Below are 49004 nucleotides of genomic sequence, written 5' to 3'. Positions count from 1 at the left end.
AAATGATGTAGCCATTTATATTCAATAACTTTTTGTTTAAAGATAGGAGTATATTTACGATTTTTATGAAGAAGTTGTGGAATACCACCATGTTCATAATGAGATATCCATCTGCAAAGAGGAGCTATATCTGGCATGTTTAGAATTTTAGCTACATGAGAAATAGAAGCTCCTTTTAAAACCATTTTAATTGCTTTAACTTTAAATTCATTTGAATATTTAGTCATAAAAAAACTGCACCTCCAAAAGTTGTTTTGTGTCCAACTTTTGGGGTGCAGTTCACAATAAAGTATCTTGCTTTTTATTAATCTTATTCAGTAACTGTAGTTTCTTCTTGTGCTTCATGTTCAGCAGCATCTAAATCTACTACATTAATATTTCTATATCTACTCATACCAGTACCAGCAGGAATTAATTTACCGATGATAACATTTTCCTTAAGACCGATAAGTGGATCAACCTTACCTTTGATAGCTGCATCAGTAAGAACACGAGTAGTTTCTTGGAATGATGCTGCAGATAAGAAGGAATCTGTTGCCAAGGAAGCTTTTGTAATACCTAAGAGGATTGGACGAGCAACGGCTGGAATACCGCCTTCTTCAATAGCTTTAGCATTTGCAGATTCAAAGCTATTGATATCAATATATTCACCAGGGAGGAAATCAGTGTCACCAGAATCTTCAATTTTAACTTTATGAAGCATCTGACGAACCATAACTTCGATATGTTTATCGTTGATACCAACACCCTGAGATTTATATACTTTTTGTACTTCGTATACGAGGTAACGCTGAGTTTCACGTAAACCACAAATACGTAAGATATCATGTGGATTAATAGAACCTTCAGTGATTTTATCACCAGGTTTAATTCTTACACCATTTTTAACAATGAGACGAGAACCATATGGAATTAAATATTCTCTAGATTCGCCTTCATCTGGTGTAATAGTAACTATGCGCATTTCTTTATCTTCGGAAATGAGAACAGTACCTTCGATTTCAGCAATGATAGCATGATGTTTTGGTTTTCTTGCTTCGAACAATTCTTCAACACGTGGAAGACCCTGTGTGATATCTTCGTCACTGGCAACCCCACCAGAGTGGAATGTACGCATTGTAAGCTGTGTACCAGGTTCACCGATAGATTGAGCAGCGATGATACCAACTGCTTCACCAACTTCAACCTGATTAGCTGTAGCAAGGTCTTGACCATAACATTTAATACATACACCAAGCTGAGATTTACATGTGAGTACGCTACGAATAGAAACTTTTTCACGTACTTTACAAATTGCTTTAGCAAGAGCTGGTGTAACAGTTTCGTTAAGAGAAGCGATTTTTTCACCAGTAGCAGGATCAATGATATCTTCTGCTAATACACGTCCTACAATACGATCTTCAAGAGATTCGATAATACCGTTACCTTCTTTAATAGCTTCAACTTCGATACCACGAATGTTGTTATTGCGAACTTTAACTTCTTTCGCATCGCTATTTAATACAGCTTCGATATATTCTTCTGTAAGTGGTGTATTTGCAGGAATGATTTCTGCGCCTGTGCTATCATAAACAGCATCAGTTGTATTTTTACCAAGCATTTCATGCATCATAGCATGTTTAATGGATTTACGTACATTTTCTTCAGGAGCACCAAGAGCTATTGTTTCAGTGGACATGGAGTTGAGTCCTTCATAAATAGCGGAACCTTTGAGTACGATTTCGCTAACATTATGTTCACCAATAGTATTAAGAGCTTCTTCATCAAGTGTAGTATCTGCAGCATAAAGAACTTCGCCTGTTTTTGGACTAACGATATCATTTGCAAGCACACGGCCTTTTAAGCTATCGCCAAGTTCTTTGATTGCAGCGCTAGAAGATGCAGCGAGTTTTGCACGTTCACGTACGAGGTTAATACCTACAACGTCACAGTCATCTTCACGAACGATAACGTCTTGAGCAACGTCAACAAGACGACGAGTGAGGTAACCAGAGTCAGCTGTTCTAAGTGCTGTATCGGCAAGACCTTTACGAGCACCATGAGAAGAAATAAAGTAATCAGACACTGTTAAGCCTTCACGGAAGTTTGCTTTGATTGGTAAGTCGATGATTTTACCAGATGGATCAGCCATAAGACCACGCATACCAGCGAGCTGACGCATCTGCTGTCTGTTACCGCGGGCACCGGAGTCAGCCATCATGAAGATATTATTGAATGTATCCATGTTAGCCATCATCGCATCAGCAACGTCATCTGTAGCATCGCTCCAAAGTTTTACAACTTTCTTATAACGTTCGTCTTCAGTGATAAGACCACGATTATAGTCGCGTTCAACACGGTTAACAACTTTTTCTGTAGCTGCCAAAATTTCTTTCTTTTCTGGTGGAACAATGATATCAGAGATAGCAACTGTCATACCAGCAAGACAAGCATAATGGTAACCTAAGTTTTTAACATTATCAATTACTTCAGCAGTTTTAGAACCACCAAATGTTTCAAAGCATCTAGCAACTAATTTACCAAGTTCTTTTTTACCTGTTTTGTAACCGAGATACCATTGTCCAGAGTTACCACCATGAACAATAGCTTCTTTAGCATCACTAGCAAGTAAGTTTTTAATATAACCAGCATCAACAACTGTATCAGCTGGAACGATTTCTTTACCTTCGCTATTAACGATTGGTTCAGCCATCTTTTTACTTTTTAAGCCTTTAATTAAAGCTTCACGAGCTTCTGGTGTATCAGCTTCTAAGGAAACTTTTGTTACTTGATAGAAATCGCGAATTTCAGGAGGAAGAATTTCATTGAAAATCATACGACCAAGAGTTGTTTTTACAAGGCCATATCCTTCCATACGAACCTGAATTAATGCTTGTAATTGAAGATTTTTATGTTGATGAGCTAAAATAGCTTCATTTATACCAGTAAATACTTTTCCTTCTCCTTGTGCATTTGGACGAAGGATTGTTAAATAATAAGAACCAAGTACCATATCCTGAGATGGAGTGATAATTGGGCCACCATCTTTTGGTGCTAAGATGTGGTTAGCAGCAAGCATTAAAATACGAGCTTCTGCTTGAGCTTCTGCTGAAAGTGGAAGGTGAATAGCCATCTGGTCACCATCGAAGTCAGCGTTATAAGCTGTACAAGCAAGTGGATGTAATTTAAGTGCACGACCTTCTGTGAGTACAGGTTCAAAAGCCTGAATACCAAGACGGTGAAGCGTAGGGGCACGGTTTAAAAGAACTGGATGTTCTTTAATAACTTCTTCTAATACATCCCAAACTTCTGGACGAATACGTTCAACCATGCGTTTTGCAGATTTAATATTGTGTGCAAGTCCAGAATTTACAAGTTTTTTCATTACAAATGGTTTAAATAATTCAAGAGCCATTTCTTTTGGTAAACCACATTGATGAAGTTTAAGTTCAGGACCTACAACGATAACGGAACGACCAGAGTAGTCAACACGTTTACCTAATAAGTTCTGACGGAAACGACCTTGTTTACCTTTGAGCATATCACTTAAAGATTTAAGTGGACGGTTACCAGGGCCTGTTACAGCACGACCACGGCGACCATTATCGATAAGTGCGTCAACTGCTTCTTGAAGCATACGTTTTTCATTGCGCACGATAATATCTGGTGCACCTAAGTCTAATAAACGTTTTAAACGATTATTACGGTTGATAACACGACGATATAAATCATTTAAGTCAGATGTAGCAAAACGACCACCATCTAATTGAACCATTGGACGTAATTCTGGTGGAATAACTGGTACTACATCAAGAATCATCCAAGATGGTTTATTGCCAGATTTACGGAAAGCTTCTACTACTTCTAAGCGACGAATAGCACGAACTTTACGCTGACCGCTAGAAGTACGAAGTTCTTCACGTAATTCTTTATTCATTTTATCTAAATCTAATTCTTCTAAAAGCTGTTTTACCGCTTCAGCACCCATGCCTACTTTGAAGCTAGAGCCATATTTATCATAATACTCACGGTATTCATTTTCGGATAAAAGTTGCTTTTTAATAAGAGGTGTATCGCCTGGATCTAATACTATATAAGAAGCAAAGTATAATACTTTCTCTAAAGAACGAGGTGATACATCTAAGATAAGACCCATACGACTTGGAATGCCTTTAAAGTACCAAATGTGAGATACTGGTGCAGCAAGCTCTATATGACCCATACGTTCACGACGTACTTTTGCACGAGTTACTTCTACGCCACAACGGTCACAGACAATACCTTTATAACGAATGCGTTTGTATTTACCGCAATGACATTCCCAGTCACGTGTAGGACCAAAAATTCTTTCACAGAACAAACCATCACGTTCAGGTTTTAAAGTACGATAATTGATAGTTTCTGGTTTTTTTACTTCGCCATAAGACCATTCACGAATCTTTTCTGGAGAAGCTAGTCCTATGCGCATAGAATCAAAATTATTTACATCTAACAAGGGGCTGTCACTCCCTTTCTTTAAAATTCAGCCTTGCATCTGTTAAAAAACTTTTATTAAACAAATAAAAGTTACCTACATTACTATATCACTATTTCAATTTATTGATTAAGAGCATTTATAATTAATAAATGCTCTTAAATCGATTAAATTAAACCATTATATTATTCGTCAAAATTATCTGCACCAAGATCAGCAATGATATCATCTGTTGGTTCTTCAGTAGTATAATCATCTTCTACTACATTTTCTTCAGAAACATCTGTTGTTACTGCTTGACCATAAGATTCTTTTGTTGCTGTTGCATCCATATCGAGTTCTCTTGCAGTTTCATTGATATCATCTTCAATATCATTAATCATAATTTCCTGTGCATCTTCGGAAAGAACTTTGATATCAAGACCAATACTTTGTAACTCTTTAATGAGAACTTTGAAGGATTCTGGAACACCTGGTTCAGGAATGTTTTCACCTTTTACAATAGCTTCATATGTTTTAACACGTCCAACAACATCGTCAGATTTTACTGTTAAAATTTCTTGAAGTGTATAAGCTGCACCGTATGCTTCGAGAGCCCAAACTTCCATTTCCCCGAAACGCTGACCACCAAATTGTGCTTTACCACCAAGTGGCTGTTGAGTAACGAGAGAGTATGGACCAGTTGAACGAGCATGGATTTTATCATCAACAAGGTGATGAAGTTTAAGCATGTACACGCAACCTACTGTAACAGGATTTTCAAATGGTTCACCTGTACGACCATCATATAAAATAGTCTTACCATTATCAGAGAAACCAGAAGCTTTGAGTGTTTCAAATACTTCGTTACCTTTTGCACCATCGAATACTGGAGTTGCAATGTGAATACCAGCAACGTCTGGTTTTGGCATACCATTTTTATCAAAATCATAACCAATTGCACGTAAACGAGATTCTACTGTTGGATCTCCTGCTTTAATCTGCATACCAAGTTCACGAACAGCCATACCAAGATGTGTTTCAAGTACCTGTCCAATGTTCATACGTGAAGGCACGCCTAATGGGTTAAGCACGATATTTACTGGAGTACCATCTGGTAAGAATGGCATATCTTCTTCACGCATAACGCGGGATACAACCCCTTTGTTACCATGACGACCAGCCATTTTATCGCCGACAGAGATTTTACGTTTTTGAGCAATATATACACGTACTAACTGATTTACACCAGGTGGTAATTCATCATTATTAGCACGGTTGAAGATTTTAACATCAACAATTCGACCAGCTTCACCATGTGGAACACGAAGAGAAGTATCACGAACTTCACGAGCTTTTTCACCAAAGATAGCGCGTAATAATCTTTCTTCTGCTGTGAGTTCTGTTTCTCCTTTTGGAGTAACTTTACCAACTAAGATATCACCTGCACGAACTTCTGCACCGATACGGATAATACCATCAGCATCAAGGTCACGAAGAGCATCTTCTGCTACGTTTGGAATATCTTGTGTGATTTCTTCTGGTCCAAGTTTTGTATCACGAGCATCGCATTCATATTCTTCAATATGGATAGATGTGTAAATATCTTCTTTTACAAGTTTTTCACTTAATAAAATCGCATCTTCGTAGTTATAACCTTCCCAAGGCATATATGCTACGATAACGTTATAACCAAGAGCTAATTCACCATGGTCAGTTGCTGGACCATCAGCGATAGGTTCTTTTGCTTCTACATGATCACCTTTGTACACGATTGGCACTTGGTTCATACATGTACCTTGGTTGGAACGTAAATATTTTTGTAATTTATAATGGTCGATTTCACCAGTTTCGTCTGCACGAACTTCAATGAAATCTGCTGTTACTCTAACAACTTCACCTGCGCGTTTTGCAAGTACCATAACGCCAGAGTCGCAAGCTGCTTTATATTCCATACCAGTGCCAACAAGTGGTGCCTGTGTTCTGAAAAGAGGTACAGCCTGACGTTGCATGTTCGCACCCATTAAGGCACGGTTAGCATCGTCGTTTTCTAAGAATGGAATCATTGCTGTCGCAATGGATACAATCTGTTTTGGTGATACGTCCATGTAATCTACACTATCTGCATCAACAAGCATTGTTTCTTCATGAACACGTGCTGTTACACGCTGAGCTTTGAACCAGTTATTTTCATCTAATGGTTCATTGGCTTGTGCAATTACTAAATCATCTTCTTCATCAGCTGTTAAGTAACGAACATCTGTTGTTACTTGTTTATTAACTTTATCGACTTTACGATAAGGTGTTTCCATAAAGCCAAATTCATTAATACGAGCATATGTTGCAAGGGAACCGATAAGACCGATGTTTGGACCTTCTGGAGTTTCGATAGGACACATACGACCATAGTGAGAGTTGTGTACGTCACGAACTTCGAACCCTGCACGTTCACGGCTAAGACCACCAGGACCAAGTGCAGATAAACGACGTTTATGTGTAAGTTCACTAAGTGGGTTGTTTTGGTCCATGAACTGAGACAACTGGCTAGAACCAAAGAATTCTTTGATTGCTGCCACAACAGGACGAATATTTACAAGAGCTTGTGGTGTAATTACATCATTATCTTGTGTATTCATACGTTCTCTGATTACACGTTCCATACGGGATAAACCGATACGGAATTGATTTTGTAACAATTCACCAACAGAACGGATACGACGATTTCCTAAATGGTCGATATCATCTTTATGTCCATGTCCATCCATTAAGTTTAATAAATAACTAATAGATGCAATAATATCGTTAATAGTAATTGTACGATGATTGTATGGTAAAGTACGAGAACAAATCATCTTAATTCTATTATTATTTTTATCTTTAATATAAACAATTGCATGTTCATCTTCACCGAAGATATTATTTTCTTGTTCGATAGTAATATCTTCAACCATAGATGCTTCAATTGTAACATCAGCAGGAACTAAAACTTCACCAGTTTCTTTATCTACTAATGGCTCAGCTAATTGTTTGCCTAAAAGACGACGTTTCCAGCCTAATTTTTTAGTTAATTTATAACGACCTACAGTTGCTAAATCATAACGTTTAGGATCAAATAAAAGCTGTTCTAAAAGTTGTTTAGCATTATCTACAGTAGGTGGGTCACCTGGACGCTGTCTTTTGTAGATTTCTACTAATGCTTCTTCTTTTGTTACTGTATTATCACGGTCTATAGTGTTTCTAATGCGTTCATCATTATCAAATAAAGACATAATAGCATCATTTGTACCATAACCTAATGCACGGATTAATACTGTAGCTGGTAATTTACGATTGCGGTCAAGACGAACAGAAATTACATCATTTAAATCTGTTTCAAACTCTATCCATGCACCACGGTTTGGAATAACTGTGGCATTATATAATCTTTTACCAGTAGGATCAATATTTTCACCGTAATAAGCACCAGGAGAACGAACGAGCTGACTTACGATAACACGTTCCGCACCATTGATGATAAATGTACCTGTTTCTGTCATGAGTGGGAAATCACCCATGAAAACTTCCTGTTCCTTTACTTCGCCAGTATCATTATTAACCAGGCGTACATTGACACGTAAAGGAGCAGAATACGTAGCATCGCGTTCTTTACATTCATCAATATCATATTTAGGTTTTCCTAAAGAAAAACCTTCAAACGATAACACAAGATTTCCTGTAAATCCCTGAATTGGAGAGATATCATGGAAAATCTCCTGTAATCCTTCCTTCATAAACCAATCATAAGAATTTCTCTGGATATCCAGAAGATGAGGCATATCCATAACCTCTTTGATTTTGGCATAGCTATACCTGGTCCGTTTACCAACTGAGACAGGATTGAACATTAAAATCTTCACCCCTCAAACCGAATTGAAACTAAATATTAAACATATGAATAAAGTGTTTTCTTATCTTTTGTCTACACGCTTTGATATGTTTTCACTATCAACATACATTAAACGTTAAAAAGGCAAGGCACTTTTTCTCTTTAAAGACCTTGCTTTGTAATTGACAAAGATATTCCTTTGTACACCTCATTCACTCCAAAATATATAAAGCTATAGAAAAATATTTTCTATAACGTAATCAAATATATTGACATTCTTCACTCAACAATGATAACTACAGTACTTAAATACTTAACAGTTATAATTGCCAATAGAAGATTTTTAAGAAGTATATCCTCTTAAAGGAACTGTCAAAACTCCTTTGTAGCTTCTAAAATATGAAGTCCTACATTTTGTGTTTTTAAAGAACAACTAACTTTATAGGCTTGCTATTTGCTTACCTAAAACTTAACATAAAGCTTTATTTTCTTTGAAATAAAATCAAAAGAACTCTCGCTTTTTATGTTAAAAATTTTGAACGTTACTCATCTCAAACTAATTTTTATTTAGTTTTTTTACGACAAATAATCGCACGTCCGGTAATAATAAATTATAGCATACTACCAGATGAGCGTCAATCAAATATTCTAGCTTAAAATGCGATTTAAACTAGAATATTTGATTTTAATTTTAAAGAATTTTAGATAAGAATAATTTGGTACGTTCTTGTTTAGGATTTTCAAAAATTTCTTTTGGTGTACCTTCTTCAATGATACGACCTTCATCTACGAATAATACACGATCCCCAACTTCACGAGCAAATCCCATTTCATGAGTAACTACAACCATTGTCATACCTTGATTAGCTAAGCTTTTCATAACATCTAATACTTCTGTTACCATTTCTGGGTCAAGAGCTGATGTTGGTTCGTCAAAGAGCATAACTTTTGGTTTCATTGCAAGAGCTCTTGCAATAGCCACACGTTGTTGTTGCCCACCAGATAACTGACTTGGATAAGAATTAGCTTTTTCTTTTAAACCAACTCTTTGTAATAAATCCATAGCTGTTGAAATTGCTTCATCACGTGAAATTTTCAACACTTTTGTTGGTGCAAGTACAATATTTTCTAATACTGTCATATGTGGAAATAAATTAAAACGTTGGAATACCATACCGATATTTTCACGAATTTTATTGATATCCGCATGTTTATCAAGTTTCATATTATCTACAGTGATATCTCCACTTGTAGGCTCTTCTAAATAATTCATACAACGAAGTAGTGTAGATTTACCAGAACCACTTGGTCCAATTATAACTACCACTTCTTTTTCTTCAATGGAAACATCTACGCCTTTTAATACTTCTACATGACCAAAAGACTTATGCAGATTTTTAATTTCTATCATCAATTTGATACCTCCGCTCTAAATATGCTACAAAACGAGAAATAGATAATGTCATTATTAAATAAATTAAAGCAACACAAACCCAAATTTCTAAAGAAGCATATGTTCTAGCAATAACTAATTGACCACGACGAGTTAATTCTTCAAAGCCAATAACAGACACTAATGATGAATCTTTCAATAAAGCGATAAATTCATTTCCTAATGGTGGTATTACACGTTTAAAAGCCTGAGGAATAATTATATATCTCATTGTCTGGAACCAAGATAAACCTAAAGAGCGACCTGCTTCCATCTGACCATTATCTATAGATTGTATACCTGCTCTAAAAATTTCCGCTACATATGCACCACTATTGATACTACAAGCAGCAATAGCTGCTACAAATGGGTTCATTTTTATACCTGTTAATACAGGTAATGCAAAATATATCAAGAAAATCTGTACTAATAAAGGTGTTCCACGTAAAAAGTCAACGTAGATAGCTGCTAACCATTTAATTATTCTAATTTTACTAATGCGAGCAACACCAACAAATAAACCAATAATAATACCGATTGCAACACTTAGTGCTGTAATTTGAATTGTGAAAATAGCACCTTCAATAAGTAATGGAAAAGCATTGATAATAATATCAAATCTAAAATCCAAAAATAAAACCTCCTCACTTTCTTCTATTATAGAAAAAGGACACTGACCATCAGACAGTGTCCTTCTAGGTTACTATGTTAAATACAAAATCTATTATTTAGCAGGTTTTGTACCAAACCATTTTTCATAGATTTTGTCATATTCACCATTTTCTTTAAGTGTTTTTAAAGCTGCATCTACTTTTTGTTTTAATTCTGTATTACCTTTTTTCATTGCAAAACCATATTCTTCAGATGTAAGTTTATCATCTAAACGTTTTACATCAGTAGCTTTAGTTTTTACAATATAATAATCATTTACAGGAAGGTCATTAATAACTGCATCAACGTTACCTGCTTTTAATTCCATAAATGTATCAGCAGAACTATTTAAAGCTTTTACTTCAGCACCTTCGATTTTCTGTGCTTCTTCCATGCTAGTTGTACCGATCTGTACAGCTATTTTTTTGCCTTTTAAATCAGCAAAACCATTGATATCAGTGTTGTCTTTAGGAACAACGATAGTAAGACCAGAAGTATAGTAAGGATCAGAGAATTCTACTTGATTTTTACGTTCTTCATTAATAGTCATACCAGAAGCAATTATATCAATATTGCCAGATTCCATAGCAGGAATTAAGCCATCGAAGTTAACATTTTGAATTTCAGCTGTATAACCCATTTCTTTAGCTACAGCTCTGATTAAATCCATATCAAAACCTTGATATTCTGTGCTACCATTTTCGTCTTGGAATTCAAATGGAGCAAAGTCAGCATTAGTACCTACACGTAATACTTTTTCTCCGCTAGAAGCTGCTTTATCAGAACTATCTTGTCCACAGCCAGCGAAAAGTGCACTTACAGCAAACATACAAAGAGCACATAAAGTTAATAGTTTCTTACTCATTATGTAACTTCCCTTCTTTAAATTTGTTTATAAAATTATAATTACATCTAACCTTAAAAAAGGCTCGGAAATATCCAAGCCTCCTTGCCGATTAAACTAAATTATTTATTGCGTCTAGCGTTGAAGCAATCACGACAATAAACTGGACGGTCTCCTTTTGGTTCAAAAGGAACCTGTGTTTCTTTTCCGCATTCTGCACATTCTACAGTATACATCTGACGCTGTTCTTTTCCGCCTTCACGTTCGCGACGTCTTTTATCACGGCATTCATGGCAACGTGCTGGTTCATTTTCAAAGCCTTTTTCTGCATAAAAAGCTTGTTCTCCTGCACTGAAAACAAATTCCTTACCACAATCTTTACATACTAGTGTTTTGTCTTGAAAATCCATTTGTAAAACTCCTTAAAAAGTTCAATTAAGCCCAAGCCGTTTCATCCCATAAATGCATGATTTTCCACGTCATTTTTCATGTCAGAACAAAAAAGCTGTTTGCTTCTTTTAGTATAAAGTTTTATTCAACAAAAATCAAGCAAAAATTAACTATATATTGTAAAATTATAAAAAATTTTCTCCCTTTATTCGTATATTTATACACAATATTTATAAATATTTATTTTTATATAAATTGAAATGATAATTTATATTTGATATACTAACTTAGTTAGCATAATGTATAAATAAATTAGTAGGAGTTTTTTATTTTGGAAAATAAAATTGATGATACAAATAAACACGATACAACTAGTGATAACGATAAAAATGATATTGATACATTAAATACTCCAGATTGGCTCAGCAGGGAATGGCGAGAAAAAAATGATCCACCCCCTCCTCCACCGCCAAAAAAAATATATAAAAAGAAGAAAAACTATAACCGTCTTATTGCTCTAATTATTATTCTATTATTAGTATTAGTTGGATTTGTCTTTGCTAACTCTGATTCTTCCTCTGATAATCCTCCAACTATAACTACAGAACAAACAAATGTTCTTAATATCATGATAATGGGTGTAGATAGACGCGCTGATGATGTCGGTCGCAGTGATACATTAATGGTTTTAACATATAATCCAAATGAACAAAAAGCTTCTTTATTGTCTTTGCCACGTGATACTAGAGTACATATCGAAAAAAATGACTATGACAAAATAAATCACGCTTACGCTTATGGTGGTCATGAGCTTACGCAAAAAGTAGTGGAATCATTTTTAAATGTACCGATTAATTACTATGTTCTTATAGATATCCAAGCTTTTGAAAAAATCATCGACGCTGTTGGTGGTGTTGATATTGATGTAGAAAAACGCATGTATTATGAAGACCCTTGGGACGACAATGGTGGTCTCGTCATCGACCTTCAACCAGGACTTCAGCATTTAAATGGTAAAACAGCTATTCAATATGTTCGCTATCGCGATGGTGAGGGCGATATCGGCCGTATAAATCGTCAGCAAAAATTCATGAAAGCTTTCCTTGCACAAGCAATATCACCATCAATCCTACCAAAACTACCAGATATTTTAAGCAACATTTCCTCAGCTATTCAAACTAATATGCCATTGAGTGAAATGATTGCCTTAGTATCCAATTTACCTACAATCCAACAAAATGGCTTATCTTCTAGTATGGTTCCTGGACAACCTGCTTATATCGAAGATATCAGCTATTGGATACCAGATATTGCCAAAACACGAAATTTAATAGCGCAAAATATGGGAATTACCTTAAATGAAACTGCTCAAAAAGATACTGAATCTACAATAAAAGCATATGAAAAATCTTTGCCTAAAGGTTTAAAAATGGGCGATATAACAACAGAAACGCCTTCAAGCGAAGAAAAATCTTCAACTCAAAAAGATAACACAACTCCTGCTAAAGAAAAAGTTGAACCTGTAAAAAATGAAGATATAACCGTTTTAGTCATCAACTCTAGCGGTATCAATGGAGCTGGTGCAGAAGTTGCAGATATCTTAAAACGCAAAGGTTTTAAAATTTCTAGTGTTGAAACAGGAAATACATCTTCTCGTGAACATACAACTATTACAGCAAATGAGCATGAAACAGATTGTTTCTATGGTATGCCATTTACTTGTACTATTATGTCAGGAGGAAGCTCTGGTCAGGCAACAGTCAATATTGGCTTAGATTATCAAAAACAAAATTAAATTATTTTAGATTAAATCTTGCTATATCTTCATGGAGTAGCAAGATTTAATTATATAGGTCTATAAATTTAAAATTTAAATTACATTATATAGTTATAAATTATAAAGGAAGTGTTATTTTGGGAATTTTACGCATTCAAGATTTAGGAAAATCCTTTGGTATAGAAGAATTATTTCATAATGTCTCCTTTGATGTGGCTCGTGGCGATAAAATTGGTTTTGTTGGCCCTAATGGTGCTGGTAAATCCACTTTAATGAAATGTCTTTTAGGTATTGAAGAATATGATACAGGGCGCATCAGTATTGATAGTGTAGATACTATTGGCTATATGCAACAGCAATCAGATTTCACTCATGATAATTTATATGATGAACTCTTATCTGCTTTTGCTGATATCATTGCTCTCGGACAGAAAAAAACTACATTAGAAAAACAAATTGAAAACTTAGATGATGATGATAAACTTGAAGATTTAATGAAGGAATATAGTCGTATTTCTGATAAATTTGAACAATTAGGCGGATACGATTATGAAAGCCGTCTTCGTCGCGTTGCTTTTGGTCTTGGCTTTAGTGAAGAAGACTTTCCCAAAAACCCAACATTATTTTCAGGTGGTCAACGCACTCGCATTTGTTTAGCTAAAGCATTACTTCGTGAGCCAGATTTTCTATTTTTAGATGAACCGACAAACCATCTTGATATTGAAATGATTGAATGGCTCGAAGGCTTTTTGAGCAATTATAAAGGTGGCGTACTTTTAATTTCTCATGACCGCTTTTTCTTAGACAAAGTTGCCACTAAGATTTTAGATTTAGAAAATAAAACAACTGTTTTATATGATGGCAATTATTCCACTGCCATGAAAGTAAAAGCTCAAAGACGAGCTGCTTTAGAATCTGCCTATGCTAAACAGCAAGAACATATTCGCGAAACAGAAGAATATATTCGTCGTTATAAAGCAGGTGTCAAAGCCAAACAAGCTAGAGGTCGTGAAAAACAATTACAGCGTTTAGAACGCATCATCTTACCTCCACAAAAATCAGGCTTTAATTATTTTATGTTCCATAAACCAGAAGAATGTGCTCAACGTGTAGCTGAACTTGATGACGTATCTGTTAGCTTTGGCGATCATAAAATTTTTGAACATCTGTCTTTATTAATTCGCAAAGGTGATGGTGTTGCTATCGTAGGCCCTAATGGTGCTGGTAAAACAACTTTATTGAGATTACTTTTAGGCGAATTACAATCTCCTACAGGAAATATCAAAATCGGCAGTCGTGTAAAAATCGGCTATTATTCCCAGCAACATGAAGGTCTTTGCCCTAGCAATACTGTTTTTGATGAAATCTTATCTTCATTTGGTTTAAATGATGAACAGGCTCGCCACTGTCTAGGTGCTTTCCTATTCAAAGGTGATGATATTTATAAATTAATCGGCGATTTATCCGGTGGAGAAAAATCTCGCTTGGCTTTATTGAAATTGATGTTAACTGGTGCGAATTTCCTTGTAATGGACGAACCTACAAACCATTTGGATATTCCTGCTAAAGAAGCTATTGAAGAAGCGATGATGGCTTTTCCTGGTACATTTATCGTCGTTTCCCATGACCGTTATTTCTTAGATAAAGTTACTAACTTCACTTGTGAATTAGAAAACGGACATTTAACAGAGTATAATGGAAATTATAGCTATTATCGTGAAAAAAAATTAGAAATGCAAAAAGAACTTGAGTCTACTCAAGAAATTTCAAATAAAAAAGCTACTACTGAAAATAAAACTACGCCTAAAACAAAACAAGAAAAAGCAAAACCTAAAAATGCACATGTAGCTTCTGCTATGAGCAGTGAAAAATTAACCATGATGATACAGCGTTGCGAAGCTACTATCGCTATGTTTGAAGCTGAATTAAAAGGCTTAGAATATCAAATGAATGACCCAGCACTGCAAGCAGACCCTAATAAAAGTCATGAAATAGCTACAGCTTATGCTCAAAAAGAACAAGAACTAGAAGAAAAATATATTGAATGGGATAAATTAACCGAAGAATTAGCAAATAAAGCATAGAATAATAAATTTATCATAAATAATAGAAAGGCTTTACTTATGGAAAAAATATGTGGAACAGTAGACACGATTATTTTTGCCAGTCAAGATAATCGCTTCACTGTTTTAAAATTATCACCAGAAAAACTTTCTACACAGATAACAGTTACCCTAAACGGCATAGCTCCACTCATTGGGCAACTATTAGAAATCGAAGGGGAATGGGTAAAGCACCCTAAATTTGGGCAACAATTTAAAGCTACGACTTACAAAACTGTTGCTCCTACAGAAATATCCGGCATTGAAAAATTCTTAGCTTCTGGGGCAATCAACGGCATTGGCCCTGCCATGGCAAAGAAAATAGTCGCTGAATTTGGCGAAAAAACTTTAGAAGTAATTGCTAAATCACCAAATGAATTATTAAAAATTCCTGGTATTGGCAAAAAAACAGCAGAAAAAATTTCTACATCTTATCTTGAACAAAGCGAACTCACTGAAATTATGGTTTGGCTAGAAAATCATGGTATATCCAATACTTATGCAGGTAAAATCTTTGCTAAATACGGTTCTTTTGCAATAGATATCATGGAAAAAGATATCTATCGCTTATTTCAAGATATAGAAGGCATAGGCTTTTTAACAGCTGATAAGCTCGCTTTTAATCTTGGCATACAAAGAGAGGATAAACGACGCATAATCTCAGGCATAGACTATGCTTTAATGCAACTTTGCAACAATGGTCATTGCTGTATTCCTGAAATGGCTCTTGTTGATAAAACAGCAAAGATATTGCAAGTAAATAATCAAATCATCTTCACTATTTTAAAAGAACGCATTGATAATGGCTCCTTAAATACTGAAGTAGTTGGTGGTGAAACTTTAATTTATCCGCCATATCTTTATTATGCCGAAAAAAAAGTTGCTATGCGTCTACTTCAATTACAACAAGCAACTGAGCCTTTATCAGAAGATAATCTTTCTTTATTTATCAAAGTATGGGAAAAAGACAATCAAATCCAACTTGCACAAAAACAAAAAGAAGCCATCAAAGCTTGTCTTCATCACGGAGTTTTAGTCCTTACTGGTGGTCCTGGTACTGGTAAAACGACTGTAATCAAAGGCATCTTATCTATTTTAAAAGCCCAAGGATTAAAAATTCGCCTAGCAGCACCAACTGGGCGAGCTGCAAAACGCTTAAGCGAGACAACAGGGCAAAAAGCTTTAACTATCCATCGCTTGTTAGAAGCAAATAATTTAGCTCAAGATGATAATTTACAATTAGGCTTTAGCAAAGATATCAATGACCAATTAGATGCTGATGTCATCATTTTAGATGAAGTTTCTATGGTGGATATAGTCCTCATGCACCATTTTTTAAATGCCGTACCAGATGGTTGTCGCATCATCTTAGTCGGTGATACAGACCAACTCCCTGCTGTAGGCCCTGGCTCTGTGCTTAAAGATATCATCCGTTCGCAAAAAATCCCTGCCATTCGCTTAGATGAGATTTTCCGCCAAGCTCAAACAAGCATGATTATCCAAAATGCACATATCATAAACGCTGGTAGATTACCTGACATTCGCAAACAATACAGCGATTTTGTCTTTTATGAATTAAATGACGATACTTCCATTACACAAAAAATCCTTGATTTATGTACTAAAGATTTACCTCATGAAGGTTTTGATGTTCTCAAAGACGTACAAGTTTTATCTCCTATGCATCGCTTTTTATGTGGCGTAGAAAATTTAAATCTAATGCTTCAAGAACAATTAAATCCTAAGAAAAATCAAGATGAATTAAAATATTCTTCACAAACATTTCGCGTTGGCGATAAAGTCATGCATATCCGCAATAACTACCAAAAAAATGTATTTAATGGCGATATTGGTTTTATCCAAGATATCAACAACGAAAAATTAACTGTAGATTATTTTGACCATATTGTTACCTATGAAAAAAATGAACTAAACGAATTAACTCTAGCTTATGCCTCAAGTGTGCATAAAAGTCAAGGCAGTGAATATAAAGTAGTCATCATACCTTTATCAACTAGTCACTACATCATGCTCCAACGAAATTTACTCTATACAGCTATCACCAGAGCCAAACAAAAGGTCATCATCATTGGCTCAAAAAAAGCATTGATGACTGCTATTCAAAGCAATCGAACACAAAAAAGATATACTCTACTTGCTGAACGTTTAGCCCATAAATTAATTTAAGCTATTTTATTTTAGAAAAGAGTTCTTTATCATGTTAAATAATATCTATCAAGCTATTATGCAATTTCTATTTCCTAGCCATTGTCCTTCTTGTAATGCTTATGTAGAACAAAAAGGTATGTGGTGTTCTTCTTGTTTAGAAGAAATTATCCGCAATGAAAATCTAGCTTATGATGAAGATATTCGACAATATATTTCACCTATTATAGCTATAGGTAAATACGATAAAGGACTTAAGAATTTAATTCACGAATTAAAATATCAAAATAAATTTGCTACTTTAGCTTATTTAAAACCATTATTTTCATATTTAGATGAAGACTGGGATTTTTCCACTTATGATATGATAATCCCAGTACCCCTACACAAAAATAAATTAAAAAAACGTGGTTTTAATCAAGTTGAAAAAATTTTTAAACCATGGATTGATAAACATCATTTTCATTATTGCGATATTCTTGAGCGTACAAAACAAACTAAATCACAATATCAATTACTACGCCATGAACGTCAAGAAAATTTAGCCAATGCTTTTACCTTAAAAGATTATGTTGATGTAAAAAATCGCAAATGTCTATTGATTGATGATATATTCACCACAGGCAGTACACTAAAAAATTGTGCTATGGTTTTAAAAAATCATGGTGCTAAAACTGTAAGTGGTCTAGTATTAGCTAGTCAAGCCAATATCACTTTACCTACAAAACCTTCAAAGGAGGTATTTTTTTGAAAAAACGTCCAAAATGGTTTCAACAAACCTCTTTTAATCAACCAAACACTTCTGATACTTCTTACTGCGTATTTAAAAATCTCTATCCATCTTCCTCAGAAGATACAACTACAGAAGAAATATCAGCTCAAAATATCACTACCGATAATAAGCCATCTTCAAATGAAATGACTAAAGATGATTTTCTTTTGGAAATCCATCAATTCAAACAACAAAAACTCTATGAAGAAGCTTTATCTTGCATTCAATTATTATTTGAAAAAAATATCGTAGATAGTAATATCATCTACGAATTAGCTGATACCTATTTATGTTTACATGATTATGAACGCGCTTTCAATTGGACACAAAAGTTAAAAGCTCAATCTCCACAAGATTGCCGTAGTCTACTTTTAGAAATCCAACTTTTGTTAGTTCATGGAAAAAAAGAAGAAGCTTTAACTACATTAAATCATCTATTATCCAATAAAATCACTTTAAAAGATGAAAAAGATTATCAACTGTTAGATATGATTATTGAAAAACTCAAAAAAATATTTAAAGCTGATAAATTAATGCGCCGTTGTCCTAATCTAAATACTTATCAAAAACAGCGTAGACAGTCTTTAAAGACACAAAAGCAAAAAAATCCTGTTACCCATGATTTAACTGTTCATCAATCCACTGCTATCAATAGTGCAAAAGGAGTCATCATGCCTGATACTAATACCAATATAAATCCAGCTCTACAAAATACAATCAATCAAATTTGGGATATGCAAATAGCCAATAAGGAAAATATTTCTACTATTTTAGCTACACCTTGCGAGCAAGTTAGCCAATGTATCATGTCTCAAGTTTTATCTTATAAGAAAAAAATTTGGCTATTTAATTATCTAGCTGATATTTTCCGCACACATAATAATCTTCAATCAGCTATTTTCTTATTGCGCCAAGCTCTACTTTTAGATGATGAAAATGACTTCATCTTAAAAAATCTTGGCTATTTACTCTGTCAAAATGGCGAATATCCAAATGCTTTAGTAGTGTTAAAAGATATTAAACATAAAGATTTCGCTGTACTTGATTTAATCGCTAAATGCCAAGATTTAAAAAATTAATATTTCCTTTTTGTTTTTATAATTAGAAAGAATGATTTATATGCCTATGTATAAAAAATCGCTACTTGTTTTATTTTGTATAGCTCTATTTGCTAGTGTTTCAACTTTTTATTATCTTTACACACAAGAAGATACTACTCCTATTATCACCGATAATATGCAAACACAGACTCAAGATAAACAAGAAGATACTACCATCACTGTTTATGTCTCCGGTGAAGTCAATTCTCCTGGTTTAGTTGAATTACCTAGTGATAGTCGCATTGCTGATGCAATTAAAGCCTGTGGCGATTTTACACCACTTGCAGATAAAACCAAAATCAATTTAGCTCAAAAATTAACTGATGGTATGCAAATTCAAGTAAGCAGTAAAACACCTGTCAACAATTCTAATGAACAGGTAAATGATACTAATTCCAACATTCCTAGTAATAATAATTCATCTTCTAATTTAATCAATATAAATACTGCAACAAAAGAAGATTTAGATACTTTACCTGGAATTGGCCCTGCAACTGCTCAAAAAATCATTGATTATCGCCAAGAACATGGTAATTTTTCTTCTATCGAAGATATCAAAAATGTCAAAGGTATTGGTGAAGCTAAATTTAGCAAAATACAAGATAAAATTTGTACTTAAAATCTTTTAAATCTAACAAATGATTTATTTTATTATTTAAGAAGGCATATTATGATTAAGATACATTATGGGCAATCGCCCTTACTTTTCATTAACTTTATAATTCTTTTCTACAGCTTAGGTGTGTATATGATGATGAAAACTCCTGAAATTTCTAAGTCATATACACACCTTTTTTGTTTAATTATAGTAAATCTAATACTAGCCTTCTATTTTACTTTGCGTAAATATAAACTTACATTTTTACTATATCTTATTTTATTTTTCCTTTTAGGTGTGATGCGTTATCTTTCTTTTACCTTCATTGCTGATGACAATATAAAAAACTATGACAATCAAGAAATCACTTTAACTGGTATTATCTGTCAAATGCCTAAAATCCGCCAAGACAGTGCTGGTATATATCATTTAACATATGTTGTTGATACTAAATCCATCAAGCAAAAGGAAGAAAAAACTACAACAGGAAAAGTTTATCTTTATCAAAAACAAAAAAATTTAGATAATCTTGCTAAAATCAATGATACGATTTCTACCACAGGCACTATCCGCTTAATCCAAAATTATCACAATCCTAATTTAATTGACCGTGAGCTTTCTGCCCAAGAAGAAGGTATCTATGCTACTTTTTCCATTGGCAAACAAAATTTAAAAATATTAAATACATCTGATAAATTCTCGCTTCAAGAATTTTGCTATCAAATAGAGCAATCTTTTTTGCAATCTATGTATCAAGCAATGCCTGAAAATGATGCTAATATGATTTTTGCTATGCTGTTTGGTGGGTATAATAATATCGAAAAAGACATCCTAGAAGCTTACTCAATCACTGGTATTATTCATATTCTTTCCGTATCAGGCTCTCATATCAGCTTGATTTCCCTATTTTTATTATCTTTGGGAAAGTTTTTACATCTTCCTCGCTTTTTAAATCTAATCTTATTATTAATCATTATTATTTTTTATACTATTCTATGCGGTGCTAGTGTACCTGTTGTGCGTGCTAGTGTAATGGGATTACTTAGCATTATTGCTCTATATCTTGAGGAAAAATCTACGGCTCAACATTTATTGAGTATCATCGCTTTGATTTTATTGCTCGTTGACCCTCTATTGTTATTCAATATAAGTTTTCAGCTTTCATTTGCCTCTACAGCTGGTCTTGTCTATTTAATGCCCATATTACGCTCTAAATTAAATAAATTAAAATTGCCTTCACTATTAACAGATAATTTAGCTTTAACCATGAGTGCTCAAATCTTTGCTTTTCCTATTATTATTTGGTATTTCACCAGTTTATCTCTTAGCTCCCTACTAGCCAATTTAATCATTATTCCCCTATTAGAAATTCTCATCATCTTAGGTTTAATAGCTTTTATCTTAGGATTTATCTTTCCTTTTATCGCTAAAATTTTATTTATTTTTGCCAGCTTAATTTTAAGCATAAGCAATGAAGCAACCTTTTTACTTACCAAAATTCCCTTTGCTAGTATTTATGTACCGCCATTAAATTTTCCAGCTATTTTAATTTATTATTCCCTTATTTTTATAACTTTAAATATCAAAATTTGCAAATACTTATATTTACTTTTACAAAAATATAAATTTATCACGTATATATGTAGTATTAGCCTAATTATTTGTTCTTGTTATTTAATGATAAAGCCTTCTCCTCTACAAATACATTTTATTGATGTAAGTCAAGGTGATGCTTGCCTTATCATCACGCCCCATCAACATAGTATACTCATTGATACAGGTGGCTCTATTAATTCTGATTTTGATATTGGCTCTTATGTAGATTTACCTTATTTACGTCATTATGGTATCAATAAATTAGATTATTTAATTTTGAGCCATGCTGACGCTGACCATAGTGGTGGAGCTAGTTCCATTTTACAAAAAATACCTGTAAATCATTTAATTATCGCTGATGAAGATAAAAATTTATATGCTAAAATTTTAAAATTACCACTGAATAATCCCCTATTAACCAAAGCTATTGTAGCTAAGGAAAACACTACTTTTAATTTAGAAGATATTCATTTCCAATTTCTTCAAAATGATGAAAAAGAAAATTTAAAATCTAGCAATGATAGTTCAAATGTACTAAAATTAACATATCATAATTTTTCTGTGTTATTCACAGGTGATTTACCGCAAACACAGGAAAAATATTTGTTAAATAAAAATATAGCCTCTACAATTTTAAAAGTTGCTCATCATGGCTCTAAGACTTCTTCTTCACAAGAATTTTTAGAACATGTACGACCTCAATTAGCTATCATCTCTGTGGGCAAATATAATAGCTTTGGTCACCCTAGCAAAGAAGTTCTCGATAGATTGAATAATCTGCCTACAAAAATTCTCCGCACAGATGAAAAGGGAGCTATAGTAATTTATACTGATGGCTATAATTTTTCTTTCAAAACATTTTTAAATTAATATATTTTAAGCAAAGGATTTCCCATGAAATATAATGATGCAATAAAACAATTACAAGCTAAACAATTAAAATCAGTCTATTTAATCACTGGTGAAGAATTATATTTAGCTGAAAATTATCTCAAAAAATTACTGACTTTATTAAATCCACAAAACGACGAAGAAGCTGTTCAATATTTTGATAGCACAGCTGATACAAAAGCTATTTTACAAGCATTAGATAGTTCTCCTTTTTTCAGTGAACATAATATCATCATCGCCAAAGATTTGAAGATATTTCAAGACAAATTATCTACTAAAGATAAAGAAGATGAACAATTATTTTTAGATTATATCGCCAATATGCCTGATTATAGTATATTGATTTTACAATATAACTTAGGCAAAATTGATAAACGCAGAAAACTCATTAAAACTATTGAAAAATTTGGCACTATAGTAGAATGTGAAGCTATAGCTTATTGGAATATTAATGACTGGCTCAACTCTCGCCTTCGTGAGTTAAATCTCCGCTTTGATCGAGAAGCTTATGCTTATTTTTTAGAAGCTATAAAATCCATGGAAAAAATCTCCCTTGGCTTTTTAGACCAAGAATTACAAAAACTCACACTCTATCCACAAAAAACACTTATCAATCGCCAATTTCTTGAAGATAATTTTTCTAGTATCCCTGAGATTTCCACATTTCGCCTTTGGGAAGCTTTAGGCAATAAAGATATTGCCACTGCCTTAGAATTATTTACCATTCAACAACAAGCAGGTATACATCCACTGCGTTTATTAAAATTTTTAGCTCGTCAAATAGACCAGCTTTGGCATGTAAAAATTTATCTCAGTGAAGGTCAATCTACAAAACAAATAGCTTCTATTTTAAAATTACATCCATTTATCACTGAAAAAATCATCAAACAAACTCAAAATTTCAGTTTAGATAAAATTCAACAAATGCTCATAGATATAGCTGATGCTGATTATAAATTAAAAACAGGCTCTAATGAGCCTGCTTTAATCGAAAATCTTCTTATAAAATTTTGTCTTTAAAATCTAATAAAAATAATTTATTTTACTCTTAATATACAAGATTATGCCATTATTTTAATGGCATTTTTTTATTAAAAAATATTCTATATTCATCTTTAATAAAACTTTCTCCTTAAAATAAATTAATTTATCTATAAAAACGAAAAAGGACTGCTTTCTTTTGGAAATCAGTCCTTACTTTGATTAGCAATTATTTGCTTAAGCTGTTTACTCGGCGAGCTAAACGAGATTTACGGCGAGCTGCGCAATTTTTATGGAATAATCTGTTAGCAGCAGCCTGGTCTATTTTTTTGCATGCGATTACAAGTAATGCTTTTGCTTCTTCAGCATTGCCAGCAGCAACAGCATCAAGAACTTTACGAGAAGCAGTTTTTATAGCAGATTTAGCAGAAACATTTTTTGCACGACGCATAGCATCTGTTTTTACGCTGAGAATAGAAGATTTAATGTTTGGCAAGAAATTCACCCTTTCATCATTATAATTGTACCAAAATAGTTTATCATGTTATAAAACAATTTGCAAGATGGCTAGATTAAATACTATGTATTCAATAGCTAAACGCGATATATATTGTACCACATAAAGCTCTAAAAAATCTAGTCTTTCTTAAAAAACATTTAAAATTTTATTTTTTTCTTGACTTAGAGTCAAATCCTAGGTATATAATCTTTTTAACTATTTATTATTTATATATGAAGGATTTTTATTTATGAACAAAAAATTTTTATTTATCATTTTAATTTTAATAACTTTAAGTTGGCATTTATCCCTACAAAATAATGATACTATTGATGCAGAAACAAAAAATACAGCCCAAATATCAACTTCAGAAAAAACTCCATTAGCACCAGCCTTAGTAGCTTTATCTCACTTTCCTCTACAAGACCCTAGCAATAATATGCCTCTTTTAGAATGGAGAGAAGATTTAAATGCTGTTTATTATGAATTAGAATTATTTGATACCATTCCTGATGATTTAAGTGATGAAGAATTATCTTCTGAACATTTATATTATACAGCCTCTGTTTACACAAACGCTAAACAACTTGATTTAACTCAAATTGCCCCAAATGCACTGAACGGAAAGACTCCTCTTTATTGGCGTATTCGTTCTATGGATATAGACCACAATCCTATCACTAAATTTTCAGCTCTAGAGGAACTATATTCCACTAACCAAGCACCTCAAATGAATGCACCTATACCACATGTTATTTATAATGAAAAAAACGGCACTACACTTCTCTATCCTGTTTATTCGTTTATTCCTAATGCAAATGCTACTCAATTTGAAATAGAAGTTACAGATAACATTCCAGAAAATCCTAATGGCACAACACCTTCTAAATATCGTATTTATGCCAAAATAATCACAGGTGGTGAGCTTTATGATGAAAAACCTCGTATTGGCACTTTTTATTGGCGTGTACGTGGTTTAGATGATGAAGGAAATCCTGTTGGTGTATATTCTGATGCTCAAATTTTCAAAAATGAACCTCAAGACAATTGGAAAATCGCAATTTTTGGTGATAGTATCAGTCATGGAGGTGGGCATTTATCTTTTGGTCCAGCAGATTGGGCATATAGTTATGCTTATTATTTAGATTTCCCTACTATTAATTTATCTTGTAGCGGAGACACAAGCGAAACTATGGTACAACGTTTTGATGATGATGTACTGCCTTTCCACCCACAATATTTATTAATCATGGGAGGAACTAACAGTCTTCGTGCTGGTATGCCTGCCGAAAATGTAATCAATGATTTAAAAACAATCCAAGAAAAATGTTATGAAAATAATATCACACCTATACTGCTCACTTTAGCACCTATAAATCCTTATAATATAAAAAAGGTATTCAATGAAGAAACCTCTGAAGTATGGCAATATAATTTAAATTTAGTCAACGATTTCATTCGCACACAGCCACATATTGATACAGCAAAAGCTTTAAATAGTCCACCAATATTGCCAACAGAATATGCTATGGACGGATTACATGGTGATGTTATCGCTAAAAAAATCTATGCTCAAGAAATCAATGATAACATTTCTCAATTTATTGCTAAATAACCCTACCTATATGTTGTAATTATAGTTTCGAAATTGTATAATAATTACTGTAAATAAAACAGCTAATTTTTAATTTCTATAAAACTATTTTTACAGGAGGAAGATATCTTGAAAGCTACTAAAATACGTGATGATATTTATTGGGTAGGTGCCATTGATTGGTCCGTTCGCAATTTTCATGGTTATGAAACTGGACGCGGTAGCACTTATAATGCCTATTTAATACTTGATGAAAAAATCACTTTAATTGACGCTACTAAAAAAACTTTTAGTGATGAAATCTTAAGTCGTATTTCTTCTATCATTGACCCAGCAAAAATTGATTATATTGTTTGCAATCATTTAGAAGCTGACCATTCTGGTTCTTTAGATGCAATCGCTCAAAAATGCCCTAATGCTACTATTTTTGTCAGCCAACCAAATGGTTTAAAAAATATTGCTAAATTCTGCGGTGAACATACTTACCAAGGCGTAAAAGCTGGTGATAGCATAAATATTGGTAAACGCACTTTAAAATTCGTTCCTGTACCTATGCTTCATTGGCCAGATAGCATGGTTACTTATTGCCCAGAAGAAAAAATCCTTTTCTCTAATGATGGTTTTGGTCAACATCTCGCTACTAATGAACGTTTTGATGATGAAGTTGATTATGCTGTTTTAATGCATGAAGCGAAAAAATACTATGCTAATATTTTAATGCTCTATGGTCGTCAAGCTCAAACTGCTCTTAAAACAGTTTCCACACTTGATATTGACATGATTTTAACAGGTCATGGCATAAGCTGGCGTAAACATATTAAAGATATTTTAGATTTATACGCAAAATGGAGCAATTTTGAAGCTGATGAACATAAAGCTGTTGTAGTATTTGACAGCATGTGGAATTCTACAGAAATTATGGCTAAAACAATCACAGAAGCATTCCAAGCAAAAGGAATTTGTGCAAAATTCTTCGATTTAAAAACTAATCATTATTCTGATATTATGACTGAAGTTCTTGATAGTAAATATATCGCTGTTGGCTCTCCTACTTTAAATAATGGTATGATGCCAAATGTAGCTGCCTTCTTATGCTACCTCAAAGGTCTAGTACCTAAGAAAAATGACCGTCAAGCTTTAGCTTTTGGTTCTTATGGCTGGGGTGGACAAAGCATTGCTCTTGTACAAAAAGAACTTGAAGAAGCAGGACTCAATATCTTCCATGATATGATTCGTATTGCTAATCAACCAACACAAGAAGAATTAGATAATATTTATACTAGCATTATTGAAAAACTCTAAAAGAAAAACCTCTAATAGGTCAATATCTATTAGAGGTTTTTTCTTTATTACTAAAAATTTTAATACTATAAACAATACATATTGATAATGATATAATTAATATTATAAATAAATATAGAGGTGATATTTATATGATAAATTCCCATTCAAGACATAGAGATATTATCTTAATTTTAATTGCTAGCTTTTTTTATATGACTAGTCCTATGCTCATAACTCCAATTATTGCTGGGTTTTCAGAAACACTTGGTGCCAATGGTACTACTATGGGGCTGATTGGTGGCATTATGAATATTTGTTCTTTAGTCAGTCGACCTATCATCGGCATATATGCTGATAAAATTAGTAAGTATAAATTATCTTTTTGGGGCATAATTTTTATCATAATTTCATGTCTAGGTTATATACTGGCTACTAATTCATTTATCATTGCCATTGCCCGCATTATTAATGGTCTTGGCTTTGCCTTATGTTCTACTTGTATGTCCACCTGGATGTCAGATTTATTGCCCCAAGAAAAAATCGGCTCAGGCATGGGTATATACGGCACTATGAACGCTTTAAGTATGGCAATTGCTCCAGCTATTGGTGTATATATCTATCAAAACTTTAACTATACAATAGCATTTTTACTTGCTCTATTTACAGCCATAATTTCTATCATAATTATTCAATTTGTAAAAGATAAGGATGAACCCATCATCACTACTAACACTAATTTTAAATTGGAAATTATTGATAAAAATGTAGTTCCCATTGCTTTCATCATGATGATGTTTGCTATTCCTTATTGTGCTACTCAATCTTTTCTTGTAACTTATGTCGAAGCTAAACAACTTAATATCCATATAAGTTTATTTTTTCCAGCATATGCTATTGCTCTACTTATACTCCGTCTAAGTCTAAAAAGTCTCTTTGACAAACTTCCTTTCGGTATATTTTTTACCTCTAGTATAATTTGTGCTTCACTATCTATCTATTTTCTTCATACAATGCAAAATAATTTTGATATGCTTATCGCTGCTATATTCATGGCAGGTGGAACAGGTATTATCAATTCCGTTTGTCAATCTACAGCTTTATTATTAGCACCTAAAAATAAACGCGGTCTAGCTAATAGTACATTTTATATTGGTATAGACTTAGGTATGGCACTTGGGCCAATCATAGCTGGTATCTTTTATGAACATTTCTCGTTATATTTATTCTATCCACTATTTTTCTTTACTATACCACTAGCTATAATAGGATTTTTCTTTTACCATCAAAAAGTTAAAAATATCATAAACTAAAATTCCAAAGAAAAAAGCGAAGAAAAAATTCTTCGCTTTTTATATTATTTATTATATTAAACAGCTTCAGACTTAACTTGTTCTGTAGATAAGTCTGGTTTTCTATCTGGAACAATAAAGCAAACTATTTTTACCATTATTGGAATAAGTGGTAACCATAATAAAGTATTTATTAAATTAAATGAAGTATGTGCATTTGCAATTTGACGAGAAATAACTGCTGTTTCTGGTCCAACAGGAGAAATATACATTACAAACTGAGCAAATAATGGTAATACACATAAGAACACGATACTACCTGTGATATTGAATACACTATGAGCTACAGCTGTACGTTTTGCATTTTTAGATTGACCAATAGAAGCTAATAAAGCAGTAATTGTTGTACCGATATTATCACCTAATAAAATAGGTAATGCACCTTGAAGACCGATGATACTGTTACCATCTACACCAGCTTGAGCTGCAAAGTTCTGTAATACTGCAATTGTAGCACTAGAACTCTGTACAATTACTGTCATAACTGTACCTAACAATAAACCTAAAATTGGATTATCATGTACACTAGCGATAAGTTCTGTAAAGATTGGTGCATTTACAAGAGGCTTCATAGTAGAGCCCATGATTTCGATACCTGCAAATAATAAACCAAAGAAAAATACTGTCTGACCAATATTTTTTAATTTATCACTTTTAGCAAAGAAATAAACCATAAAACCGATAAATACGATTGGCCAAATATAATCGCTAAGTTTAAAAGCAATTAATTGCGCAGTCATTGTTGTTCCGATATTTGCACCAAAAATAATGGAAATTGCTTGTGGTAATCTCATTAATCCAGCACTAACAAAACCGATAGCCATTACTGTTGTAGCACTAGAACTTTGTAATACACATGTAACTAATGCACCAGCTAATACACCTATAACTGGATTTTTAGTTAATACGCTAAGTACATAACGCATTTTTTCTCCAGCCATATTCTGTAAACCTTGGCTCATCATGTTCATACTGTAGATAAATAATGCCAAACCGCCTAATAATTCAAAAGCAATTTTCAAACCCTCACTCATTAAATATTCCTCCAAAATAATTTTCTAACACATATTTTCAAAATAAAATTCGCTCAATTGCTATTTAATTATATAAATAAGTGAGTAATGCTTTCTAGTAGAAAAAAGTAAAATGAATGTAAAATATATGTAAAATCTTTTTCATAATATCCAGATAGAGATTATATCTTTATATAAAAAAACTGGTGTAAATTAAGTAATTACACCAGTTTCTTGTCTTTTTATCAAACGAAATATTTTGTTTTGAATTCTTCGATTTGAGCTTCATCTAATGGTCTAATTTCACTTAAATAAGCGATTTCTACTTTACTACCATCAGAATGTACACCTTCTAAATAAACAACGCCATAACCTTTAGCTAAATATTGTATCATGCCTTCGCCAGTTTCTTCATTATAAATTTTAATACCTATGCAATCATCAAAAGTTCCCATTGAAGTAACTACCTTATATCTTCCTAATAATACAATATTTGTAGCATCTCCACCTGTATAAACTTTTGGCTTTTTAGAATTTGTTTGCACTGTTCTAAAATCCTGCAAATATGGCATTTCTTGTCGCTTATTTAGCACAACTTCTGACACTTTATCTTCGCTACCAATAACTCTTTTTACTAATAAAGGCTGTAATACTTTTTGATTTTCCTTATCTACAATACAAGTTCCTTGATAAAAATTAACTTTATCACCTTTATTTTGTTCATCAAAATTAAATGTAGCTAGATAAAAATTGTCATTTTCAAAAGGTGCTGCTAATACATTGATTGTACCAGTAGCTTGCTGATATTCTCGCAAATCTATATTTTTAGGAGAAGCTAAAGCTACCGCTTGAAATGTTAATAAAACTACAAAAACTACTAATAATCTTTTCATTTAGATAGCCTCCCTTTATTTATCACTATAATATATATCATATATTATATAATTCGCTACAATACTAAAAAATACCTTTCATAAAAAAATTTTTTACAAAAATAAAGACGAATATATTGCTATTCGCCTTTATTTAAATTATCTATGAACTTATTCATAACGAAGTGCTTCAATAGGGTCTAATTTGGCAGCTTTTCTCGCTGGATAAATACCAAAGAATAAACTTATGCCTACAGAGAACATAAAAGATATAATAATTGGCTCTATAGTGATAACTGTTGTAAATCCGCCAAATTGAGCTATCGCTGTAGCTAAACCAACGCCAACACCTACACCAATTAAACCACCTATAATCCCTACAAATACAGCTTCAATCAAAAATTGGAACATAATATTATTATACGTTGCACCTAATGCTTTACGAATGCCAATTTCTCTCGTTCTTTCAGTTACTGATACCATCATTATATTCATAATACCAATACCACCAACGAGCAAAGAAATACCTGCTACACTTCCTAATAAAATTGTAAGCATTGTACTTGTACTAGTCATAGTTTCCATAATACTAGTCAAATTTCTTACAGTGAAATCATCTTCTTTATCTCCTGTAATTTTATGGCGTTGTCGCATTAAATTTTCAATTTCAGCTTGTACAGAATCCATCTTATCTGCTGATGTTACCTGAACACTTATTTGCTGTACATAATCTATAGCCATTATACGCGTCATAGCAGTAGTCAAAGGTACTATTACGATATCATCTTGGTCTTGACCCACACTAGATTGACCTTTACTTTCTAAAATTCCTACTACTTTAAATGGGTCATTATTTATACGAATATTTTTACCCACTGGATTTTCTTCACCAAATAAATTACTTGCTACAGTCGTTCCAATAACAGCTACACGAGCTCTTGTTTCTACATCTTTTTCTGTAATAAAAGTACCATTTGCAATACTTAAAGAACGAATATACATATAATCTGGTATTACACCTACAACATCTGTATTCCAGTTTTGATTACCATTTACTATTTGATATTTCTTCTGTACTTGTGGTGATACATATTCTACATCTTTTATTTTCTTTTTTATAGCTTCTGCATCATCTAATTTCAAACGCACATTTGAACCAGCCGCTTGGCGAACACCAGCCGCATTTTTTGTCGCACTAGCATTGATAATCAACATATTGCTACCCAAGCTAGCAATTGAATCTTCTACCTGTTTTCGTACCCCCATACCAATAGAAACCATTGCTATAACGGCACCTACACCAATTATAATTCCAAGCATAGTCAGTAATGAACGCATTTTATTTGCCCATAAAGCCGATATAGCCATTTGCACAGTTTCTTTAAATAACATCCATTACTACCCCCTTGCCTGCATCTTTTGTTATTTTTCCATCAACTACTAATAATTGACGTGAAGCACATGCCGCAATATCTGGTTCATGTGTTACTAAAATCATGGTTTTTCCTTCTTCATGTAATTTGATAAAAATCTCCATGATTTCCTTTGTTGATTTTGTATCTAAGTTACCAGTAGGTTCATCTGCCATGATAATACTTGGGTCATTGACCAAAGCTCTAGCAATTGCTACACGCTGTCTTTGCCCACCTGATAATTCATTTGGTTTATGGTCTGCCCTATCATCTAAGCCAACAGCTTTTAAATAATGATGTGCTCTCTCTAATCTCTCCTTCATTCCTACTCCAGCATAAACTAAAGGCAATGCTACATTATCTAACGCAGTTATCTTTGATAATAAATTAAAATTCTGGAAGACGAAACCTATTTTTTTATTGCGAGTCTTAGCAAGCTCATCATCACTTAAATGAGCAATTTCTCTACCATCTAATTTATAAGAGCCACAAGTCGGTCTATCTAAACAACCTAATATATTCATTAAAGTAGATTTTCCTGAACCTGATGGCCCCATAAGTGCTGCAAATTCACCTTTATAGATTTTTAAATCTATACCATTTAAAGCTGCTACTTCTTGTGTTCCCACTTGATAAAGCTTTTTTATGCCTGAAAGTTCAATAGTAATTTCTCTTGCTTCATTCATATCACTATTTTCCTTTCTTAGTGAATTGGTGGTCCTGGTCTAGTAGAAGTTGTAGTAGTTGCTTTTTTAACCATGGTAACATCTACTTTTTCATTTTCAGATAAACCATTTATAATTTCTACAAATTCATCACCATATATACCTGTTTCTACATAGCGATTTTCTGTTGTGCCATCATCTTTGATAACAATTACATATGTTCCATTTTTATCAGTTTTTAAAGCTGAAAGTGGTACAGCTAAAGCACTATCTTTATTTGCAGTTTCAATTTCTACACGAGCAGTCATTGAAGGCATCAATAAACCTTCTGGATCATCTACATCTAAAGTTACACTATAATAAATTACTGCTGCTGATGAAGATGAACTACTGCTTGATGAATTGCTTATATTCCAGCTATTATCCATATCTGTCTGTGAAATTTTAGATACAGTAGCTGTAAAAATCTTACCATTATAAGCATCTACGGTAAAAGTAGCTTTTTGCCCTACTCTTACACTGCCGATATCTGTTTCATCTACTTTAGCAAAAATTTGCTTTCTTGATAAATCAGCAATACGCATAATTACAGTAGGATTGCTATTTCCCTGTACCGCCATAGTACCATCTGTAACAGGTTCACCAATTACTACCCCATCCATAGGTGATACTATTACTGTTTCGGATAGATTTGACTCTGCTTCTTCTAATTTACTTTGTGCTGTATCGTAATTGTATTGAGCATTATCTAAATCCTCTTTAGATTTTGCTCCTATATTATATAAATAATTAGTTCTGTCATAAATTATCTTAGCATTTTTCAAAGTAAATTCAGCTTGTTCTTTTTGAGTTTCATAATCTTTTCCATCTAATAAAGCTACGGTTTGACCTTGAGTTACAGTATCATTTTCTTTTACTAATACTTGTTTTACACGAGCTGTAATTTTAGAGCTTACTTCTACTGACTCTACTGGCTTTATTGTTCCTGTAGCTGAAACAATTGATTTCATGCTCATATATTGAACTTGAGCTGTATTTACTACTGGTTTTTTCGCTTCTTCTTGTTTTTGTGCATAATATTTATAACCAGTAACAATAGCTATTATTACAACTACCAATACCAATATTATTTTTGCCCATTTTTTTAACTTCACTTTATCCATCTATTGTTTCTCCCTTTGGTGTTCCAATAACATATTCTAGATTAGCTTTATATCTAGCATAATCATATTGAGCACTTGCATAGTTTAATCTAGCTTGTGAGAGTGCTAATTCTGCATCAATTACATCTAAGATTATACCTGCACCAACTTTATATTTTTCAGTAGCGATGAAATAATCTTCTTCCGCTTGTTTTACTGCCATTGCTGTAGAATTAAAACGTCTTTCAGCTTCTCTCATATTTAAATAAGCTTGTCTTACTTCTAAATCAATAGTATCTTCTGTATCTGATAATTCATATTCTGCTTTATTATAACTAGCTTCTGCTGATTTTACATTTGATTTTGTTACATTATTATCGAAAATATTCCAATTAGCAGATACACCAGCTTGATAATCATGATCATTGCCACTAGGTAATGCCTGTTTATCCCAACTTGTACTTACAGATAAATTCACTGTTGGTAAATATCCAGCTTTAGCCACATCAATATTATTTTTAGCAATTTCTACATCTATCTGACTTGCTATTCTATCTTTGCGATAAGCCATAGCATAATCTAAACATTCAGGTAAAGACATTCTAACTATTTGATATACAAAATCATCAGTTAAATTAATAGGTTCATTTCGATCAATTTTTATGATATTACGGAATGTACTCAAATTTATTTCATAATCATTTTGTGCTATAATCAAGGATTGTTGCGCATTTGATAAGGCAACTTCTGAACGAAGTACATCTGATTTTGGTATACTGCCTGCTGCATAGAGATTTCTTACATCTGTCAAATGACTTTCATAATTATTTACAGACTCTTGTTCAATATTTACATTTTGCTTTGCTTCTAATATATCAAAATAAGCTTTTATTGTATTATATTTAATAGTTTCTTCTGTGCGTTCTAAATTCAATTCAGACTTTAATAATTCCAACTTTTTACTATCAATATTTAGCTCATTTTTATTTCCTGTGTAAAGAGGCAATGTTGCTGAAATACTATTACTATTACCTCGCTCAAAAGTTGTATCTGCACTATCTCTAGCTGATAGACTACTTCCTAAAGAAATACTTACACCATTTGCTCCTTTTGTAGCTTCATAATTTGCTTGTGCTGCCATTTTTTCTTCATTAGCAATCTTTACATCATTATTTTTAGCTAATGCCATATCTACAGCTTCATCAATAGATAAATCAGCTGCCAAACAAGCTGGCATACCAATGTTCATACATATAGATAAGACCATACATATATCTTTCATTTTTTTTAGGGACATACGTTCTATTATCCTTTCTTTAAAAAATTAATATATATTTATTATCATTATATATATTTACATATTTATTGTATAACAAAATATAATTATATAGTATTAAATTTATATTAAAAAAATTATACTTGACGATTTCAATTGAACACAATAGAATATTTAGATATACAATATTATTACACAATTGTATTTTTTAGTTCTACTTTTATCAAGGAGAGAGAAATATATGAAAATATTAGTAGCAGATGGTGTTTCCCCTAAGGGCATCGAAATTTTGCAAAAAGCTGGCTTTGAAACAGTAATCAAAGACAAATTACCAGCTGAAGAACTTTTAGAAATTATTCCTGATTTTGATGGTCTAATCGTACGTAGTGCTTCTAAAGTAACAAAAGAAGTTATCGAACGTGCTAAAAAATTAAAAATAGTTGGTCGTGCAGGTGTTGGTACTGATAATATTGACATTAATGCCGCTACTGCACATGGTATTATGGTAATAAATTCTCCTGGTGGAAACACAATTGCTGCCACAGAACACACAATGGGCATGATGATGGCTATGGCAAGAAATATTGCTGTCGCTAATGAAACAATGCAACACGGCGAATGGAACCGTAAAAAATATACAGGTGTAGAACTTCGCGGTAAAACACTTGGCGTAATCGGTCTTGGTCGTATTGGTAGTGGTGTAGCTACTCGCGCATTGGCTTTCGATATGAATGTTATTGGCTATGATCCATATGTCAATGAAGAACGTGCTCACTCTTTAGGCATTAAAGTTGTTTCTCTTGATGAATTAATTAAACAATCCGATTTTATCACAGTACATATGCCACTCACTCCAAAAACAAAAGGCATGCTCAACAAAGATAATATCGCTAAAATGAAAAATGGCGTTCGCTTAATAAACTGCGCTCGTGGTGGTATCATCAACGAACAAGATTTAGCTGATGCTGTTAAATCTGGTCATGTTGCTGGCGCTGCAATCGATGTATTTGAAAGTGAACCTATCGATCCAAATCATCCATTAATTGGTCTTCCTGGCGTAACTTTAACACCTCATTTAGGTGCTTCCACAGTAGAAGCTCAAGTAGGTGTTTCTGTAGATGTAGCACAAGGAATTGTAGCTGCATTAAATGGTGAACCTGTATCTACAGCTGTTAATATGGCTCCAGTTTCTCCTCAAACTATGAAATTCATCAAACCTTATCTAGATTTAGCAGAACGTCTTGGTTGCACAGCTTGCTCTTTAGCTGATGGTCCTATCAGCGAAGTAACTATTAAATATAATGGTGAAATTGCTGATGTTGATACAAAAATGATTACTATTGCTGCTATCAAAGGTATGTTAAATCCTATCTTAGAAAGCAATGTAAACTACGTAAATGCTCCAAGTCTTGCTAAAGAACGCAATATCAAAATCACAGAAATAAAAGATAAAGCTGTAGAAAACTTCGCTAACTTAATCACAATTTCTATCACATCTTCTGGTAAAACAGAAACTATCCAGGGTACATTATTTGGTGAAGAAGGTCGTATTGTCAGCATTAATTCTTATCGTGTTGACGTTGACCCTCATGCTCGCATCCTCATTTGTCCACATATCAACCGTCCTGGTGTTATCGGTACTATCGGTTCACTTTTAGGATATGCTAACATTAATATTTCTGGTATGCAAGTTGGTAAAACAAAAATTGCTGGTACTAGTATGATGGTTTTAACTATTGATAACGAGATTCCTGATACAGTTATGCAACAAATCATAAATTTAGATGGTATTTTTGATGCTAAACTTGTAAATTACTATACAGTTTAATAAATTCTAAGGTAAAGGCTCTAGATTTTTTACTTAGAGCCTTTAATTTATAAGTTCAAATAAATTATAACTTCTAAATAAACTATATATTACTATAAATAATAAGTAGTATAAATAGTAATAATTTATTATAGAATTGCAAATATTTATCCTATTTTTATTGACATTTTAACTTTATCTAGTTAAACTAAAGATGAATAGATTTTCACATTATAGGGAGATGTTCATATTATGAAAATTTCAGTTATCGGAGCAGGTAACGTAGGTGCTACTTGCGCTAACGTACTCGCACTCAAAAATTTTGCAACAGAAGTTGTACTTCTCGATGTTAAACCTGGCGTATCCGAAGGTAAAGCTATGGATATGATGCAGACTGCACAGATGATGCACATCGACACTAAAATCATCGGTGTAACTGCACCTATGGATGATGCTGCTAAAGCTGACGAAGCTTACAAAGCAACAGAAAACTCCGACGTTGTAGTTATTACTTCCGGTATTCCTCGTAAACCTGGTATGAGCCGTACAGACCTTATCGGTGTTAACTCCAAAATCGTTAAAGGTGTTATGGACCAGGCTTTAAAACATTCTCCAGAAGCAGTATTCATCATCGTTTCCAACCCTGTAGATACTCTTACTTACCTTGCACTTAAAGACAGTGGTCTTCCACGTAACCGTGTAATCGGTATGAGCGGTCTCTTAGATGGTAGCCGTTTTGAATACTATTTAGCTCAAGCTATTGGTTGCCCAGTTCGTGATATCAACGCTATGGTAATCGGTGCTCATGGTGACCTTATGGTTCCTCTTACTCGTTTTGCATCTTATAAAGGCAGACCTGTTACTGAACTCCTTTCTGAAGAAAAACTTGCTGAAATCGAACATGCTACTCAAGTAGGTGGCGGTACTTTAACAAGCTTACTCGGTACTTCCGCTTGGTACGCTCCTGGTACAACTGCTGCTACTATGGCAGAAGCAATCGCTAAAGACAGCGGTCTTACAATCTCCAGCATTTGCTACCTCGATGGCGAATATGGCGAACATGACGTTTGCGCTGGTGTTCCTGCTGTTCTTGGTAAAGGCGGTATCAAAGAAATTACTGTTCTTGACCTCAACGAAAAAGAACAAGCTATGTTCGACGCAAGTGTTGGCTCCGCACGTGAAACAAATGCTAAATTAGCTGAAGCTTTAAAATAAGTTTCAATAGTTAATTTACAACGGAACAAAATATTTATTTAGAAATGCTCCCTTATAGCAAAGCAAATATTTTGCTTTCTATTTAGGGAGCATTTTCTCTAAATAATCAAATTGATAAATCCAAAGCAGGTGATAGTCATGACCCACTTTAATATTTATGGAAAATATGAACCAACTCTCAATATAATTTTAGATAATATAATTTCACAGATAAAAACTTATAATGATATGGAAGTGCAAAAAAGTGGCGAAAAGGCCTATGAACACTTGATTTATCGTGTAAAAGATAAAGATAGCATGCTTGAAAAATGCACTCGCAAAAATCTACCGCAGACAACTTATTCTGCTCTACATGATATTCAAGATGCCATCGGTATTCGTATCATCTGTCGCTTTATTGATGATATCTACAAAAACATTGATTATTTAAAATCTCTTCCTAATTTAAAAATAATCAAAGAAAAAGATTATATAAAAAATGTAAAACCAAATGGTTATAGAAGTTATCATTTAATAGTTGAAATCACTGCTCCCTATGAAGATATTCTAGGCAATAACCCTGGTAAATTTTTTGCTGAAATTCAAGTTCGCACCATTGCTATGGATAGCTGGGCTAGTCTAGAACATCAAATGAAATATAAACATGACATCAAAAATCCAGAATTAATCGTAAAAGAATTAAAACGTTGCGCTGATGAATTAGCAGCTTGTGATGTTTCCATGCAAACTATTAGAAATTTAATCAACGCTGAAAATTAACTACATTATAAAAAATAAGGAGTATCTTTATGAAAATACTATTAGCTGAAGACGAAAAAGATATGTCTAGTGCTTTGACTGCAATTTTACAACATTCAGGCTATGATGTAGATAGCGTTTATGATGGTCAAGCCGCTATGGAAAAAGCCTTAGAAAATGTATATGATTGCCTAATCTTCGATATTATGATGCCTAAAATGAGTGGAATTGAAGCATTAAAAATAATCCGCCAAAAAGGAAATCTTTCACCCGTGATTATGCTGACAGCTAAATCAGAAATAGATGACCGCATTACAGGACTTGATGCTGGCGCTGATGATTATCTAATGAAGCCTTTTTCTGTTGGCGAATTATTAGCTCGTATACGCTCTTTAACTCGCAGAAATACACAATTTTCACCACTGACTCTATCTGCTGGTTCTGTTCATTTAAATATTGAAGAACAAAATTTGTCTTGCAAAAACTCCATAAGTTTAAATCACAAAGAAACTAAATTAATGAAGCTTTTCATGACTAATATGGATAAATCATTATCCACTAATCATATATTTTCTGCAATATGGGCTGATGAAATAGATGCTGATGAAAATATAGTATGGATATATATCTCTTATTTACGCGAAAAATTGGAAGCCATCAATGCCGATATTCAAATTTTCGGGCAAAAAGGACAAGATTTTTTACTTACCCAAAAATAAATAATTAAAGAGTGTATCTATCATGAATGTAATAAAAAAACTTCGCCGAAAATTCATCTTAATCTCAACCGCTACAGTAACAATTATTGTTATTGGTGCCTTAAGTCTTGTCACAAGTGTAGCTTATATCAGAATAAATGCTCAGATTGATTCATTTCTTATCTATATTTCCCAAAATAATGGAAGAATTTCTGAACATAAATTACCACCAAATACTACATGGTTTAGTGAAACGGATTGGACAGGAGATACACCTGATTTTCCCTACCAGCTCCGCTATTTTAGTGTTCTTGTAGATGACCAAAATTATATAAAAGAAATAAATATAAAAAATATCGCTGCTTTTACAGAAACAGAAGCCATTCAATATGCACAAATGGCTGTACAAAAAGATAAAAGTAATGGTATTTTCAAAAAAGACCGTGCTAGCTATGCTTATCAAATTACAAAATTGCCAAATAATGATACCTTAATTGTCATTATGGACTGTACTCGTGATATGGCTATAATCCAAGACTTTATCCAAGATTCTATTGAATTAGGTCTAGTGTGTATTATTCTCTATATCATCATCTTAGCAATTTTGAGTAAACTAGCGATAAAACCATTCATTCGCAATATGGAAAATCAAAAAAGATTTATCACTAATGCTGGTCATGAATTGAAAACGCCTATAGCAATAATTTCAGCCAACACAGAAGCTATTGAGCTAATCAACGGCAAAAATCAATGGACAGAAAATATTTTAAAACAGATACAACGCTTATCTAAATTGATTAATGAATTAATCACCTTATCCAAAATGAGCGAATACTCTACAGAAAATCTTTGTTTTACTTCTACTAATTTTTCTGAAATAACTATTGAAGTGGCTAAATCTTTTCAACAAATGGCTACAGACCAAGAAAAATCTTTAAAATATCAAGTTAAACCTGATGTCTCTATTTTATCTGAATATAAATATCTATATGAATTAGTAAATATTCTTATCGATAATGCAGTAAAATACTGCGATGATAACGGTCTTGTCGAAGTAAAATTATCTCAATCCAAAAAAACAGTAACTTTATCTGTAACCAATGATTATATCGATGGCAAAAATATTGATTACTCGCGTTTTTTTGAAAGATTTTACCGTGAAGATACTTCTCATAGCAGTGAAAAAGCAGGTTATGGTATTGGACTTTCCATTGCAGAAGAACTTGTAAAATTATTAAAAGGCACCATAAAAGTCAGCTATAATAAAGGTAAAATTACTTTTATTGTAAAATTTACTAACTAAAAATAACTCTATATAAAAAAAAGGATAAATAGAAAAATCTTCTATCTATCCTTTTTTATTATTTATTTTATATTTTATGCTAAATTATATCATTGATATAAATGTAATAATTTCACTTTGATAATTCTTTTTACAGATTCATCTATGCGCTCTTGACTAATTTCACCACTATTAACAGCGTCTAATAGACCAAGATATACTTCTTGTTGATGTTCATATTCATGGCAAACAAGCACGATATCTGCACCAGCTTTTACAGCTTTTACACCAATTGACCTAAAATCATTATGATTTGCTACTGCACCCATTTCCATATCGTCAGTAATAATTATACCTTTATATCCAAGTTCATTGCGTAATAAATCAGTCATGATTTTTGAAGATAAACTAGCTGGATATTCTTCATCAAGAGCAGGATATTTTAAATGTGATACTAAGATAAAATAATCATTTGGATCATTTTCATCAATAATAGTTTTAAATGGAATAATATCTTCTGTCATTAAAACTTCTTTGGCAACATCAATGCTAGAACTATCCACATGAGAGTCCACTCTTCCTTTTCCTATGCCTGGAAAATGTTTCAAACTATATATAATATTTTCTTGTTGATAGCCCTTAGTCGCTGCTCTTACAAAGTCTATTACTGTATTTGTATCCGTACTATATGAACGTTTATCATTAGAACCTACATCAGCAACTGGCGCAAAATTAACATTAATCCCCATATCTTTTAATGATTTAGCCGTTTTTATAGCCCATGTTTTAGCTTGCTCAATATCACCTGTTGCCCCAATTTCTTTTTGTGATGGAGGTGGCGTCAATTTTTCTGCCATACGCACTACATCTCCACCTTCTTCATCTATACCGATAAACAAAGGAACTTTTTCATTTGATTGAGCTTGTAAATCTGATGTTAATTGTTTTACCTGCTCAGGATTTTCCATATTTCTATCAAATAAAATCACACCACCCATATGGTACTGATTTAACATATATAAACTATCGTCATCAACTTTTGTCCCTTGAATACCAATCATCACCATTTGTCCAAGTTTTTCTGTTTGAGACATAGACTCAACTATCTGATCTACTTTTTCATCAATAGTTAAATTCTCTTGCTTAATTTGTTGCTTATCTTGTATGACTTGCTCATTATCATTAAAAATATTTCTATTATTAATCCCTAATATTGCTAAAACAATAACTATAATTATTACAATGCCAATAATTTTTTGTTTGCGCATTTAGCATAAATTCCTTTCTCTTTGTTAAAATAAAAAATACTTCTGATTAAAAGCAATCAGAAGTATTTTTTAATATATATTAGTCTCTTACAATACGAGCCATACGAACACCAAAGAAGTAGTTCATAACCCATTTAAAGATAACTGTGCAGTTTGTTAATGGACCAGCAAGTCTCAATACATGTACTGCCATCCAAGCAATCCATGCAAATAAACCTTTAGATTTCATAACGCCTTTGAACATTACAGCGTCGCCTGCACCGATTGTTGCCATGCTACCTAAATCTTTATAAACAAAAGTTTCTTGTTCTTCACCTTTAATAGCATGCATAATATTTTTTACTGTAGTTTCTGCAGCTTCATATGCAGCTGGTGCAATTGTTGGAAGTGGACGACCATCTTGTTCAAAATGAGCGCTATCACCAATAGCATAAATATCTGGAAAGCCTTTTACCTGTGTTGTTTTTTCTACAATTACACGGCCTGCACGGTCAACTTCAGCACCAAGAGTTGCTACAACTGGCTGAGCTTTAACGCCTGCTGCCCAAATTACAGTACGAGTTCTAATTTTTTCTTCTTTTTCACCACATTTTAATGTGATATATTCGCCATCATAGTCTCTAACTTGAGTATTTAAACGAACATCTACTTTTTTACCTCTTAATACATCTACTGTATTATTGCGAAGAGCTTCTGGCATCATTGGTAAAAGTTTATCAGTAGCTTCGATTAATTTAATATCAACATCATTCATATTAAGATTATGATAATCTTTTTTCATGCATTTGTATACAAGTTCAGAAATAGCACCTGCTTCTTCAACGCCAGTAGGGCCGCCACCAACAATCATGATTGTCATAAGTGCTTTTTTCAAATCTTTATCATTTTCTACACGAGAAGCACGTTCAAATGTACGAATAAGATGATTGCGAAGTAATGTGCTTTCGCGTAAAGTTTTCATTGGATAAGAATGTTCTTCTACAGATTTCATACCAAAATAATTTGTAGTAGCACCTGTAGCAATAATTAAATAATCATAGCTGATATCCCCATGACTAGTTTTTACAATTTTATTTGCAGGATCAAATCCTGTAGCTTCTGCCATAAAGAAATCGATGTTTTCATTTTTCTGGAAAAATGCACGAATTGGATAAGAAATTTCATCTTCAGATAAAATAGATGTAGATACTTGATATAATAGCGGTTGGAATAAATGATAGTTATGTTTATCAACAATAGTAACATCTACATCTTTGTCTGCTAATAATTTTGCAGCTTTAATTCCACCAAAACCTGCTCCAAGAATAACAACATGTGGTCTTGTTCCCTGATTTTTTCTAGGCATTATTAAATCTCCCCCAAAATTCTAATCATTATTTGTGAAATTCTTCACAATACCCCTAAAATATACCCCAAATAAAACGAAATAAAAAATAATATTTGTGAATAAATTCACTTTTTGTATACAACAAAATAATATATTTATCTCTATGACTTATACAATAACCTTTTATTGTAAATTTGTCAAGTTAATTTCAAAATATTTTATAATATTTTTACAATAAGAATGTTTTATTTCATTTTTGTTATAGGATATGATTTTTCTACTCTATTCTTGAAATTTATTTTATATTTTCTAAAATAAAACAAGCCTTTTCTCAATATATCTAAGAAAAGGCTTGCTTCTTATAATTCGCTAAAATATCTTACAATACCATTAAAAATACCTTTAGCTGATTTTTTTACACCATCATCTGATTTTAAAATGGCTTCTTCTTTTGGGTTAGAAACAAAGGCAACTTCTAATAATGTAGCTGGCATCTGGGTATGTTTAACCACATAGAAATTACTTGTTTTTGTACCTCTATCATATGTTCCTATTTGCTCAATAACGCCCTCTTTTATATATCTAGCAAGTCGTTCACTATTGCTACTACCATTTACATAATAATAACCTGTAGTACCTTGAGCTGACGGTGATGTGAAGGAATCTAAATGTATACTTACAAATATATCTGAATTTGTTTTATTTCCTACATCTACACGCGCTTGCAATTCTTCCACATCAGTTGCAGGCTGTGGAGCAACATCTGTATCTGTTTTTCTTGTTATATATACTTTTGCTCCGGATTGTTTTAACATTTCTGCTAGATTTAAGCCAATACGTAAAGTTGGGTCTTTTTCACGTACTCCAGTTGGTCCAATTGCTCCAGAATCACTGCCACCATGACCTGGGTCAATAGTAATTCTCTTACCTTTTAACACGGATTTTGCATTTTTATCAATATCAAAATCTTCATTAACTCTATAGCTAGTATCATTACTACTGCTACTTGTAGAGCTTCCTGTAGTAGAGCCTATTGCAGCATAACTAATGTTACCAAAATCCATTGCTACCCTATAAGGTGTTTCTCCGCCTACAATACCAAAAATATCATAACCAGATTTTTTTACATCAGTTTCTACAACAACTCTTACTACATTATCTTTAAATTGTGCAACTCTTACTTTGCTAGCATATTTACTATTGATATCTACTTCTTTTTCTATATTCTTAGCCAAAGCAGCATCATTTAAATCTATAACTACTCTATCAGGTGAAGATAATGCAAATGATTGATAATCTACTTCTTTATCAGCGTCAACTACAATACGAACTTTATCGCTATTATTACTAATTCTTAAATTCTTTATTGTAGCCGTTTCGCTAGCTGCAAAAACCATACTTTGCATACAAAGCAAAGTAAAAAGACATACTAAGGAAAAAATATATAAACTTTTTCTCATTACGTATTTTACCTCGTACTAATATTATATTTCGCTTCTAATTTTTTGAAGCCCCATGTTAATATAAATGTCATAAATAAATAAAAAATAGCTGCTACTAAAAACGGTGTCATATCAAATTCTCTTTGTACTATAGAACGAGCTACTCTTAGTAAATCATTCATAGCCAAGATATAAATAAGTGAAGTATCTTTCACTAAATTTATAGTTTCATTACTTACAGGTGGCAATACTATGCGTATTACCTGTGGCAAAATAACATGTCTCATCATTTGTGGATAATTCATACCTAAAGCTTTAGCAGCTTCATATTGACCCTTATCGACAGATTGAATTCCCGCTCTAAAAATTTCAGCAAAATACGCTGCATAATTCAAAGAAAATGCTAATAATGCAGCTGCTATATCAGGCAAACGAATTCCAACCATTGGCAATGCAAAGTAAACAAACAATAATTGTAACATAAGTGGTGTACCACGCATTAACCAAATATATACCTCTGTCAAATATCTTATTGGTTTTATTGATGATAATCTAGCTAAAGAAAATAGCATACCTAACGGCACCGATAATACCAAAGTAATAAAGAAAATCTGTAGTGTTACCTGTGACCCTTCTAACATCGGTAATACTATTCTTAAAAGGTTATCCATAAAATTTATCAACTCCAAAACTTACTTGCTCATTAAAATCCCAGTATAGTTATTTTACAACAAAGATACATAAAATACAAAGATTAATTATTATTATCTCAAAATATATTTGCCTTACTTATATAAAAAAATGTATAATCTATATAGGCAAATTTTTAGTAAATAAATTAATAATATTAATATTAAAAAGAAAAGAGGTTATTTTATTGAGAAAAAAAATTAATAATGTAGTAAAAAGCAATGTTGAATTACTTACTTCCCCTTTTATGACTTTCTTTCGTCATGAAGCTTCTAGTGGTATAATACTTTTACTTTTTGCTATATTAGCATTAGTGCTAGCTAATACGAGTTTATCCACTTTCTACAATGAAGTTTTAAATACACAAATCCCATTAGGTCCATCCAAATGGCATTTAGATTTAACTATACTTTATTGGATTAATGATGGACTCATGGCAATTTTCTTCTTTGTTATCGGTCTTGAAATCAAACGTGAATTTCTCTTTGGCGAATTAAAATCTCTATCTGCTACTATCTTACCTATAAGTGCGGCTATTGGTGGTATGATTGTTCCAGCGATTTTATATTATCTTGTAAATATGGGACAAGATACTGTTTCTGGTTGGGGAATTCCTATGGCTACAGATATCGCCTTTTCCTTAGGTATCTTAGCAATCGCTGCTAGTGGTGCACCTCGCAGTATTGCCATTTTCCTCACAGCTTTAGCTATTGTTGACGACTTAGGTGCTATTATTGTTATTGCTATTTTCTATAATTCTAATATATCTTTTGCTGCTTTAGGTATTGGTTTAGTTGCACTTTTAGGTGCTTTTATTCTCAATCGCTTAAATTGCAGAAATTTCCTTCCTTATTTATTAGTAGGTTTAATCGCTTGGGTTGCCTTCTTAAATGCAGGTATTCACCCTACAATCGCTGGCGTATGTTTAGGTATGTTAATTCCTGCTGATAATAAAAACCGTGAAAATTCTTTACTCCACAAACTAGAACATAAACTTGAACCATGGTCAGCTTATGCTATCATGCCTATTTTTGCTCTAGCAAATGCTGGTGTTACTGTTGAAGGCGGTATTTCTGATATTCTTTCTCCTATTGGTATCGGTATCATCTTAGGTCTTTGTATTGGTAAGCCTCTAGGTATTTGCGGTGCAGCTTTCATTTTATTTAAATTAGGCTTTGCTAAAATGCCAGAAGGCGCTAAAACTACTCAATTAATTGGTGCTGGTTCTTTAGGCGGTATAGGTTTCACTATGTCCTTATTTATCGCATCTTTGGCATTTGACAATGCCTCTTACCTTGCTAGTGCCAAAATCAGTATTTTATGTGCTTCCGTATTATCTGGTATTTTAGGGGTAATTATATTTAAAACTTCTAAACTATTCAAAGCCTAAATATTATGGTAAGCTATTAATAATATAAATTCTATTAAGAAGGTGCCCTTATTGAGTGAAATAACCAATGGAATAAAAAATGCAATTGTTAATATAAAAATAATTGGTGTTGGTGGTGGTGGTAATAACGTAGTAAAACGTATTGCCGAAAACACTGATTTAGATTTAGACTTAATTGCAGTTAATACCGACCACAAACAATTAAAATCTTTAACAAGCGACAATATTACAAAAATCCAAATAGGTACAACTTTAACTAAAGGTCTTGGCTGTGGTGGTAATGCTAACTTAGGTCATGAAGCAGCCGAAAATGATGCTGAAGTGATTAAACAAGCATTAAAAGGTGCTGATATGGTCTTTTTAACAGCAGGACTTGGTGCTGGTACTGGTACTGGTGCATTACCTGTAATCGCTAAAATTGCCCACGATATGAATATCTTATCAGTCGGCGTAGTAACTGTACCTTTTACTTTTGAAGGAGCACGTAAACAAAAATTAGCTGAAGCTTCTATCAAAGAATTAATGCCTTATATGGACGCATTAATCACTGTTCACAATGATAATTTATTAAAAATCAAAACAAGCACTAAATTAACACTTTTAAATGCTTTCCGCATGGCTGATATGGTACTCCGTCAAGGTATACGCTGTGTAACTGAATTAATTTTGACAGTAGGCGTTATCAATGTTGACTTTGCCGATGTAAAATCCATCTTCCAGCAAAGTGATCATCCTGATGCACTCTTAGGTATTGGTGAAAGCAGTGAAAGTGCTGTAGATGCTGTAAAAGAAGCTATTAGTAGTCCTTTAGTAGAAAGAAGTTTATCTGGTGCTCGTGGTATTATTTTAAATATCAGTGGTAATTCTTCTTTATCCTTGTATGAAGTAAATGAAGCTAGTAAATTCATCAATGAACATACTCATCCAGATGTAAATATTATTTTAGGAACAGTAATCAATGATAATTTAGGCGACAAAGTTCGTGCTACTATCATTGCTACTGATTTTTCTGATAATGCTTCTCCAAATGAAGAAAAAGCTTCTACAGAAAATAAAGATACTGCAACTAAAGCTACAACTGATAATACTGCTAAACCAAAAACAGATGATAGCTTAAAATTACCAGATTTCATGAATAAAGAGAAAGACAATAAAAAAAGTAGCTTTTCAGCATTTCCATTTTTCAACTTTAAAAACGATATAAAATAAAATTTACTTTATCAAAACTAAATGCACTAAATAGACTAATCAAATTGAAATTAATCTGTTTAGTGCATTTTATCTATTAATGAGGAGAAATCTATGTTAAACCGTTTTAGCCGTACAGAATTATTATTAGGCGAAGAAAATATGTCTAAATTAGCCCAAAGTAAAATTGCCATCTTTGGTATCGGTGGCGTAGGCTCTTATGTGGCAGAAGGATTAGCTCGCTGTGGTATTGGTAAATTCATTTTAATTGATAGCGATGATATATCACTAACTAATATTAATCGTCAAATACATGCTCTTGAAACAACTATTGGTCAGAAAAAAACATTAATGATGAAAGAGCGCATACTAGCTATCAATCCACAGGCAAAAGTTACAACTATAGAAAAATTATATACACCTGAAAGCAATTTTTTTAATTGGGATGACGATTATACTTACATTGTCGATGCTGTAGATGATGTAAAAGCTAAGATTAATTTAATTGTAAATGCCAATAAACACAATCTGCCAATTATGAGTTCTATGGGCACTGCCAATAAATTAGACCCACAAAAATTCGTAATTACAGATATCTATAAAACACATACTTGTCCTCTTGCTCGCATTATGCGCAAAACATTAAAACAACAAGGTATAAAAAAATTAAAAGTCCTTTATTCTACAGAGGAACCTTTTACTAATTATACTGTAAATTTTAAAGAGAATACCTCTAAGGATAATAGTCCTGCTTCTACTCGTAAACAACCTTTAGGAAGTATTTCTTTCGTGCCACCAATCGCAGGTTTAATGATTGCAGGAGAAATCGTCAAAGATATTTGTCAAATAAATAGATAAAATAAAAAAGCATTAAAGCTGGAATTAATCCAAACTGAACTGCACCCCAAAAGTTGGACAAAAAACAACTTTTGGAGGTGCAGTTTTTTTATGACTAAATACTCAAATGAATTTAAAGTTAAAGCAATTAAAATGGTTTTAAAAGGAGCTTCTATTTCTCATGTAGCTAAAATTCTAAACATGCCAAACACAGCTTCTCTTTGCAGATGGATATTTCATTATGAAAATGGTGGCATCTCACAACTTCTTCATAAAAATCGTAAATATACTCCTATCTTTAAGCAAAAAGTTATTGAATATAAATGGCTACATCATTTATCATTAAATCAAACAGCAGCCAAATTTTCCATTCCTAATACTGGTACAATTTCTACATGGGAAAAGTTGTATAGTTCTTA

The 49004-nt window shown here is 32.8% G+C and carries 38 protein-coding genes; 20 read left to right on the top strand and 18 right to left on the bottom strand.

What is annotated here, in order from left to right; genetic code table 11:
* The 7 genes from F553_RS0107250 to F553_RS0107220 form a co-directional block, all read right to left on the bottom strand.
* Positions 1-227 (bottom strand): helix-turn-helix domain-containing protein (locus tag F553_RS0107250; RefSeq protein WP_018999589.1); only part of this gene is annotated, 227 nt, incomplete at its 3' end.
* A gap of 83 nt (positions 228-310) precedes the next feature.
* On the bottom strand, positions 311-4474 hold the full coding sequence (gene rpoC / locus F553_RS0107245) for a DNA-directed RNA polymerase subunit beta' (RefSeq protein ID WP_018999588.1): 4164 nt from the start codon (positions 4472-4474) through the stop codon (positions 311-313).
* A gap of 164 nt (positions 4475-4638) precedes the next feature.
* Positions 4639-8316, bottom strand: a complete 3678-nt coding sequence (gene rpoB, locus F553_RS0107240; RefSeq protein ID WP_033405645.1) for a DNA-directed RNA polymerase subunit beta — start codon at positions 8314-8316, stop codon at positions 4639-4641.
* 672 nt (positions 8317-8988) lie between these two features.
* Positions 8989-9708 (bottom strand): amino acid ABC transporter ATP-binding protein, encoded by a 720-nt coding sequence (locus tag F553_RS0107235; protein ID WP_008538734.1) that lies wholly within the window; start codon positions 9706-9708, stop codon positions 8989-8991.
* Complete coding sequence (locus tag F553_RS0107230; RefSeq protein ID WP_008538735.1) at positions 9695-10360, bottom strand: amino acid ABC transporter permease; 666 nt, start codon at positions 10358-10360, stop codon at positions 9695-9697. The genes F553_RS0107235 and F553_RS0107230 overlap by 14 nt, the downstream gene beginning before the upstream one ends.
* Positions 10361-10453: 93 nt before the next feature.
* Positions 10454-11245: a basic amino acid ABC transporter substrate-binding protein gene (locus tag F553_RS0107225; protein WP_018999586.1), complete on the bottom strand. Its 792-nt coding sequence runs from the start codon at positions 11243-11245 to the stop codon at positions 10454-10456.
* A gap of 101 nt (positions 11246-11346) precedes the next feature.
* Positions 11347-11634: a zinc-ribbon domain containing protein gene (locus F553_RS0107220; protein ID WP_008538738.1), complete on the bottom strand. Its 288-nt coding sequence runs from the start codon at positions 11632-11634 to the stop codon at positions 11347-11349.
* 311 nt (positions 11635-11945) lie between these two features.
* On the opposite strand from F553_RS0107220, the gene F553_RS0107215 reads away from it, so the two are divergent.
* The 8 genes from F553_RS0107215 to holA all read left to right on the top strand — a co-directional run bounded on the left by F553_RS0107215 (position 11946) and on the right by holA (position 23636).
* Positions 11946-13409: an LCP family protein gene (locus tag F553_RS0107215; protein ID WP_018999585.1), complete on the top strand. Its 1464-nt coding sequence runs from the start codon at positions 11946-11948 to the stop codon at positions 13407-13409.
* Between the two features lie 119 nt (positions 13410-13528).
* Entirely contained in the window at positions 13529-15475 is a 1947-nt protein-coding gene (locus F553_RS0107210; RefSeq protein ID WP_008538740.1) for an ABC-F family ATP-binding cassette domain-containing protein, read from the top strand.
* 39 nt (positions 15476-15514) lie between these two features.
* Entirely contained in the window at positions 15515-17680 is a 2166-nt protein-coding gene (gene recD2, locus F553_RS0107205; RefSeq protein WP_018999584.1) for an SF1B family DNA helicase RecD2, read from the top strand.
* A 31-nt stretch (positions 17681-17711) separates the two neighbouring features.
* Positions 17712-18410: a ComF family protein gene (locus F553_RS0107200; RefSeq protein WP_018999583.1), complete on the top strand. Its 699-nt coding sequence runs from the start codon at positions 17712-17714 to the stop codon at positions 18408-18410.
* Entirely contained in the window at positions 18407-19510 is a 1104-nt protein-coding gene (locus F553_RS0107195; RefSeq protein ID WP_018999582.1) for a tetratricopeptide repeat protein, read from the top strand. The genes F553_RS0107200 and F553_RS0107195 overlap by 4 nt, the downstream gene beginning before the upstream one ends.
* 40 nt (positions 19511-19550) lie before the next feature.
* Entirely contained in the window at positions 19551-20150 is a 600-nt protein-coding gene (locus tag F553_RS0107190) for a ComEA family DNA-binding protein (RefSeq protein ID WP_018999581.1), read from the top strand.
* Positions 20151-20201: 51 nt separating this feature from the next.
* The gene (locus F553_RS0107185; RefSeq protein WP_033405643.1) at positions 20202-22595 is read left to right on the top strand and encodes a DNA internalization-related competence protein ComEC/Rec2; all 2394 of its coding nucleotides are present in this window, start codon (positions 20202-20204) and stop codon (positions 22593-22595) included.
* A 24-nt stretch (positions 22596-22619) separates the two neighbouring features.
* Positions 22620-23636: a DNA polymerase III subunit delta gene (holA, locus tag F553_RS0107180; protein ID WP_018999579.1), complete on the top strand. Its 1017-nt coding sequence runs from the start codon at positions 22620-22622 to the stop codon at positions 23634-23636.
* A gap of 190 nt (positions 23637-23826) precedes the next feature.
* Here holA and rpsT read toward each other — a convergent pair whose 3' ends face one another.
* On the bottom strand, positions 23827-24093 hold the full coding sequence (gene rpsT, locus F553_RS0107175) for a 30S ribosomal protein S20 (RefSeq protein WP_018999578.1): 267 nt from the start codon (positions 24091-24093) through the stop codon (positions 23827-23829).
* 253 nt (positions 24094-24346) lie between these two features.
* On the opposite strand from rpsT, the gene F553_RS0107170 reads away from it, so the two are divergent.
* The 3 genes from F553_RS0107170 (at position 24347) to F553_RS0107160 (ending at position 28284) form a co-directional block, all read left to right on the top strand.
* Positions 24347-25711: a GDSL-type esterase/lipase family protein gene (locus tag F553_RS0107170; RefSeq protein WP_018999577.1), complete on the top strand. Its 1365-nt coding sequence runs from the start codon at positions 24347-24349 to the stop codon at positions 25709-25711.
* A 108-nt stretch (positions 25712-25819) separates the two neighbouring features.
* Entirely contained in the window at positions 25820-26992 is a 1173-nt protein-coding gene (locus tag F553_RS0107165) for an FprA family A-type flavoprotein (protein WP_018999576.1), read from the top strand.
* A 131-nt stretch (positions 26993-27123) separates the two neighbouring features.
* Positions 27124-28284 (top strand): MFS transporter, encoded by a 1161-nt coding sequence (locus F553_RS0107160; protein ID WP_018999575.1) that lies wholly within the window; start codon positions 27124-27126, stop codon positions 28282-28284.
* Between the two features lie 56 nt (positions 28285-28340).
* Here F553_RS0107160 and F553_RS0107155 read toward each other — a convergent pair whose 3' ends face one another.
* The 6 genes from F553_RS0107155 to F553_RS0107130 all read right to left on the bottom strand — a co-directional run bounded on the left by F553_RS0107155 (position 28341) and on the right by F553_RS0107130 (position 34724).
* The gene (locus F553_RS0107155) at positions 28341-29357 is read right to left on the bottom strand and encodes a Na/Pi cotransporter family protein (RefSeq protein WP_018999574.1); all 1017 of its coding nucleotides are present in this window, start codon (positions 29355-29357) and stop codon (positions 28341-28343) included.
* Positions 29358-29581: 224 nt separating this feature from the next.
* On the bottom strand, positions 29582-30229 hold the full coding sequence (locus tag F553_RS0107150) for a hypothetical protein (protein ID WP_018999573.1): 648 nt from the start codon (positions 30227-30229) through the stop codon (positions 29582-29584).
* 150 nt (positions 30230-30379) lie between these two features.
* A complete protein-coding gene (locus F553_RS0107145; protein WP_018999572.1) occupies positions 30380-31600 on the bottom strand; it encodes an ABC transporter permease in 1221 nt (406 codons plus the stop codon).
* Positions 31590-32306 carry an ABC transporter ATP-binding protein gene (locus tag F553_RS0107140; RefSeq protein ID WP_008538757.1) on the bottom strand — a complete coding sequence of 239 codons (717 nt, stop codon included), beginning with the start codon at positions 32304-32306 and terminating at the stop codon, positions 31590-31592. Before F553_RS0107140 ends, F553_RS0107145 begins: the two co-directional genes overlap by 11 nt.
* Positions 32307-32323: 17 nt before the next feature.
* A complete protein-coding gene (locus F553_RS0107135) occupies positions 32324-33448 on the bottom strand; it encodes an efflux RND transporter periplasmic adaptor subunit (RefSeq protein ID WP_018999571.1) in 1125 nt (374 codons plus the stop codon).
* Entirely contained in the window at positions 33441-34724 is a 1284-nt protein-coding gene (locus F553_RS0107130; RefSeq protein WP_026296963.1) for a TolC family protein, read from the bottom strand. The genes F553_RS0107135 and F553_RS0107130 overlap by 8 nt, the downstream gene beginning before the upstream one ends.
* A gap of 220 nt (positions 34725-34944) precedes the next feature.
* Between F553_RS0107130 and serA the strand changes: the two genes are divergently transcribed.
* The 5 genes from serA to F553_RS0107105 all read left to right on the top strand — a co-directional run bounded on the left by serA (position 34945) and on the right by F553_RS0107105 (position 40464).
* Positions 34945-36531: a phosphoglycerate dehydrogenase gene (gene serA / locus F553_RS0107125; protein WP_018999569.1), complete on the top strand. Its 1587-nt coding sequence runs from the start codon at positions 34945-34947 to the stop codon at positions 36529-36531.
* Positions 36532-36762: 231 nt separating this feature from the next.
* Positions 36763-37725: a malate dehydrogenase gene (locus tag F553_RS0107120; RefSeq protein WP_018999568.1), complete on the top strand. Its 963-nt coding sequence runs from the start codon at positions 36763-36765 to the stop codon at positions 37723-37725.
* A gap of 138 nt (positions 37726-37863) precedes the next feature.
* The gene (locus F553_RS0107115) at positions 37864-38484 is read left to right on the top strand and encodes a GTP pyrophosphokinase (RefSeq protein WP_018999567.1); all 621 of its coding nucleotides are present in this window, start codon (positions 37864-37866) and stop codon (positions 38482-38484) included.
* Positions 38485-38513: 29 nt separating this feature from the next.
* The gene (locus tag F553_RS0107110; RefSeq protein WP_018999566.1) at positions 38514-39182 is read left to right on the top strand and encodes a response regulator transcription factor; all 669 of its coding nucleotides are present in this window, start codon (positions 38514-38516) and stop codon (positions 39180-39182) included.
* Positions 39183-39204: 22 nt separating this feature from the next.
* The gene (locus F553_RS0107105; protein ID WP_018999565.1) at positions 39205-40464 is read left to right on the top strand and encodes a sensor histidine kinase; all 1260 of its coding nucleotides are present in this window, start codon (positions 39205-39207) and stop codon (positions 40462-40464) included.
* Positions 40465-40553: 89 nt separating this feature from the next.
* Here the strand turns inward: F553_RS0107105 and F553_RS0107100 are convergent, their stop codons facing one another.
* The 4 genes from F553_RS0107100 to F553_RS0107085 form a co-directional block, all read right to left on the bottom strand.
* Positions 40554-41711, bottom strand: a complete 1158-nt coding sequence (locus tag F553_RS0107100) for a glycoside hydrolase family 3 protein (protein WP_018999564.1) — start codon at positions 41709-41711, stop codon at positions 40554-40556.
* A gap of 79 nt (positions 41712-41790) precedes the next feature.
* Positions 41791-43056 (bottom strand): NAD(P)/FAD-dependent oxidoreductase, encoded by a 1266-nt coding sequence (locus F553_RS0107095; RefSeq protein WP_008538769.1) that lies wholly within the window; start codon positions 43054-43056, stop codon positions 41791-41793.
* A gap of 341 nt (positions 43057-43397) precedes the next feature.
* Positions 43398-44498 carry an N-acetylmuramoyl-L-alanine amidase gene (locus F553_RS0107090; protein ID WP_008538770.1) on the bottom strand — a complete coding sequence of 367 codons (1101 nt, stop codon included), beginning with the start codon at positions 44496-44498 and terminating at the stop codon, positions 43398-43400.
* 8 nt (positions 44499-44506) lie between these two features.
* Positions 44507-45151 (bottom strand): amino acid ABC transporter permease, encoded by a 645-nt coding sequence (locus F553_RS0107085; RefSeq protein ID WP_018999563.1) that lies wholly within the window; start codon positions 45149-45151, stop codon positions 44507-44509.
* A 206-nt stretch (positions 45152-45357) separates the two neighbouring features.
* On the opposite strand from F553_RS0107085, the gene nhaA reads away from it, so the two are divergent.
* The 4 genes from nhaA to F553_RS0107065 form a co-directional block, all read left to right on the top strand.
* Positions 45358-46560 (top strand): Na+/H+ antiporter NhaA, encoded by a 1203-nt coding sequence (gene nhaA / locus F553_RS0107080; RefSeq protein WP_018999562.1) that lies wholly within the window; start codon positions 45358-45360, stop codon positions 46558-46560.
* Positions 46561-46611: 51 nt separating this feature from the next.
* Complete coding sequence (ftsZ, locus tag F553_RS0107075) at positions 46612-47769, top strand: cell division protein FtsZ (RefSeq protein WP_018999561.1); 1158 nt, start codon at positions 46612-46614, stop codon at positions 47767-47769.
* 93 nt (positions 47770-47862) lie between these two features.
* Positions 47863-48606: a tRNA threonylcarbamoyladenosine dehydratase gene (locus F553_RS0107070; RefSeq protein ID WP_018999560.1), complete on the top strand. Its 744-nt coding sequence runs from the start codon at positions 47863-47865 to the stop codon at positions 48604-48606.
* Positions 48607-48696: 90 nt separating this feature from the next.
* The coding region (locus tag F553_RS0107065; RefSeq protein ID WP_018999559.1) for a helix-turn-helix domain-containing protein at positions 48697-49004 on the top strand (308 nt) is incomplete at its 3' end.

Origin of the sequence: Megamonas rupellensis DSM 19944, assembly GCF_000378365.1 — a bacterium.
GTDB lineage: Bacteria > Bacillota > Negativicutes > Selenomonadales > Selenomonadaceae > Megamonas > Megamonas funiformis.
This window is presented reverse-complemented; position numbering and strand designations above follow the sequence as displayed.

Bases quoted from the DNA above. Each gene is read 5' to 3' on its own strand.
- F553_RS0107130 (WP_026296963.1), bottom strand. From the start codon at position 34,724: ATGTCCCTAAAAAAAATGAAAGATATATGTATGGTCTTATCTATATGT.
- F553_RS0107070 (WP_018999560.1), top strand. From the start codon at position 47,863: ATGTTAAACCGTTTTAGCCGTACAGAATTATTATTAGGCGAAGAAAAT.
- F553_RS0107145 (WP_018999572.1), bottom strand. From the start codon at position 31,600: ATGTTATTTAAAGAAACTGTGCAAATGGCTATATCGGCTTTATGGGCA.
- F553_RS0107155 (WP_018999574.1), bottom strand. From the start codon at position 29,357: ATGAGTGAGGGTTTGAAAATTGCTTTTGAATTATTAGGCGGTTTGGCA.
- F553_RS0107190 (WP_018999581.1), top strand. From the start codon at position 19,551: ATGCCTATGTATAAAAAATCGCTACTTGTTTTATTTTGTATAGCTCTA.
- F553_RS0107115 (WP_018999567.1), top strand. From the start codon at position 37,864: ATGACCCACTTTAATATTTATGGAAAATATGAACCAACTCTCAATATA.
- F553_RS0107100 (WP_018999564.1), bottom strand. From the start codon at position 41,711: ATGCGCAAACAAAAAATTATTGGCATTGTAATAATTATAGTTATTGTT.
- F553_RS0107140 (WP_008538757.1), bottom strand. From the start codon at position 32,306: ATGAATGAAGCAAGAGAAATTACTATTGAACTTTCAGGCATAAAAAAG.
- F553_RS0107235 (WP_008538734.1), bottom strand. From the start codon at position 9,708: ATGATAGAAATTAAAAATCTGCATAAGTCTTTTGGTCATGTAGAAGTA.
- F553_RS0107150 (WP_018999573.1), bottom strand. From the start codon at position 30,229: ATGAAAAGATTATTAGTAGTTTTTGTAGTTTTATTAACATTTCAAGCG.
- holA (WP_018999579.1), top strand. From the start codon at position 22,620: ATGAAATATAATGATGCAATAAAACAATTACAAGCTAAACAATTAAAA.
- rpoB (WP_033405645.1), bottom strand. From the start codon at position 8,316: ATGTTCAATCCTGTCTCAGTTGGTAAACGGACCAGGTATAGCTATGCC.
- F553_RS0107135 (WP_018999571.1), bottom strand. From the start codon at position 33,448: ATGGATAAAGTGAAGTTAAAAAAATGGGCAAAAATAATATTGGTATTG.
- F553_RS0107220 (WP_008538738.1), bottom strand. From the start codon at position 11,634: ATGGATTTTCAAGACAAAACACTAGTATGTAAAGATTGTGGTAAGGAA.
- F553_RS0107110 (WP_018999566.1), top strand. From the start codon at position 38,514: ATGAAAATACTATTAGCTGAAGACGAAAAAGATATGTCTAGTGCTTTG.
- F553_RS0107090 (WP_008538770.1), bottom strand. From the start codon at position 44,498: ATGAGAAAAAGTTTATATATTTTTTCCTTAGTATGTCTTTTTACTTTG.
- F553_RS0107185 (WP_033405643.1), top strand. From the start codon at position 20,202: ATGATTAAGATACATTATGGGCAATCGCCCTTACTTTTCATTAACTTT.
- F553_RS0107200 (WP_018999583.1), top strand. From the start codon at position 17,712: ATGTTAAATAATATCTATCAAGCTATTATGCAATTTCTATTTCCTAGC.
- serA (WP_018999569.1), top strand. From the start codon at position 34,945: ATGAAAATATTAGTAGCAGATGGTGTTTCCCCTAAGGGCATCGAAATT.
- F553_RS0107170 (WP_018999577.1), top strand. From the start codon at position 24,347: ATGAACAAAAAATTTTTATTTATCATTTTAATTTTAATAACTTTAAGT.
- F553_RS0107160 (WP_018999575.1), top strand. From the start codon at position 27,124: ATGATAAATTCCCATTCAAGACATAGAGATATTATCTTAATTTTAATT.
- F553_RS0107105 (WP_018999565.1), top strand. From the start codon at position 39,205: ATGAATGTAATAAAAAAACTTCGCCGAAAATTCATCTTAATCTCAACC.
- F553_RS0107120 (WP_018999568.1), top strand. From the start codon at position 36,763: ATGAAAATTTCAGTTATCGGAGCAGGTAACGTAGGTGCTACTTGCGCT.
- recD2 (WP_018999584.1), top strand. From the start codon at position 15,515: ATGGAAAAAATATGTGGAACAGTAGACACGATTATTTTTGCCAGTCAA.
- F553_RS0107085 (WP_018999563.1), bottom strand. From the start codon at position 45,151: ATGGATAACCTTTTAAGAATAGTATTACCGATGTTAGAAGGGTCACAG.
- F553_RS0107095 (WP_008538769.1), bottom strand. From the start codon at position 43,056: ATGCCTAGAAAAAATCAGGGAACAAGACCACATGTTGTTATTCTTGGA.
- F553_RS0107225 (WP_018999586.1), bottom strand. From the start codon at position 11,245: ATGAGTAAGAAACTATTAACTTTATGTGCTCTTTGTATGTTTGCTGTA.